The sequence below is a fragment of the Marinospirillum sp. genome (assembly GCF_014859565.1).
In genome coordinates this window covers 57,438-107,426 of sequence record NZ_JACUUA010000001.1, presented here as the reverse complement: position 1 = coordinate 107,426, position 49,989 = coordinate 57,438, and the positions used below count along the sequence as shown (strand labels likewise).

The following is a 49,989-nucleotide window of genomic DNA, read 5'->3' as shown; positions in this document are numbered from 1 at the left end:
CCAGAATCGTCGCAAAGCTACCTGGTTATTTTGAGTGACTGCTCCCCGCCCTAAGTGCTAAAGCGCCACGGGCGAGGCTTCCAACTTCTCAGGTGTCGGGTAGATGCGTACTTTCGCGGCCTTTAACATTTCAGTGCTCATTGATATACTTCTTTCATTATAAACCGTCAAGGTCATATTTCAAGTGAGTGAACATCATAAAGAGTTGTTATACGCCGGATACGCATACTCAATACCATATACCCCGTCAAAGCAAAAGCGCAGCGCTCTGGTCACGCTCCTACTTTGCCTGTAGTGCAGGCGGGGCAACGATTGAAACACTGAGAGAGTAGGTGCAAAGTCAGGCTACACCGGACTAGAACCGCTGCGCGGTTCCCGCTTATATCCCCGCCCGATTGGGCGAGGGTTTACGCGGATTTTGCTAAATGTTACGTACAGCAGCAAATCTTCCAGCCTTACTGGAAGAATCGAGTTACATTTACTAGGCTAGAGCATTGTTATACAAAAGCTTGACAAAAGCCCGTACATAGCCCACCTTATCAAGGAATCAAAACTTAACTTATCAACCAACAAGAGGTGAACACCATGGAAGTTTTATCCTTCGGTTCTGACAACATTGAAAACACCCTGGCCAAAATGTCCAAACAGCAACTGGATGGGGTTGCTTTTGGTGCCATCCAGCTAGATGCTCAGGGCAAGATTCTGCAATACAACGCAGCAGAAGGTGATATCACCGGTCGTGATCCCAGCAAGGTGATCGGCAAGAGTTTTTTTCGTGAAGTAGCTCCCTGCACCAACCGCCCCGAGTTCAAAGGCCGTTTTGATGAAGGCGTGAAAGGGGGCAATCTGAATGTCATGTTCGAATACACCTTTGATCATGAAATGAAGCCCACCAAGGTGAAGGTACACATGAAAAAAGCCCTGAACGGTGAAAGCTACTGGGTGTTTGTTAAGCGCTTGTAATGTTCGTCGCCACTTTCAGCTCAAAAAGGGAGGTTATTGCCTCCCTTTTTTATTTATCTGCACTATTGATTCACACTAGATCCCTACCTATATTTGAGTCTGTATGCAGAGGCACCACCAAGTAAAATATGGTATAAGGAATATATCATTCAGCTCTTAGGTCGCCCATGCAACTTTCATCCGCACCCACTGCATCACTAAGGTAGGCTCATCATGGCTCTCAAAAAAAACTCCTCTGCTTCATCTGGCTCTTCTCCCGCTGCGGCTCGTGCAGCAACAACATCAACATCCGTTGATGATAGCACCGCTAGGCGTTTAGCTGATCAGCAACGCCGCCGTTCTCGTACCCTTGCTAAACAGCAGCAGTCTGCTGAGCGTATTGCCAGTGCTGCGCAAGAGTTAGCCGCCAGCATTACCGAGGCAGCCAAAGCCCGTGACCAGTTAAATATCGCTGTACAAGAAATCGCCACGGGTGCGGAAGAAGCCGCCTCTTCCAGTCAAGAAAGCCTAGCCGCAGTGAATTCCATTCGTGAGCAGGTTCGTACTCAGGCACAAAACACCACACTCACCAAAGAAAATGCTCAGCTCGCACAAAAGATCGCCAATAGCGCCGGACAGCGCATTCAGTCGTTGGTGAACAACCTGCAGCTGACCGCCGAGCGTCAGGAAAAATCCGTCACGCTGATGCAGCAGCTGCAAGAGCAAGCGGGTTCGATTAACGAAGCCGCGCGGCAAGTGATGCGGATCGCCGATCAAACCAATCTCTTGGCGCTAAATGCGGCGATTGAAGCAGGTCGTGCGGGGCGTCACGGCAAAGGCTTTGCCGTGGTAGCGGATACCGTACGCACACTGGCTGAGACCTCTGAGCGCAGCGCGACCGACATCACCAATTTAGTCGAAAAAATTCAGTCCAAAACCCAACAAACAGCCGATGCCGTAAAAAATACCGCCGATCTGGCGATTCAACAGGTGGAATCCTGCATTCAGGTGAATGAGCAGTTTGTATTGGTTGAAAAGGATATTGCCGACATCGATAAAGGTGCAAAAGAGGTCGATGAATCTGTAGAAATGATTCGCCAATCGGTGGTGGAGTTACAACAAACCTCCGAAGCCATTGCCAGCGCCTCAGAGCAGCAAGCTGCTGCCGCAGAGGAGGTGAACAACACGCTGGAAGAACAAGGCATTGCCATCAACGGCGCAGAAAGTGCGGCCAATGAACTGGAAGAAATTTCTGAAACTCTGCGCAGCAGCACCGATATCAGCAAAAGCGCGGAAAGTGTTGCAGCCGCCGCGGAAGAGCTGGCGGCTTCAGTGGAAGAGCTGAACCGTGGCTCTTCAGAAATCAGTAAAGCCCTTTCAGAGGTACTCAGTGGTTCAGAGCAGAGTGCCACGGCCACAGAGCAAGCGCTTGCCGCCATCTCGCAAATTGATAGTGCAGTGAATTTATCCTTGAGCAGGATCAACACCAGCACGGAGCAGATTCAGCGCATGGAGCAAATACTGACCAACAACCAGCAACAGGTGGAATCGGTGGTCACTGGCGTGTCAGAAAACCTCCATTCAGCCAAGAACAATCTAAAAGAAATCCAGGAAATTCAGCTCTTGAATCGCCAGATTGAAAAAATCGCCGGAGTCATCGCCAATACCGCCATTAAAACCAGCATGTTGGCCGTGAATGGCGCGGTAGAGGCAGCACGCGCGGGTGAATACGGAAAAGGTTTTGCTGTGGTTTCGAGTGATATTCAGAACCTCTCTGATGATTCCGCCAGCAATGTTGAACAGGTACAAAGCCTGGTGCGCTCCATTCAGGATCAAGCAGATATGACCGAGCGTGATTTAAACGAGGCGCTTAAAGCCGCAGAAATTGAAGTCGAGCGTTCTAAAGAAACCATGAAAGACATTGATAACCTGCGAGCCACCAAGGATGAGCTAATGCAATGCAGCAAAAACTCTGAGCAGGTCGCCAGCGAAATTGCCACCGCCATTAACCAGGGCAAAAAAGGCATGGAGCAAATTTCTGCGGTGGCGGAGCAAGCGGCTTCCAGTGTACGCGAGGCTTCTGTAGCGGCAGAGCAACAATCACGCGGAGCGCAAGAACTGGCCACAGCGATTGAAGAAATCGCATCGGTTGCTGACGAATTACAGAACTCTTAACCCTTGAGGACTGTGAAATGAATGATTCAGAAACAGAAGATAAGACGATAGAAGACACTGCAGAGCAGGCGCATCAGTATGTGACCTTTGCTCTGGCTCGTGAAAGCTTTGCGCTGCCGATGCAGAGCGTGCTGGAGATCGTGCGTTACCCTGAACCTGTGCATGTACCACTGACACACCCTTGTTTGCTGGGCGTGGCCAATCTGCGCGGTAGCGTGGTACCGATTATTGATTTGCGCGGTTTATTGGGTTTAGAGCAAAAACCGCTCAATGATGCCAGTCGCTTGTTGGTGATTGCCTTACAGGGTGCTCAACTGGGTTTGGTGGTTGATCATGTTGAGCGGGTCATGGAGCTGAACCCTGAGCACATTGAGCCGCCCGGAAATCTGTCCACCTTGGTGAGCAACGAAGTATTAAATGGCGTGTATCAAACCGAACAGGGTGGCGTGATTCAGCTTTTAGAACTCACCAGCCTGCTGGAAAAAGAATTCAGCCAAGCGCTACTGAAAGCCAGCACCAGCAAGGCTGCGGGTGTATTGAATGTGCACACTGGCAGTGTGCAGCAGGAAGAGGAAGAGGTTCTCACTCAGCTGGTGAGTTTTTTGATCGACGAGCAGGAATTTGCTTTTCGTTTGACGGATGTGCAGGAGATCTTGCGTATTCCTTCAAAAATCAATGAGCTGCCCAATAGTCCACCCCAGGTTTTAGGGTTGATCAACCTGCGTCAGAGTACCTTTCCGCTGCTGTCGATGCAGGCTTTATTCGGTTTGCACAGTCAGAAAAGCAACTCAGAAGAACAGATGCTGATTGTGCTGCGCCGTGGCAAGGAAAAGGTCGCACTGGTGGTGGATCAAGTGCGCGAAGTCGTGCGCTTGCATGAGCATCAACTGGAAGCGGCGCCAGCGGTATTGGCTTCGCTGAGTAACATGCAGGATGTGGAAGCCGTGTGTCGCCTGGATCAAGGCGAGCGCTTGATTATGCTATTGCAGGTGAATCAGCTTTTTCACGTGGCGGATATTCATACCCCTGAATTGCGCCTGGATGTCTCGAACACGGAGATCAATATGCAGGCAGACGAACTGACCGCAGGTCTGGAAGAGGACGAAGATGACTGCCAGCTGGTGGTCTTTACGCTGGATCAGGCCCTGTATGGGTTGTTTATTGAGCAGGTGCAGGAGATCACCCGCTTGCCTGAGCAACTTTATCCCGTGCCCAAATGCCCCGATTTTATTGATGGCATGATGAACCTGCGCGGCACGGTACTGCCAGTGATGGATATGCGCAGTCGTCTGGGTTTGGTGCGTGCACCGAGCAGTGAGCGGCAGCGTATCTTGGTTCTTAAAATGAATGGCTTGTTGACGGGCTTTGTGGTGGATGCGGTGAACGAAGTCAAGCGTTTGAAGCGTCAACAAGTTGAAATCGCCCCGGCGCTTTCTGATGAACAAGAGCGCCTGCTGGGACAAGTAGTGCGCCTCACGGCTGAAAAACAATTGATTCAGCTGGTTAACTGCGAGGAGTTGATCAGTCATCAAGAGCAGCAGGCGTTAGTTCAGACAGCCGAGGTTCAGGCCACGGATGCAGCGGGGGGCATTGTGTGATCAAGGTTTTGGTGGTGGATGATTCAGCCTTGATGCGCCGCCAGCTTCAGCAGATTTTCACTGAGGCAGGTGGCTACGAAGTGCTGACTGCACGGGATGGTCAGGATACGCTGGATAAGCTGGCGCGTTTTGCACCCGATGTCATCACGCTGGACATCAATATGCCGGTGATGGATGGCTTAACCTGTTTAAGCCACATCATGGCTCAATACCCCTGCCCGGTCATTATGGTGTCTTCACTCACGGATAAAGGCGCTTTAGCCACGTTTGAAGCGCTGGAGCTGGGAGCCTTTGATTACATCACTAAACCGGGTGGCACGGTTTCACTGAATCTAAAGCAGGTAGCAGAAGAGCTGCTTGCCAAAGTACAGGCCGCCATAAAAGGCTCAAGGAAAGGCTCAACTAAAAGCTCTGTTGTACAAAAACTGAGTCAGCGGCTGAAAAAATCCAGCGCCTTAGAATCTGGCGCAAACAGTACGTCAGCGCGTCTAACACGCCCACCGGTAAGACTAAAAACCAACAACCCAATCAGTCGCTCCACAGGCTCGATCGACAAACTGGTTTTAATTGGCGTGTCCACGGGGGGGCCCGGCACGGTAGAGCGGATTATCACTTCACTACCCGCGGACTTCTCTTGGCCGATCTTAATTGCTCAGCACATGCCCTCGCGTTTTACCGCGGCTTTTGCTGAGCGCCTGGATCAGATTTCACTCCTGCCCGTCAGTGAAGTGACCACACCGACCAGCCTTCAGGGTGGGCAGGTGTATATCGCCAAGGGCGATGCTGATGTCAAACTGGTGAAACGAGCCGGGCAGATTAAAGCTGTACCGCAGCCGATGCACCCTGAACACCTGTGGCATCCCAGCGTATCCTTGATGGTGGCTTCTGCTTTGGAAGTCTGCGCGCCTCAACAGCTGATTTGTGTGCAGTTAACCGGCATGGGTTATGACGGAGCGGAAGAAATGGCACAGGCGCATCGATCAGGGGCACTGACGATTGCTGAAAGCGAAGAATCAGCCGTCGTTTATGGGATGCCGAAGGTTTTGATTGACCTGAACGGTGCAACGGAAATTCTGCCCCATACACGCATTGCAGCGCAATTGGTACAGTGGGAAAAGCAAGGGCGAGGCAAATAACATGGCATTGGTTAAACGTACACTGAATGCACCCGAGGCTTTACCCGAGCAGAATGGCGCCAGTTTAGAGCAGGCCTTATCTGCACCTGATGTGAGTACGCGCCGTTTAGCTGCGCGAGATTTGGCACGGCACCCTGAGAGCCTGGCGCTGATGTTACAACGCTTGGTTGAAGAGACGGATTATGGTGTGCGGCAAGCTATTTTTTGCAGCCTGCAAAGCATCGGCAACAAGGAAGTCATAGCGGGATTGATTCCACTGCTGCGTTCAGATGAGGCTGATTTACGCAATGCCGCCATTGAAGTGCTGCAAAGCCAGCCTGAACTCACGGGTGAGCATCTGGAAAACCTGCTGCACGATGCCGATTCTGATGTGCGGATTTTTGCGATTGACATTTTACAACTGCTGGCTCACCCCAAGGCACCGGTATGGCTGTTGCAGGTGCTGGAACAAGAAACCCATGCCAATGTGTTGGGCACGGCTTTAGATCGGCTGGCGGAGCTGGGGCAGCCTGAAATGCTGCCTGCTTTAATGCAACTCAGGCCAAAAATTCATAACGAACCCTACCTCTTGTTTACTCTTGACCTGGTGATTCAGCGTTTACAGGCACAGCAGGAATAACAGCAGGAACAGGAGCTGCAAGATGTTGAATGATGTGCAAGCCACTCAGCGCATTTCGCTGCAAGATTACGAACGTTTTCGAGAGTATTTTTATCGGCGTACCGGCATCTTCTTTGAGGATAGCAAGCGCTACTTTGTTGACAAGCGGCTGTTGGATCGGATGCGCCTCACCGAAAATACGAGTTTTCGTTCTTATTTTGCATTTATGCGTTTTCAGGCCAGCGGTGAGGAATTTCAGAGCCTGGTCAATGTGATGACGGTCAACGAAACCTATTTTATGCGTGAGCGTTATCAGTTTGAGTGTTTGGTGGAATCAGTGCTGAATGAACTGGTTGCGCGTCATGGTGAGCAGAAACTACTGCGAATCTGGTCGATTCCTTCGAGTACTGGTGAAGAACCCTATTCGATTGTATTAAGCCTGCTGGAACACTGGCCATTGCTGGAGCGGGTTGATGTAGAAATTGTTGCCTCGGATATTGATACCCAGGTTTTGCAGCGTTGCCGCGAGGGGATTTATGGCGCACGTTCTCTGGCGCATCTTTCGCCGGAGGTCAGAAAACGCTATTTCAAGCCTCTTGATGATCATAAGTGGCAGATTGCTGATTTTATTCGTGATTCCGTTGAGTTTACCCAGGTGAATCTGGCCGATTTGCAGCAGACACGTCAATACAAGCAATTTGATGTCATCTTTTGCCGCAACCTGTTGATTTATTTCGATGATCTTGCACGACGCAAAGCGGCTGAGGTCTTTTATGATGCGCTGGATGAGGGCGGCTTTATCTTTTTGGGGCATTCAGAGTCCATGAGCCGTATTTCCTCGTTGTTTGAGGTGCGTAAATTCCCCAAGGCGATGGTGTATCAAAAAGCCGAGATTAAATAAGAGGTGCGGGTAATGAACCAGCGGGTATTGGTAATTGATGATGCGGTGACGGTGCGGATGTATCATCGCCAGCTGCTAGAAGCTTTGGGGTATCAGGTCGATGAAGCTGAAAATGGGGTCGAAGCTTTAGAAAAAGCGCTATCGAACCCTTATGCGCTGTTCCTGGTGGATGTCAACATGCCCAAAATGGATGGCTACCGTTTTACTTACGAAGTCCGCAAAAACCCTGAATTAGCAGAGATTCCCGTGGTGATGGTGAGTACCGAGGCGCAGGAGCAGGATCGTCAACGAGGCCTGGCCGTTGGAGCCAATTTTTATCTGGTGAAGCCAGTGCGCCCAGAGCAGCTTCAGCCCTTGTGTCAGCTGCTGCTTACTCAGCTAGAGTCTTGAAGGAGTCGATGATGAACCCTTTGCTGCAATCGTTTATTCACGAGTCACGTGATCATATCGAACAAGCCAGCCGCTGCTTATTACTGCTGGAAGCAGACCCTCACGCCTTGCCGATTTTAGATGAGCTGTTTCGTGCCATGCACACCATCAAGGGCAGTTCGGGCCTGTTTGAGGAGTATCGTGTTTTTACACGTTTTTTGCACTTGATAGAAGATCATCTGGATCAGGTACGCTCAGGTGAGGATCAGCTGCAACCTACTGCTATTGATACGCTGCTTAATGCCCTTGATCTCATTGTTTACTGGCTTGATGCCCTAGAAAACACGGAGGCTTTGCCGAGTGATGCGGAGTATGTCTTTGCTGAAGAAAGCGCTCGTTTAAAGCAGGGCTTGCAAGCCCACCGGCAAAACGAAGCCTCCTTCGAGGCGCAGACAGAACCTCAGACAGTAGTCAAAAACCCACCCACCAGCCTAGCCACCAAAAGCGCGGCGCCCGAGCACCCCGTCTGGTGGCAACAGGTCAAAGAAAGCCAGCGTCAGCAGCTGTTGATTCAGGCGCTTGACCAGCAGCAAGATGATTCAGATCAAAAAACCTGGTTTCTGATCCGCTATCAGCCAGCACCTGAGTGTTTTTTTATTGGGCAAGACCCGCTATTTAGTGTGCGCCAGATGCCGGGAGTGATGTGGTATCGCGCTGAGCCGAGCGAACCCTGGGTAAACCTAGAGGATCTTGATCCTTATCGCTGCGTGCTGGGATTTCAGTTGCTGGCTTATGCCAGCTTACCGGAGGTACAGGAGCATTGGCGCTATGTGGCTGATCAAGTCACTTGGATCGTTTGGCCGACTGATTTACATCCTGCCCAGCTGTTTGTTTTTCCGACAGGTGAAATGGGGGCGACTGATTTTTATCAGCCCTTTGTGCAGCAGGCTAAACAAGCCTTGCAGGTGGGCGATATTTCCAGCATGAAGAAAAAGCTCAAGCCAGTGCAAGAGCTTAGTGCAGGTCAGCTTTGGCAGCATTCAGTAGTACGCTGGATCGCTTGGATACTGGAGCGTATCGCCCCTGAAAAGGATCAACACCAACCTGCAACCTGGCAGCTTGAAGCACTGAACTCCCTATTGGAAGCATTAGTGAGTTCAGTTTGGCAATGGCAGCCGCTGGCTCCCTCATCTGCCGCTCCGGAAAAGCAACAGAGTCCAGCTTTGCCTCCCAACGGTGAACGCGGCACAGATGAATCTGGTGGTGTTCAGTCCCGCGTTAAACAAGCTGAAAAAGTATTGATTGAGCAATTGCTCCAAAACCAAATTGCAGTGCTCACGCATAATCAGGATAGCCATCAAGATTCCAGTCTCAGCGCAGGCTGTATTGCTTCGGTTCATCAAGTGCTACGGCGCTTGATTCGACCTCTGGGGCTGAATGAGGCTGATCTTAATGCCGCCAGACAGCATGCCAACGCAGCAACTGCACTGATCGATTGGATCGAAACCCAAGCGCTACCTGCTTGTCAGGCCACCGCAGTAGAATCCTCACCACCCACCCCTATTTCACCCCCACCTCACAGCGCAGTGGAGCCAGATCCGGTATCTGCCCGTCCAGTTGCGGTTCAAACGGAGCGGCCAGAGCGGGAATCAGTCACTACAACTCAAGCAAATCTTTCGATTCGCGTTGAGCAAAAGCGCATTGATGAGCTGATGAATTTGGCCGGTGAGTTGATTGTGGCGAAAAACGCCTTGCCTTTTCTGGAAAGCCGCGCGCGTGAAGGTATGGAGCCACTATTACTGGCGCGTGAAATCAAAGCCCAGCATGCCAACCTGGATCGTATTACCGAGCGCATTCAGGCTACCGTGATGGCGGCGCGAATGGTGCCTTTTTCAGGGGTTTTTGCGCGTTTTCCGCGCTTGGTGCGTGATTTGTCACGCAAAATGAATAAGCAGGTGGAATTGGTGCTGGAGGGCGAAGAAACCCAGGCGGATAAAAATCTGCTGGATCGCTTGGCTGATCCCTTGGTGCATTTGATTCGCAATAGCCTGGATCATGGCCTAGAAACGCCCGAAGAGAGGCAGGCCGCAGGCAAGCCCCCGCAAGGGCGCATTATTTTAAGTGCTCAGGCTCAGGATGATCGTGTGCTGTTGATGGTGATAGATGATGGGCGCGGCATCGACTGTGAAAAGCTCAAGCAAAAGGCTTATCAGCGCGGGTTGATTGATGAGGCCAAGCTGGACAGTCTGACTCAGGAGCAAGCACTGCAACTGATTTTCTTACCCGGGCTATCCACCGCAGAAACCGTCTCGGATGTTTCAGGACGGGGGGTGGGTATGGATGCAGTGAATAGTGTACTGCAAGAAATTGGTGGCCGGATCAGTGTCAACAGCCAGCCAGGACAAGGCACACAGCTACAAATCAGCCTGCCATTATCCATGGCTGTGGCGCGGGTGATGATGGTGGATATCGGCGGGCAGGACTTTGGGGTTCCGATGTCAATGATTGGCGAAACCGTTCGCATTGCCACCGAGAAGATTCATGGTATTAAAAATCATGAGGCAATTACCCTGCGCGACAGCTTGATTCCGCTGCGCCGTGCACGCCAACTACTGAGTTTGCCGCCCCTTCCATCGCGTACCGAAGAGGCGATTTTAATTCTGGAGGTTCAAGGACAGCGTTTGGGGCTGATTATTGATGACTTCCGCCAGGGAATCGATATTGTACAAAAGCCGATGGAAGGCATTATGGCGAACTACACCATTTACTCAGGCAGTGCATTAATGGGTGATGGGCGCGTGTTGCTGGTATTGAATTTGCCTGAGCTATTAAAGCTCAACTAAAGATTAAGCTGAATTAAAGAGGATGGCACCATGCCACTGGTTTTTGAGTCGGATCGTGTGTGTTTGCATGAGATTTGTGAGGCCGATGATGCCGAGCTGCTGCTGCAATGGCTGCTGGATCATCCTCAAGGCGGGGTAGATTGTTCATCATTAGAGCATCTGAACACGGCCGTCTTGCAGGTGCTGCTGGCGGCTCAACGTCCTTGTACCGCCTGGCCGCAAGATCCTTTATTACAGCGTTTTCTGAAAACTGAGCTGACCCGAAACCTATGATTATTGCCATTGCCAACCGCAAGGGTGGCACCGGAAAAACCACCAGCTGTGTGAATCTAGCTGCCGTTTGGGGGCGACAGGGTTATCGCGTGTTGGTGATTGATCTGGACACTCAAGGGCATTCTGCTTTGGGTTTGGGACGGCCCTATGCCACTCCGTCTTCCACACAGCCAACCAGCAAGACCTTGCGCAGTGTGCATGGTTTTTTTCAGGCAAAAGCTGAGTTAATCGATCCTCAACGCAGAATAGCTCAGCAACAGGCTCCACAGCAGCTGCGGGACTGCATTGATACCACACCGACTCAAGGGGTGGATCTGATTGCTGCAGACGTGCACTTTGATGGGCGCGGATTGCATTACCCAGTCACCTGTTTGCGCGATGCACTGCAACAAGAAGGGCTAACGCAAGACTATCAGCGCATTATTTTAGATACCCCGCCCACGCTGGATAGCCTCTTAATGAATGCCGCCGCCGCTGCACAGGGCATTGTGGTGCCTTTTGTGCCTCATCACCTCGGCAAGGTGGGTGCCTTGCAATTGGCGCGTTTGTTTTACGATATTGCATCTAATTACAATGATGACCTGACTTTACTGGGCTTATTGCCGGTCATGCTGGATCAGCGCCTGACTTTACACCGCAACACCATTGATGAGCTAGGTGCTCAGTTTGGACAAAGCAAAATGCTGCGTGGCATTCGCAACAACATCCGCTTGGCTGAGGCTTTTGCCGTACATCAATCGGTGTTGGATTATGCCCCGCGCAGCAGTGGCGCGATGGATTACACCCTTCTGGCGGCAGAGCTGGATGCGCTCTGGGGCAGCGGAAAGGACGCATAACAAAGACATCAAAACAGTTCCTTCGAAGAGACAAACAGCCAATGAAAAAAATTTTTTTGATTGATGATTCCGCCACCATCTTAATGAGCATGACCAGCATTTTAAAACAGGCTGGCTACACGGTGGAAACCGCTAAAGACGGCCAAGATGGTTTCGAGAAACTCAAAAGCATGGACGTGAAACCCAACTTAATTATCACGGATGTCAACATGCCCCGTATGAACGGTCTGGAGTTGATCAAAGCGGTCAAAACTCAGCTGAGTGGTTATCGTTTTGTACCCATTTTAGTGCTCACAACAGAATCTCACCAATCTCGCCGCCAAGAGGCCAAAAGCGCGGGTGCTGCAGGTTGGCTCGTCAAACCCGTTGCTGGCAGCGATCTTCTCAAAGTCATTAAAGAGCTAGTCCCAGGAGCCTAAGATGCTGGAACACCCTCGCCGAGTCCGCGCATTTTATTTTGCTTTTAGCCTCTTGTTGCTACTCGGTTTGCTAACCCTGGATATTCACTGGCTCTGGGCTGGAGGAACCACAGTGTTGCTCTATGCGGTTGGCTGGGTTTTAGAAGATCGCCTACATCGGAAGGAAGAGTCTAAATTACTAGAAACAACCCTAGAGCCATCAGATTCATCCGCTGCAATACCAACAGCCGTTGAGGGTTTGCAAGCCCTGTGCACCCAAGATGAATTAATCCAGCTGCGCTTGCAGGAAACTAAAGACTTCACTGAAGATGCTGCGTTTTTTTTGGTGGAGAAGCTCTCCCACATCAATGAGCTGTCGGATCATCTGGTGGACTACCTCAACATTGCCAATGAGCAAAGCCAGGAAATGCAGCAGGCTTTTGAAAACAGCAGCAACGCGATTAATGAGCTAACCCAGTTTATTTATACCCTGCCGGAGCAAATCCAGCGTCAACAGCAGGACTTTAAGCAGCTGGGGGAACGGGTGGGCTTGTTAACAGAGAAAGTTAATCTGATTCATAAAATCAGTGATCAAACCAACCTGCTGGCGTTGAATGCGGCCATTGAAGCCGCGCGTGCAGGTGATGCGGGGCGTGGCTTTGCTGTTGTAGCGGATGAAATACGCAGGCTGGCGATTAGTGCAGCAGAAACCGCGACCACCATTGCCGAGGGCATTGATTCGATTTCAACCGCAATGGATCGGGCTTTTGGTCATGAAATCGAAGAAAAAAATGAACATGACATGCAAGAGATTGAGCGTTTAACCGGCATGATCAAGGGCTTGGATAACGATTATATCGACATGCGCCAGTTTTATCGCATTTTGCTGAGCGTGGTCTTGCAGCACAATGAAAATCTGAACCGAGAAGTAGCCGACGCGCTGGGCAATATCCAGTTTCAGGATGTAACACGCCAAATCATTGAGCGGATGCAACAAGCCATGCAACAACGTCACGCCTTGCTGCACCAAATCATGCAGGACTTGCAGGAAGAAAATCGGCCAAACTGGATTGCATTAAAGGCGTTGACCGAGGCTTATCAGCAGGAAGAAGCCACGCACTTTTCACGTCATGGTTTCGACCAGAGCGCACAGGCTGAATCTGCCGCTAAGATAGAGCTTTTTTAACCCATCTTACATAGAACACTTGCCACCAGAGAGGTCGGATAATGAGCCGTATTTTACTCGTTGATGATGATGAGCAGTTTCGTTACACCGCCCAGCAGATGCTGGAGCTGGATCAACATCAAGTCATCAGTTTGTCCAGTGCTGAAGCGGCTTTGGAGAAGCTGAATCAGGGTGGGCAGTGGGATTTAATCATTACCGATATTTGTATGCCGGGCATGGATGGATTGGAGTTTTTGCGTTTGATCCAAAAAGAATACTCGGTGCCTGTGATCGTCATTTCAGGCGGTGGCCAGCGTGCATTGCACCGAGATTTTGCGCTGCAATCGGCGAGGATGATCGGCGCAACGCATACTTTAGAAAAGCCCCTGCGTTTGCAAACCCTGCGCGATACGGTTAAGCAAGCGATCCGCTAAGAAAAAACCAGGTCGGTGAAGGGTGAGGAGGGAAAAAAGGTGGGGAAGGTGATTGATTCAGGAAAAAGTTTCTCCGGCTGCATTGTCGCCATTGGCGCTTCGGCAGGTGGACTGGAAGCGCTGGAGCAGTTTTTTGATGCTTGCTCGAGCGAGACAGGGGCAGCGTTTGTAGTAATTCAGCATCTTTCGCCTGATCATAAAAGCATGATGAATGATCTTCTCGGACGACACACGGACATGCCAGTGGTGTTGATTGAGGATCAAATGCCCATCGAAGCCAACCGCGTGCACCTGATTCCACCCGGCAAGCTGCTTAAAATCAGTTATGGGATGTTTAACCTGCATGATAAGCAGCCGCATGTGCTCACCTTGCCGATCGATATTTTTTTCAGTGCGATGGCCGAACAGTATGGGGCACGGTGTATTGGTATAGTGCTTTCTGGCACCGGATCGGATGGCACACGAGGCTGTGTAGCGATTAACGCAGCGGGTGGTTTTTTACTGGTACAAGACCCAGACGAAGCGCGTTTTAATGGTATGCCGAATAGTGCCATAGCGACCCATCTGGTCGATGAAGTGAACACGGTACATCAGCTGAGTGAAAAGCTGCCTCATTATTTAGAACGCATCAACACCTCAACACTTATTCAGACTCATCTTGGCGACCCAGCCAGAAAAACTGCCACTCCCCGCTCGGCTGCCACGTCTTCAAATGCTGTACCGGCTTATCATCCCAAACTGCAACCCACTCAGGATGAAGTGTTGGAGTACCTGTTTCAGGCGCTGCAACAGGCCTGTGGCGTTGATTTTCGTGAATACAAAATGGCCACCGTGCTGCGACGGATTGAACGGCGGATGCAGGTGTTGCACTTAAGTCGCCTAGAAGACTACTGGCAGCATCTGCAGCAGGAGCGCAGCGAGTTAACCCTTCTGCGCCGTGAGCTGCTGATTTGTGTGACCAGCTTTTTTCGTGATTCTGAAGCCTTTGCGGCCTTGAATGAGCGCGTGATTCAACCGCTGGTGGCACAGGCAGGACCACAACCGAGCCTGCGCGTGTGGTGCGCAGGGGTGTCGCGTGGGGAGGAAGCCTATTCGATTGCGATGTTATTTGTAGAGGCGTTTGAACGGCTGAATATCCAGCCAGAATTAAAAATTTTTGCCACCGATGTAAATCCCCAAAACATCGATTTTGCCGGTGCGGGGCTGTATGCAGAAACCATTGCCGCCGAGATGGATGCCACGCGCCTGGAGCGCTTTTTTACCCAGGGTGAAAAAGGCTATACGGTGCGACCGGAGCTGCGTCAGGTCGTGGTGTTTGCTCAGCATAATCTGCTGGCCGATCCACCTTTTACGCGCATGGATTTGGTGGTGTGCCGTAATACACTGATTTATTTTAAGCCGCAGGCTCAGCGGCGGGCATTAACTCGTTTGCAGTATGCGCTCAAGCCCAAGGGGTATTTGTTTCTTGGGCCGAGTGAATCGGCAGCGGAACTGGGAGCCAGTGTGCAGGCGCTGAATGAAAAACAAAAGATTTTTCAGCGCACCCATCACCCTTTGCAGGCCAGCCTGGAACAGCAGGATTTGCGCCAGTTGTACATGCCGGCAGAAAGACGCCTCGCCCCGCGCCCTGCTCCAGCGGCGATTCAACCCGAGGAGCTGTTGATTCAACATGCGCAGCAGCTGTTAACTGAATCCTATGCACCGCCCGCGCTGCTGGTGAATCAACAGGATGAAGTGCTGCATTTTTTTGGACAGGTGCAGGATTATTTGCATCTGCGTCCGGGGGTAGCGAGTATGAATCTGGTGCGTCTACTGCCAGAAACCTTAGTACCCATAGCGACGGCCTTGCTCTATAAAGCCAAAAAAGAGCAGATTTCCCTGGCTTCCGGCTGGGTAACTCAGTCTTTAAAAAACAAAGCTAGGGCACGAACAGGTGAAGCTCAGGCAAAGGATGAGTTCAAAACCGCACAACCCACAGCGGAGGAGGCAGAAAATGTCGAGCTGCGTCTGGTGGCTCATGCATTACCCCCTCTGCCTGATCAAGCGCAGGAGGCGCGTTATGCTCTGCTGTGTTTTGAAACACACCAGCAGCAGCCGCGCAAGAACAATGCGCTGCTGAATATGGATAAAGAGGCGCAGGTGCGAATCGGTGAGCTGGAGCTGGAGCTGACTGCAACACGTGAAAGCTTGCAGGCGACCATTGAAGAATTTGAAACCGCCAACGAAGAGCTGCAAGCCACTAATGAAGAGCTACGCGCCTCCAATGAGGAGCTGCAAAGCTCCAACGAAGAGCTGCAATCATTAAATGAAGAGCTGAACACCGTCAATGCTGAATACCAGGAAAAGGTACTGCAACTGAATCAGCTCTACAGTGATTTAGACACCATGGGCAAAGCGCTGGGCATTCCGACCATTTTTCTTAACGCCCAGTTATGCATTACCCGCTTTACACCCGATGCACAAAAACTGTTTAAGCTGCGCGAAGGCGATCTGGGGCGACCTCTGGATGATATCGTCAACCAGCTGCAACACCCGCAGCTGCTCGAAGATATGCAGCGCACCTTAGATACGGGCAAGCCGCTGGAAAAAGATATCGTGACCGAAGATGGGCATAATATCTTACTGCGAGTCATGCCTTATCAGGTGCGCTCTTCAGTCAGCAAAGGTGCAGTAGCGAGTTTTATTGATGTCACCGCTTTAGCAGGTCGCCAGCAGGTGCATTTTTCAGCCAGCCAAGCTCACTCCTCTCAACAACCTATACGCCCACCTCAACACCTGAACCTCAGCAATGACCAAGATGAATGAACAGCGTCAGCAACATCTACAGGATTTACGTGAACGGGCAGAAAAAGCTCTGGCTGAGGGCTTGGTGATTGTTGAGGACGCAGGAGCGGGTGGCGAAGCGGGGGATGGCCGTCTTCAGCAGATGCAGGCCTTGGGTGAAGAGCTGCGAATTTATCAGGCCGAGCTGGAAATTCAAAACCAGGAACTACGCTTTGCTCAGCTGAGCCTTGAGGCCGAGCGTAAAAAATACGCGGCCTTGTTTGAAAACCTGCCCATACCGGCTCTAGTGATTGATCAGCACGGGGCTATTCGTGAAGCCAATCCACAGGCGGCTTATTTTTTGTTGTTTAACCACCACAGTGCCCAATTAAAAAACCATTCGGTGTATCGTTTTATTGGTGCCGAGGGGCGTTTGTGGTTGGCTTCGGCTCTGCATGAGCTGTATGAATTCAACAGCAGCGCGAATTTTCGTACTTTTCAGAATGAAATTGACATCACACTGAACCGCGAGACGATTCCTGCCTTGGCAAAATTAGCGGATTTACCCAGTGATTATTATCTGGATCGCTCGTTTTTGCTGACACTGGTGGATTTAACCGCGCAGCGCGATGTAGTCAATCAATACGAGGCGTTTCAGGCGGTGCTGGAGCAACGCCCAGCCATTTCGATGGGCTTTAATGAACAAAGCTTTGATGCATCCAGTGCTTCGGTGGTGATTACTGATGTGAATCAGCATGTGGTGTATGTGAACCCTACCTTTTGCCGCATCAGTGGTTACCAGACCAATGAGGTGCTGGGTAAGAAGCCTTCGATATGGAAATCTCACCATACCTCGCCAGAAACCTATGAAAGCTTAAAACAGCATTTAAAAAATGGCAGTGTCTGGATCGGAAAGTTTGTCAACACCTGCAAGGATGGTGGCACCTGGACCGAACAGCGAGCGATTCAGCCGTTTTTAAACCAGGAGCAACAGGTGGCGGGTTATATTTCCATCGGTTTTGATCTCACTCAGCAGGTGATGATTGAAGAACAGGCGCAAAGAGTCGGGCGCATTGAGGCGATTGCCACGGTGATTGCCGGTCTTGCCCATGAGTTTAATAATTTGCTGGGTTCGATTAACGGATTGACTGAAGTGAACATGACGCTGTGTGACCCTGATTCTCCGATTTATAAAAACCTTGAGCAAGTGCTGCTGGCAGGGACTCGCGCCGAAACCCTGGTGCAGCAACTCAAAAATGGCACCAGCATTCAAGCCAGTGAAAAAACACAGGTGGATCTGAACCAGATGATTCAAGGACAGATGAATCTGCTTCACAGTGCTGCGGGGGCGATGCAGATGCGTTTCATGCCTCATGATCAACCTCTGGCCGTGTGGCTGGATGTCCCCTATTTTTTACAAACACTGGTTAACCTGGTGCGTAATGCCAAGGATGCCACCCAGGAGACGAAGAACCCCACCTGCTGGATTCAGCTCAGCCTGTACATGCAGCCCACCTTCAGTGATGAATACCAGCCCTTTGCTGATATTAAAGTGAAGGATAATGGTTGTGGGATGTCCCTCGCGGTGCAAGAGCGTTTGTTTGATCCTTTTTTTACCACCAAGGAAGTCGGTAAGGGTACAGGCCTAGGCATGATGCAGGTGCTGAATTTTATTAAGCACCATGATGGCTTGATTGATGTACATAGCTATCCGAGGGCGGGAACAGAGTTTACCTTGAGGTTGCCTTTGGCCATTGCACAGAGATCATCCTTAAACAACATCAGTCCTGAAATAAAAACACCGGATTAAGTCGGGTTCATTATGCTTAGTGATAAAAAATACAACTTATTACTCATTGAAGATAACCGAGTACAAGCTGTTTTAACACAAGGCTTATTAAAAAAAGCAGGCTATTTTGTTTACTGGGCGCCAACGGCCGAGGAGGGGCTGCAGTATTTGCAGCAAGAACCCGTTGATCTTATTCTGATGGATGTTGAGCTACCGGGGATGAATGGCTACCAGGCCGTACGCCAGGTTCGTTTAATGGATGGTGACTATTGGCGACCTATTTTGATGGTGACTGCTGATGACAGTGCCAGAGGTTGGCAAGAAACCCATGCCTGTGGTGCCGATGATTACCTGCACAAGCCAATACAGCAGCATCATTTACTGCATAAAATCTCGATTATGCTGCGCCTTTATACGAGCTATTACGCTAACCTACAAGCACAAAAGCTGAAGGCTTTAGGCCAGTTTGCTGCGGGTATCGCCCATGATTTTAATAATTTATTGCTGATTATTAAAGGCAATGCCGAAATGATTTATGATGACCCAGGTGATGCTGATTTTAATCAGTCATCTGCAACAGACATTATTATCTCAGTGAATCGCAGCACAAAATTGATTGAACAGCTGGAGATTTATGCATCGGATCGTCAACCTAAAATTGAACCCTTGGTTTTAAGCCATTTTCTGAAGGACTATTCAAGCTGGACAGCCAAGCATCTGCCACAGCATTTAAAGCTCAAACTGGAAATCGAGCCAGAACAGGAAGACTGCATCATCCTGGCCAATTCAGTGCAAATCACTCGGGTTTTAGATAATCTTGTCAAAAATGCTGTTTTGGCAATGGCTAATAAAGATAAGGCTTGCCTGAGTATAAGATTAAAAAATGTACAGGAAGCCCAGGAAACACAAAAAACGACCGAGGATGCCAGCATAAAGCGAGTTATTGTGCAGGTTTCTGACGAAGGTGAAGGAATCCCGGAAGAAAACCTGAACGTGATTTTCGATCCATTTTTTACCACCAGAGACGTATGGCAGGGATTTGGTTTAGGGTTGTCTGTGGTTGCAGGTATTGTGCGACAACATCATGGGCAAATCAAAGTACACAGTCAACTCGGTGTTGGCACATCGTTTGATTTAATCTTCCCTGTGCTGCTTAAATCAAATCTTGAACGCGAATCATCTTAACAAGACAAATTGATAAGACAAAATAAATCCAACCACTTAGGAGCAACACCATGCCCACATTGCTTGTGATTGATGATGACCCGCAGCTACGGCAAATGCTGCAGCGCTTGCTGACAAAATCCCAGTATCAGGTGGTTCTGGCAGAAAGCATTGCCCAGGCTTTGCAGCAAATCAAAGCCCAGAGCAAAATCGATTTAATTCTGACGGATGTTATGATGCCAGAAACAACCGGCATTGAAGGCTTTCCAAAACTGCGTGCAGCCTGCCCGGATACGCCTATTGTGGCGATGTCGGGTGGTTCACGTGCACTCAACTCCGTCTTTAACCTGTCCTCAGCTAAAATGATCGGGGCACAAGCAACCCTAACCAAGCCTTTTGATAACAAAGAGTTGCTAGCCTGTATTGAGAAACTACTCGCTTGAACAATGCGGTTAAGGAGATGGGCTGATGAAGGGTTTTGAGATGCAGGGTTTTGAGAGACAAGGCTTTGAGCTGAGCGAAAACATGCTTCTGGAGGTCATCAAGGCACTGCTGGCCGATGAACTCAAGACGTTACGACCCGAAACGGCTCAGGATATTTTTTCTGAGGATTGGGATCAGCACACCTCGATTCATCCTTTGCCTGCCGATGCTGAACAGGTTTCGCTGCAAGCCGACTCGCTGGAAAAGCTGGCCTTAGCCACCCGTGTGACCGATTTTTTTCAGCTGCGTGAAAGCGGCCTGGAAGATTATCTACTGAGATACAAAACCCTGGGACAGTGGGTCGAACTGGTGGCTGAAGCCAGAAAGCGTGGCACTCAGAACCTCACCTTCTATACCTCTGGCAGTACCGGCCAGCCCAAACCCTGTCCGCAGAATTGGCAGAGCCTGGTGGCCGAAGCAGACTATTTTCGCCAAATATTTACCCAAAGATTACAGCAGCCGATCCAGCGTATTCTGGCACTTAGCCCCTGCCAGCATATTTATGGTTTTTTATTTTCTGCCTTGCTGCCGAACCTGTTGCAGGTTCCAGTGATTCGGGGCACCCGGGCTTTTTCTTTGGTGCAAAGCCGCAACCTGCAAGCTGGTGATCTGGTGATCGGCTTTCCTTTTATCTGGAAGCAGATCAGTCGCAGCCAGCAGGCTTTTCCTGCCGGAGTGGCGGGCATCACCTCCACCGGCCCCTGCGACCCTCAAGTGATTCAACAACTCCATCAGCAGGGTTTGAATCCTCTGGTGGAGATTTACGGTTCCAGTGAAACCGGTGGTTTGGGCTGGCGTGAGCAAACCGAACAGCCCTTTCAGCTGCTGCCACGCTGGCAGGCTGTTGAAGGCCGGGATGATGCCCTGCTGGATCTTGCTTCCCATCAGCAGCAACCTCTTAACGATCAACTGCAATGGCAGGATGCCCGTCACTTTTATCCGGCAGGTCGTCTGGATCAGGCGGTGCAGGTTGCCGGAACCAATGTTTTTCCTGCACGAATTGCTGAACAACTGCGCCAGCTGCCTGAGGTTCAGAATGTGGAGGTACGCCTGATGTCTCCAGAAGAAGGTGAGCGCCTCAAGGCTTTTGTGATACCGGCTGACCCTCAACAGTCAGAATCAGAGCTGCGCCAGCAACTGCAAGCCTGGTGCCAGAAAAATCTCAAGACTGCTGAGCGCCCCCAGGCGTTTACTTTTGGAGCTCAACTGCCTTGTAATGCTCTAGGCAAAGCCAGCGACTGGCCGCTACAGACTTCCAACCTGACACCAACTGAGTAATTAATGAAGACGATACAACTGCAGGCAGAAACCAGTCTGACTCTGGAAGAACTGGAAGCCATTGCTCTGGGTGCCACGCTGGAACTCAGCGAACCTCATTGGCAGGCGGTGACTCGTTGCCGCGAATTTCTCGATCAACTAATTGCAGGTAAAAGAAGAATTTACGGGGTCACCACCGGTTATGGCCCCTTGGCCAATACCTATGTGGATACCGAATCGTCCGCACAACTACAGCAGGGTTTAGTGCATCATTTGACCAGCGGCACCGGCCCGCTGTTAAAAAAACAACAGGTTCGGGCAATCATGGCCGCCCGTGCCGTGACCCTGGCTCGTGGCCACTCCGCCATTCGCCCTGAAGCTCTGCAACTATTACTCGACTGTCTGGAAAAAGACCTGATCCCTCAAGTTCCAGCCATAGGCACCGTGGGAGCCAGTGGTGATCTGACTCCTCTGGCTCACATCACTCTGGGTTTAATGGGACAGGGGGAAGTCTGGTTGAAAGATGCCAGCATGCCCGCACTCCAGGCGTTACAGCAAGCCAAACTTCAATCTTTGAATCCGCAAGGTAAGGATGCCCTAGCGCTGGTGAATGGCACTTCGGCCATGACCGCTATCGCTGCACTGAATGCCTGTCAGGCTGAGCGTTTATTACGGCTTTCGGTTGCTCTGACGGGACTTTATGGTGAACTCCTGAACGGCCACTTGGAAGCCCTGCAACCGGGGCTGGCACAACTGCGTCCCCATCCGGGTCAGCTTTGGGCGCAGGAAGCATTACTAAAAGCCTGCGCCGACAGCCAGCGTTTGCAAGGTGTAGAACAACCACCGCCACGCTTGCCGCAAGACCTGGCAGCCGGTACAGCTCGACACAATCAACCTTTACCCCAGGATGCCTATACCTTCCGTTGTGCACCCCAGCATCTGGGTGCCGTTAAAGACACCCTGGACTTTCATCATCAGGTGGTGGCAAGAGAAGTCTGGTCGGTCACCGACAACCCGTTGTTTCTGCCAGAGACTCAGGAAGTGCTGCATGGTGGTAACTTTTTCGGCCAGCATGTTGCCTTGGCAGCCGATGCCTTGAACAACGCCCTGATCACGCTGGCGGTGCACAGTGAAAGACGCATTGCCCGCATCACTGACCCCAGTATGAATCAGGGACTGCCACCCTTTTTACGCGGTAACAACAACGGCCTGCACAGTGGCTTTATGGGTGCTCAGGTCACCGCTACGGCTCTGGTTGCGGAAATGCGCACTCAAGCCAGCCCAGCCAGTATTCAGTCCATTGCCACCAATGCCAATAATCAGGATGTAGTGACTATGGGCACTCTGGCGGCCCGGCGCTGTGTTACCACTCTGGAGCGATTGACTGAACTGCTGGCTATTGAAAGCCTGATTCTCAGCCAGGGTTATGAGCTGAGGGGTGGTCAGTCGGCAGGCTTTTCTCAATCCGCCAGCCAGTTGTACCAAGCGGTACGCAAAATTGCCGATGGCTTAACAGATGATCGACCTCTGGCTGGTGATATTCAAAATCTCAGTCAGCAACTGGCTGATCCCGCTTTTATGCACAACTTTTTAAGGTGAGTTAGGTACTGATCAGAGTCCAAAATCCAGTAGCGATGTGGCAATACCAAAATAAATCAGCACACCAACAATATCGGCAATGGAAGTCACCAACGGCCCGCTGGCGGTTGCCGGGTCCCATCCCAGTTTGTTGAGTAGAAAAGGCAGACTCATCCCAATCAGGCTGCCAACCACTACAATAACAAACATGCTGTAGGCCACTACCTGAGCGATATCCATTCCACCGCGCCAGAATCCGATGCCAGCAATAGTGGCAGCCATGGTTAATCCCAGAGATGCAGAAACAATTAACTCTCGGCTCAGAAGTTTACCCCAGTCTCTGGCACTGACATCCCCGGTTGCCAGACCACGGATCATCAGGGTGGATGCCTGTGAACCGGCGTTACCACCGCTGGCAACCAGCAAGGGTAGGAAAAAAACCAGCACCACATAAGCTTCAATGATTTCTTCATAAAAAGCGATACCGGCACCGGAGAGGATGTTGGCAAACACCAGCAATACCAGCCAGTTCACCCGTCGACGATAAAGATTACTGATTTTGGCCTTGCCAAAACCATCATCCAATGGCCCGACCGAAGCACTCTTGTGAATATCTTCTGTGGCCTCTTCTTCTGCCACGTCCATGGCGTCATCGTAGGTGACTATCCCGATCAAACGGTTTTCATCATCCACCACCGGCAGTGCCAGCAGGTCATAACGGCTGATCAGGCGTGAGGCTTCTTCCTGTTTTTCTGAGGCATTAATACTGACCAACTCAGTGGTCATTAACAGGTCAACACCGGCTTCCGGGCGTGCCAGTATCAACTGTCGTAACGACAGGGTACCCACCAGCTTCTGGTGTTCATCCAGTATATAAACCTGGTAGATGGTTTCCGCATTTGGGGCGGTTTGGCGCACAATATCCAGCGCCCGACTGACAGAGACACCTGCTGGAACCGTAACATAATCACTGGTCATGACCGCACCGGTGGTGCCTTCTTCATAACTGGCCAACCGACGGATATCTTCCCGTTCTTCTTTTGCCATACGGCGCAGAATGCCTTGCTGGCGATCTTCTGATAACTCATTAAAAAGGTCAGCACGTTCGTCCGAGTTCATGTGGACAAAAAGTTGTGACAGACCCTCTTCGGTCATATTTTCTGCCAGCTCACACTGGGTATCCACTTCAAGATAACCAAAGGCTTCGGCACGTTGTTCGATGGGCAGGTGGGTGAGCAACTTAAGGGTTGCATCGATGGTCTGATGACGGACAAACTCAGCCAGATCCGCTGGCTGCATTTCAGCAATCAGCTGCTCTATGGCTAAAGTGTCTGACCTCTCCATGGCAACGTAGAGTGCACTGGCGAGTTCTTCATAAATCATGCTCACCCCCTAATTAAAAATGACGGTTTTAACGGAGAATTTTTACTGTCAGGTCAGATCCAAGTCGTTGTTTCATTGATTCGGAAAGCCAGCTTTTCCACTGATCATTTTCCCGGCTGATCAACAGGACTTCGAGGCCTTCACGGTTTGCCAGCTGCAGAGCTGATTCTGCGCCCATCACCATCAAAGCTGTTGCCCAGGCATCTGCAATGGCATTACTGGGGTGCAATACCGTTACTGATGCCAGATGGTGATCCACTGGCTCCCCGGTTTTTGGATTGATGGTATGCGACATGCGGCGACCATCAACAACATAAAAATTGCGGTAATCTCCTGATGTTGCTACGGAAACATTCGATACAGGTAAAATATGGTGCGCTACCTGCATACTTTCATCCGGTGTTTCAACACCAATTCTCCAGGGCTGATCCTTGTGTCGTTCGCCAGAAACAATCAAATCACCACCAATATTCAACAAAAAGTTTTCCACACCCTGAGCTTTTAACCAGTTGGCAACCTGATCCACGGCATAACCCTTGGCAATACCTGAAAGATCAATATAACTATCTTTCATACGCCTTGCTTGCAAACGCTCTGCATCCAGCTGCAGGTACTGATAACCTGCCTGTTCTAACCGCTGGTTTAACAATTCCGGATCAGGAATTGTTTCTGGCCTGGCTTCCGGCCCAAAGTTCCAGAGGTTAACTAACCCACCCACCGTCACATCAAAAGCACCGCTGCTGAATCGGGCTATGGCCTGACTGAGACTGAGCACTTCAAACAGTTCTGGTGATAGTTCTACCCACTGTTCCAGTGGAGCAGCATTAAACTGGTTCAGTTCCGAATCTTTTTTATAAGTGGACATGGAAGCATTCACTTTATCCAGCTCCCTCCTGATACCCGCATCCAGTTGTTTGACCTGCTCTGCAGACCAGTCATCAGGAAAGGTTGCCAACCAGAAGGTCCCAAAAATCTGCCCTTGCAGGCGTACCGGTTGCTTTTCAGGCTCGCTGCTGCAACCTGCCATCAGGATAAAAACCAACAACAAAACCAGTGAATAAACCCATCTTTGTTTCATTTTTTGCATCATCATCAATCCGTCCTGTTACCAGAAAAAGTACAACAGCAGCAAACCCAGCAGCACCCGGTAAATGACAAAAGGCTGCATCCCAATTTTTTTGATAAAAACCAGAAAGTAGTGAATACACAGGTAAGCACTAATGCCCGAAAAAACTGCACCCCAGAAGATTTCACCCCAGTTCACTGCTGTTGTCTGTTGCAACAGGCCGTGGACTTCTAACATTCCAGCCAGAGTGATCACCGGGATAGACAACAAAAACGAAAAACGTGCTGCACCCTCACGACTTAAACCCATCAACAAAGCAGCAGTGATGGTGATACCAGAGCGGGATGTACCAGGAATTAATGCCAAGGCCTGAGCAAAAGCGATCATGGCAACATCTTTCCAGTTCATCTGGTACTCACTGCGTCCGCCTTTGTTTTTCCAGTCGGCATAACCCAGCAACAGACCAAAACTAATCAATGACCAAGCCATGATAACTGGGCCACGTAGTTCAGTTTCAATCCAGCCCTTGAGTAAAAGCCCTGCTAAACCTACTGGTAAAGTACCCAGTAGCACTGCCCAGGCCAGTTTGGAATCTTCATCCAGCTTGCGGGTGACCAGAGAACCTGTCCAGCTGCGTACCATACGAATCAGATCCTGACGAAAATACAGGATCACCGCACTCAGGCTGCCAAGGTGCAAGGCAACATCAAAAGCCAGTCCTTGATCTTGCCAACTGGTAAACAGGGGCACCAGTATCAAATGGGCAGAGCTGGAAATAGGCAAGAACTCTGTCAAGCCCTGCACCAGCGATAAAACAATCAGTTGCAGCCAATCCATCTAAATATCACCTCATCAATCAGTAAAGACCAAGCAACCAGGTCGCCAGAGCAAAATAGGTGATGACTCCACCCGCATCCGCAAGGGTGGTCACCAGCGGGGCAGAAGCGGTGGCCGGGTCCCAGTTAAGCCTGTGTAACAAAAAGGGCAGGCTCATGCCAATCATGCTGCCAACCAGCACAATAATGATCATGCTCATGCCAACCACCATGGCAATATCCAGACCACCACGGAAGATTCCAATTGGGGAAACAGCAATAGCCATGGTCAGACCCAGCGCACCGGCAACCAGCAGCTCTCTAACCAGCAGCCGTGTCCAGTCTCCTAATCCAACATCACCTGTTGCCAGACCACGAACCATCAGGGTGGATGCCTGAGAACCGGCATTACCACCACTGCCAATCAGCAATGGTAGAAAAAACACCAGTACCACGTGAGCGGCAATAGTGTCCTCATAATATAAAATACCGGCACCGGAAATCAGGTTGGCAAAAATCAGCAGGATCAACCAGAAGATTCGGCTGCGGTACAGATCAAACAGGCTAGTGCGCAGCAGGCCTTCTTCTAAGGGTGCAATACTGGCGCCCTTGTGGATATCTTCGGTCGCTTCTTCTTCCGCCACGTCCATCGCATCGTCATAAGTGACAATGCCCAGCAGCCGTTGATGTTCATCCACCACCGGCAAGGCCAATAAGTCATAACGGCTGATCAGGCGGGTTACTTCTTCCTGATCGGTATCGGGCAGGCTGGTGACCAGATCTTCTGTCATCAGTTGATCTATGGTGGCACGCGGATTGGCAAGAATCAGCTGTCGCAGTGAAACCACACCCACCAGGCGGTGACGTGGATCAACCACATAGGTGTGATAAATGGTCTCTGATCCCGGCGCCGTGCGACGCAGGATTTCCAGTGCTCGCTGTACATTGATACCGGTTGGTAACAGGGACATTTCTGTGGTCATTAATGCACCAGCAGTGCCTTCCGGGTAACGTGAAAGGTGCTCCAGTGCTGCACGATTACGTGCTGGCAGGTCTTTCAGCAGATCAGTTTGTTGTTCCGGGCTAAGCAGTGCAAACAGATCGGTAGCACTATCCGCCGGTAACTCTTCCAGCAGCTCCATCAGGGAATCTATGCTGCATGCGGCTGCGACTTCTTCCTGAACACCCTCAGGAAGATAATCAAAAATTTCGGCACGACGTACCAGTGGTAACAGATCAAGACAACCGACTATCAATTCCGGTGTTGAAAGATGACTTAACTCTTCTGCCACATCCACCGCTTGTTGGCTGGCTTGGGCAAATCGCCAGCCGGATTCTCCCGGCAAGGGTATTTCCAGCTGTTTTTCAGCTGTTGGGCTGGTTTTTTCTTCGCTCATTGGCAGCCTCTCCTGCAGAGGTACTTCAACAAGGAAACAAATTAAAAAAGGCGGCACTAAGCCGCCTTTTTTTCAGTGCGACACTTTTTTATTAAGGCCACACATTTAAGATCACACCACTGATGCCGTTTAATCGAATAAGGATTAACGACCCAGCTTTTTGCGCAGTTGCTGAATGGTCTGAAGCTGAGCTGCAGCTTGAGCCAGCATGGCAGCCGCCTGAGCAAATTCCATCTCGCTGCTCTTGTCGTCCATGGCACGCTTGGCTGCTTCCATTGCTTCCTTGGCTGCTGCCTCGTCCAGATTGGCCGCACGTTCAGCAGAATCTGCCAATACGGTCACTGTACCCGGCTGCACTTCCAGGAAACCACTGGAAACATAAATCAGCTCTTCTTCACCATTCTGTTTTTTGACCTTAATAGTGCCAGGTTTAAGCTCGGTCAACAGCGGGGTGTGACCAGGCAGAATGCCCAGCTCACCCATGACACCCGAAGCTACAACCAGCTCCACACGGCCATCAAACAGTTTCTTTTCAGCACTGACAACATTGCAATGCATTGTCATCGCCATGGGTCTCCCCCTTGGGTTATCCCGTCAGCCTTACTTCATGCCCTTGGCTTTTTCGACTGCTTCGTCGATGGAGCCAACCATGTAGAAAGCCTGCTCAGGCAGATGGTCATAATCACCATTCAGAATGCCCTGGAAACCACGAATGGTGTCCTTCAGGGAAACGTATTTACCAGGTGAGCCGGTGAATACTTCCGCCACGAAGAAAGGCTGAGACAGGAAGCGCTGAATTTTACGAGCGCGGGATACTGTCTGTTTGTCTTCTTCGGACAGTTCGTCCATACCCAGAATGGCGATGATGTCTTTCAGTTCTTTGTAACGCTGCAGAACTGTCTGTACACCACGAGCCGCTTCATAGTGCTCTACACCGACAACCAGTGGATCCAGCTGACGCGAAGTGGAGTCCAGTGGATCAACCGCAGGATAGATACCCAGAGAAGCGATATCACGCGACAGTACCACAGTCGCATCCAAGTGCGAGAAGGTCGTTGCCGGAGACGGGTCAGTCAAGTCATCCGCAGGTACATAAACGGCCTGAACAGAAGTGATGGAACCTGTTTTTGTGGAGGTGATACGCTCCTGCAAAACGCCCATCTCTTCAGCCAGTGTTGGCTGATAACCTACCGCAGAAGGCATACGACCCAGCAGTGCAGATACTTCTGTACCAGCCAGGGTGTAACGGTAGATGTTGTCCACGAAGAATAGAACATCACGACCTTCATCACGGAATTTCTCAGCCATGGTCAGACCGGTCAAGGCTACGCGCAGACGGTTACCCGGCGGCTCGTTCATCTGACCGTAAACCAGTGACACCTTGTCCAGTACGTTGGAGTCTTTCATCTCGTGGTAGAAGTCGTTACCTTCACGAGTACGCTCACCAACACCGGCAAATACGGAGAAACCTGAGTGCTCGATCGCGATGTTACGGATCAGCTCCATCATGTTGACCGTTTTACCAACACCGGCACCGCCGAACAGACCAACTTTACCGCCCTTGGCGAACGGGCATACCAGGTCAATAACCTTGATACCCGTTTCCAACAGTTCTACAGAGCTGGACTGCTCATCATAACTAGGTGCTTTGCGGTGAATTGCCCAGCGTTCTTCTTCACCAATCGGACCGGCTTCGTCGATTGGGCGACCCAGCACGTCCATGATCCGACCCAGAGTTTTGACACCCACAGGTACAGAAATTGGTGCGTTAGTGTTATTTGCCACCAGGCCGCGCTTCAGACCTTCGGTGGAACCCATTGCAATGCAACGCACGATGCCATCACCGAGCTGTTGCTGAACTTCGAGAATCATTTCGCTACCGTCGACGGTCAGGGCGTCGTACACGTTGGGTACGCCTGCCCGGTCAAATTCTACGTCGATAACGGCACCGATGATCTGTACGATACGTCCGCTACTCATCTTGGTTCCTCTCAAACCTGCAAATGAAACCTGCTACCCTTTTTAACCCCCGCAATTATTTGCGGAGGCACTGATCAGATCGCTGCAGCACCGCCACAAATTTCGGCGATTTCCTGTGTGATTGCTGCCTGACGTGCTTTGTTGTAAACAAGCTGCAACTCACTAATGAAGTCGCCAGCGTTGTCTGTTGCGCTTTTCATCGCAACCATACGCGCAGACTGCTCACAGGCAATGTTCTCAACAACAGCCTGATAAACCTGGGACTCAATGTACCTGACCAACAAACTATCCAGAAGGACTCTGGGATCCGGTTCATAGATGTAGTCCCAACCAGCCACCTTGCTCTTGTCGCTTTCTTGCTCTGCTTCAGCTTCCAGGGGTAACAGCTGCTGGATGAGCGGCTTTTGACTCATGGTGTTGATAAACTCGTTGTACACCACATAAAGCCGATCAATTTTGCCTTCTTCATAGGCATCCAGCATGACCTTGACACTACCCACCAGCTCATTCGCTTTGGGCGCATCACCCAGCCCGCTCTTGGCAGCCACCAGACTTCCGCCATAACGACGGAAGAAGCCGCCAGCCTTGCTGCCGATGGCACAGATATCAATTTCTGCGCCTTTGTTTTTCCAATCCATCACTTCTTTTACAGCAGCTTTGAACAGGTTAATGTTCAAGCCACCGCACAAGCCGCGATCGGTAGAAACAACAATAAAACCAACCCGTTTTACGTCACGATCCTGCATGTAACTGTGACGGTACTCCGGAGTTGATTCAGCAATATGGCTGACCACTTTTCTGATCTGGGTGGCATAAGGGTGGCTGGCGGCCATGCGATCCTGTGCTTTACGCATTTTCGACGCAGCAACCATTTGCATGGCGCTGGTGATTTTCTGCGTATTCTTGATACTCCCAATCTGGGAGCGGATCTCTTTTCCGACTGCCATACGCTTTCGCCTTCTTAGCCAACAAGTACCTGAACCGGTTGATTAAACATCGACCGGTTCTGCAGTACTTACCAGGACTGGGTGGCCTTAAACTGCTCAACAGCAGATTTGAGGGCCGCTTCGATTTCCTTGCTGAAATCACCGCTGTCATTGATCTGCTTGATCAGGGCTGCGTGCTCACTGTTCATGTAAGCGTGCAGAGCCTTTTCAAAAGGCAGGATCTTGCTGACTTCGATGTCATCCAGGAAATGGTTTTCCGCTGCAAACAGAGATACACCCATATCAGCAATGCTCATCGGGCTGTACTGGTTCTGCTTCATCAGCTCAGTAACACGCTGACCATGTTCCAGTTGTTTGCGGGTCGCTTCGTCCAGATCAGAAGCAAACTGGGAGAAGGCTGCCAGCTCACGATACTGAGCCAGAGCCAGACGGATACCACCGCCCAGTTTCTTGATGATCTTGGTCTGAGCTGCACCACCAACACGGGATACAGAAACACCGGCGTTCATTGCAGGACGGATGCCTGAGTTGAACAGGTTGGTTTCCACGAAGATCTGACCGTCGGTAATGGAGATTACGTTGGTCGGTACAAACGCGGATACGTCACCACCTTGGGTTTCGATGATTGGCAGAGCCGTCAGCGAACCGGTTTTTCCTTTGACTTCACCGTTGGTGAACTTCTCTACATACTCCTCACTGACGCGGGAAGCGCGTTCCAGCAGACGTGAGTGCAGATAAAAAACGTCACCTGGGTAAGCTTCACGTCCGGGTGGACGCTTCAGCAGCAGGGAGATCTGGCGATAAGCCCAGGCCTGCTTGGTCAGGTCATCATAGACAATCAGGGCGTCCTGTCCGCGATCGCGGAAGTATTCACCCATGGTGCAACCGGAGTAAGGAGCAATGAACTGCAGTGCAGCTGCTTCGGAAGCAGAGGCCACCACCACAATGGTGTGAGCCAGAGCACCGTGCTCTTCCAGTTTGCGTACTACGTTGGCAATGGTCGACTGTTTCTGACCAATGGCAACATAGATACACTTAACACCAGAACTTTTCTGGTTGATGATGGCATCAACTGCAACAGCAGTTTTACCGATCTGGCGGTCACCGATAATCAGCTCACGCTGACCACGACCAACCGGTACCATGGCGTCAATCGCCTTGTAACCGGTCTGTAGAGGTTGGTCTACACTTTTACGCCAGATAACACCCGGTGCAACCTTTTCGACCGCATCGGTCTGTTTGGCTTCAATCGGGCCTTTGCCATCAATCGGGTTACCCAGTGCGTCTACAACTCGACCCAGCAGTTCTTCACCGACGGGTACTTCCAGGATACGGCCAGTACAACGGGCAGACTGGCCTTCAGCCAGACCGAGATAATCACCCAGTACTACCACACCTACGGAGTCACGTTCCAGGTTCAGGGCCATACCAAAAGCGCCCTGTTCAAATTCTATCATTTCGCCATACATGACATCACCGAGGCCGTGAATTTTCACGATACCGTCAGCAACGCTCACAATGGTGCCCTCGTTTTGGGCTTTCGAAGTGACATCCAAGTTACCGATGCGCTTCTTGATAATGTCACTGATCTCGGATGGATTCAGTTGCTGCATGCCTTGTCCCTCAAAATCAGGATTTCAATGACTCGGCCAGTTTCGCGAGTTTGCCGCGAAGCGAGCCATCGATCACCAGGTCACCGGTGCGAATAACAACACCGCCAATGAGACGCTTGTCTATTTCTACCTTGAGTGTAACCTCACGGTTTAAACGCTTGCGCAGTGCATCTACCAGCAGCTGCTGTTGCTCGGCACTCAGCTCAAAAGCTGAAACAACCTGGGCTTCAACAGATTTTTCCTGCTCGGCCTTAAAGGCCTCATAGATTTCGGCAATGACCGGAATCAGGGGTAAACGGCTTTTTTCACTCAGCAGCTTGATGAAATTGCGACTCTGATCATCGATTTTTGCTTTGCAAATATCGAGTAACAGCTCTGCTTTTGCATCACTGCCCAGCGAGGGGTTGAGTAACAAGGAAGCTACTTCCTTATTGGTAGCGGCTTCGGCAACCAGTCCCAGCATTGCGGACCAATCTGCCAGCTTGCCTTCGCTCAACGCATACTCAAAGGCGGCCTTCGCATACGGCCTGGCGAGTGTGTTCTTGTCAGCCATCAGACACCTCGCTTACAGTTGTTTGGCGAGTTTGTCGACCAGCTCGCTATGTGCTTTTGCATCCACAGAGCTTTCCAGGATTTTTTCTGCGCCTTCAATAATCAGGGCAGAAATCTGAGCACGAAGCTCATCCTTGGCGCGGTTGATTTCCTGGGTGATCTCAGCTTTTGCGCCTTCGACCAGACGAGCACCTTCGGCACGTGCCTGTTCTTTAGCTTCTTCGATCATCACTGTCGCGCGCTTGTTCGTCTGCTCCAGAATCTGGGCAGACTGCTCTTTGGCTTCACGCAGGGTCTGGGACGCCTTTTCCTGAGCCAGCTCCAGATCGCGTTGTGCGCGACTGGCTGAATCCAGGCCATCAGCAATTTTTTTCTGGCGTTCACGCATGGCCGCAGAAATCGGGGGCCATACAAACTTCATGCAAAACCAGACAAACAGAGCGAAGGCAATAGATTGACCCAGAATGGTCATATTCATATTCATTGCGATACACCTTTTGCCATTGTTAAAGGTTGCGAGAAGAGCTTCATGGGGTCAGAAACCACTGACCCCGTTAACTCAGTCTTAACCGGCAACAACGAAGATCAGGTACATCGCGATACCAACACCGATCATCGGCACGGCATCCAGCAGACCAGCCATCAGGAAGGTCTTGGTTTGCAGCTGGGCACCCAGCTCAGGCTGACGAGCTGTGGACTCCAGCAGCTTGCCACCCAGCAGGGCGAAGCCAATGCCAGTGCCCAGTGCACCCAGACCGATCATGATAGCGGCTGCAATGTATACGAGTTCCATGAGTTACTCCTAAGGTTACTAAGGTTGGTTGAAGGTGAGTTGAGGTTAAAGTTTACTGCTAAAACTCGCCAACCTGCCTTATGGCAAGTTGGCTGGTTACTGCTTAATGATCTTCGTGTGCAGCACTGAGGTAAACAATCGTCAGTACCATGAAGATAAACGCCTGCAAAGGGATAACCAGCAGGTGGAATACGGCCCAGATCCACTGCATGCTCAGACCCAGCAGACCCATGAAGACACCTGCACCAAAGGTCAGGGCAATCAGAATAAACACCACTTCACCGGCGTACATGTTACCAAACAGACGCAGCGCCAAACTGATCGGCTTGGTCAGCAGACCGATGATTTCCAGTACCAGGTTAACCGGAATAAACAGCCAGTGGTTAAAGGGTGTGAAAGATAGCTCTTTGGCAAATCCACCAATACCTTTCACTTTAATACTGTAAAAAATGATCAGCAAGAAAACACCGAGCGACATACCAAAAGTGGCGTTGGGGTCAGTGGTGGGAACAATCTTGAAGTAATCAGCACCCAGCAGAGTAGCCACACCTGGGATCCAGTCCACCGGCAGCCACTTCAGGCTGTTCATCAGGAAAATCCACACAAAAATGGTCAACGCCAGCGGTGCAATCAGCGGGTTCTTGCCATGAAAGGTTTCTTTAACCAGGTTTTCGACAAATTCAAAACAGATTTCCACGAAGTTCTGCAGCCCACCCGGTACACCACTGGTCACTGCATTGGCGGCTTTTTTAAATACAAACAGGAACAGCAGACCCATGGCAATCGACCAGCCCAGTGTGTCCACGTGAAATGCCATAAAACCCATTTCCGCAGCTTCTGCACTGGTTTCGGCCATTTTCCATCCCAGCTCTGGGTGGTTGCCGTAGGTCATGTTCTGTAAGTGATGCTTTATATATTCAACAGGTGTATCTGCCATGATCAGCCTCAAAACGTTGGGTGGTTATCGTCCGGTTTGCATCAGCCATGGAGCTAGCCAGTGCACCATCAGAACCACTGTGTAAGCACATAAAAGGGAAATGGGGTTTGAAGGTTGCACTCCAATAAACACCAGTGCAAAAAGAACAACCGTCAAACCTAACTTCACCATCTCTGCCATAAACATCAGCTGTACAGCTTGATTAACCCTTCTGGCACCCCGATGCCGAAACATCAAGCCACTGAATGCAGCATGAGGTATAAAAGCAATCAAACCACCCAGCAATGCCGAAACACCGGCATTTTTACTGATTAGCTCAGCCAGCAGACTGACCAGCACAACAGCAGCGGCTTGCATCATCAACAAGCGTTTATAGGGCGGAAGGGGAACCGCTGCCATCTTCCGTCTACTCCTGCCAAGTCAATTTACAAAGCTCAATTTACAAAGCCAAAGGATTATAGAGACTAAGTATCTAGGCTTCAACAATGACCTGACGGTCAAACAGGAACTTACGACCAAGGTGCAAGATATCCATCAATGCAGATGCCTGAGAATACCGTCCAATTCGGCCAGACTGGTATAACGTATCTCCAGTTTGCCTTTACCCTTGGCCGAATGCTGGATTTTCACCTGAGCGCCGAGGCTGGCTTGCAATTGTTGTTCCAGCCGCTGGATATCCGGATCTCTTGGAGCCTGCTGGTCTGTCAGTGTCGGCTGTTCGAGACTTTTTCTGACTAGTGCCTCGGTCTGACGGACTGACATACCTTTGGCCACAACCTGACGTGCTGCTTCCAGTTGTTGATTATCCTGCAGACTCAACAAGGCGCGGGCATGACCCATTTCCAGATCACCATGTTCCAGCATGCGTCTTACATCTTTATGAAGCTGCAATAATCTCAGCAGATTGGTGATGGAGCTACGTGATTTACCTACTGCATCAGCCACTTGTTGCTGAGTCAGTTCAAATTCTTTTTGCAGGCGCTGTAAAGCCAGAGCTTCTTCCAGCGGGTTCAGGTCTTCCCGCTGCAAGTTTTCAATCAGTGCCAGCGCCACAACGTCTCGGTCTTCTGCTTCTCTGACCAGGGCAGGAATTTTTTCTAATCCAGCCAGCTGTGCTGCCCGCCAGCGTCTTTCACCGGCAATAATTTCATACTGACCACCAGCCACCGGACGAACAACGACTGGCTGCATGATGCCCTGCTGACGAATGGATGCAGCCAACTCTTCCAGTGCCTCTGGATGCATATCCCTGCGTGGTTGATATTTGCCCGGACGCAATAATTCAACCGGAATTTTTTTCAGTTCACCTTCATGTGGATGAACGTCCGAAGACGCTTCTGCATCCACATGGGTCGGTTCAGGATTAGCACTACCCAGCAGGGCATCCAGTCCACGACCCAATCCTCTTTTTTTTGCTGGTGTCATAGGTATAAAGCTGCTTTACAGTTTACAAGGAGTTACGGCGAAGGATTTCACCCGCCAGCGCCAGATAAGCCAGACTGCCTTTAGATTTGGCATCATAACAGAGCACTGGCAGACCATGACTAGGTGCCTCTGCCAAGCGAACATTTCTTGGAATAACAGTATCCAAAACCTGATCACCAAAATACTCAATCAACTGTCCGGAAACATCCTGGGTCAGGCTATTGCGTGAATCATACATGGTTCTGAGAATACCGCTAACCTCTAGGCCTGGATTGACTGTTTCTGTCACCCGCTTCAGGGTATCCAGCAGTGAAGTCAGACCCTCAAGGGCATAATATTCACACTGCACCGGTACCAGCACACCCCGTGCCGCAGTCAAGGCATTAATGGTCAGCAAATTCAGCGAAGGAGGGCAATCAATCAGAATAAAATCATAGTCTTTTTTAATACCTTCCAGCGCATTAGCCAGCTTCCTTTCTCGTTGAGATTCATTAATTAAACCCACTTCAGCACCTGCCAAGTCTACATTGGCAGGCAAAAGATCATAACTGGCAGGATCGGTTGTTTTGCGGATCTGTTCAACGGTGGCTTCACCCATCAATAAATCATACACCGAATACTCTAGCTGTTTTTTATCCACACCACTGCCTAGTGTGGCATGTCCCTGAGGGTCCATATCCACCAGCAAAACCTTGCGCTTGGTCGCCACCAGTGAGGCTGCAAGATTAACGCAGGTGGTGGTTTTACCCACACCACCTTTTTGATTGGTCACAGCAAAAATTCTGGTCACTGCTTTATCCTTACGCTTGTTTGACTAAAATCAGCAAATGACGCTGGCCTTCTTCACCCGGAACTTGCAACAGATGACTTTGCTGACAGAGAAATCCTTCCGGTAGATCCTTGAGTTCATCTTCAGGATACTGTCCTTTCATTGCCAGCCAACGTGCATCTTCGGTTGCCAGAGGCTGCGTCAACCGGAGGAAATCACCCAGACTAGCAAAGGCACGGCTGACCAGCTGTTGACTTCTTGTGGCCGGTTGAAAGGTTTCCGTACGTGCCTGCTGCACCATAAAGTTATCCAGTTTTAAGGCTGATTTCACCTGAAACTGAAAGCGGGTTTTTTTGCCATTGGAATCAATCGACAACACCGACATTTCCGGCCGCATTATGGCCAGTGGAATACCAGGCAGGCCGGCACCAGAACCCACATCGGTAATTTGTTGACCCTCGACATAAGGCAAAATCGATAAACTGTCCAACAGGTGTTTGCTGATCATTTCTGCCGGATCACGTACAGCGGTCAAATTATAGGCCTGATTCCAGCGTACCAGCAGTTGCAGGTAATCCAGCAGTTGCTGCACTTGCTGTTCAGTAGCGTTAAGTTTTAACGCCTCCATCCCCTGCACTAACCTTGATGCCAGTTGCTCTTCTGTCATCATGCTTGTCTCGCCAACAAATCACGTTTTTTAAGGTGTATCAGTAGCATGGAGATGGCTGCAGGAGTTACACCCGGAATTCTGCTAGCCTGTGCAAGCGTGGCTGGTCGGATAGTACTCAGCTTGTTTTTAAGCTCATTGGATAAACCATCCACCTGACTGTAATCCATATCGAGCGGAAGTGGTGTTTCTTCCTGACGGCGAATACGCTCAATATCCTGTGCCTGACGGTCAATATATCCAGCATATTTGACCTGGATTTGTACCTGCTCCTGCACCTGAGAATCTACCGGTAATTCACCTGGTGCCAGATGCGCTAGATCCCAATATCCCAGTTCCGGTCGCTTTAACAGATCCAGCAGTGCATGTTCACGACTCAGTGGTTGTTCCAACTTGGCATTCAGTATGTCAGAGGCTGCTGTACCTGGATGAACAAAGGTGTGCTTGAGACGGTTTTTTTCCTGCTCTATTGCTTCACGTTTCTGCTCAAATGCCGCCCAGCGTTTATCATCCACCAGCCCCAACTCGCGTCCTTTTTCGGTCAGGCGCAGATCAGCGTTATCTTCACGCAGCAGCAAACGGTATTCAGCCCGAGATGTAAACATGCGGTAGGGTTCGGTTGTACCCAGAGTAATCAGGTCATCCACCAGTACACCCATGTAGGCTTCATCGCGACGCGGGCACCAGCTATCCAGTTCTTTTGCCCGGCGTGCAGCATTTAATCCGGCCAACAGACCCTGAGCAGCCGCTTCTTCATAACCGGTGGTGCCATTAATCTGTCCAGCAAAAAACAGGTTGTGGATAACTTTGGTTTCCAGACTGGGTTTTAAATCCTGGGGATTAAAATAATCATACTCAATGGCGTAACCGGGACGAGTGATATGAGCTTCTTCCATACCCCGGATAGATCGCACCAGATCCAGCTGTACATCAAAAGGCAGAGAGGTTGAAATGCCGTTGGGATACAGCTCGTGAGTGGTCAGACCCTCTGGTTCGATAAAAATCTGGTGGCTGTTTTTGTCAGCAAAACGATGAATTTTATCTTCAATTGAGGGGCAGTAACGCGGTCCAACCCCTTCAATCACACCGGAATACATGGGGGAACGATCCAGGTTGTTACGGATAATCTCATGGGTCTGACTGTTGGTATGGGTGATATAACAGCTGATCTGTTCTGGGTGCTCGTCAACTTGACCCAAGAAAGACATCACCGGTAATGGATCATCACTTGGCTGAGCTTCCATCACTGAAAAATCAACGCTGCGAGCATCAATGCGGGGTGGGGTACCTGTTTTTAAACGTCCCACACGCAAAGGCAGTTCACGCAGCCGATCAGCCAGAGCAATGGAGGGTGGATCTCCGGCACGACCTCCGGAATGATTTTGCAGGCCAATGTGAATCAAACCGCCCAGAAATGTACCTGCAGTCAGTACTACCGAAGTGGCATAAAAACGTATACCCGACTGGGTTATTACACCGGCAACACGATCCCCTTCAACAATCAGGTCATCTGCTGCTTGCTGAAAAATCTGCAGGTTTGGCTGGTTTTCCAGAATTTTGCGGATCGCTGCCTTGTAAAGCACACGATCAGCCTGAGCACGGGTTGCTCTGACCGCTGGCCCTTTTCTGGCATTCAACACACGAAATTGAATACCGGCCTGGTCTGTGGCGTGAGCCATGGCACCACCCAATGCATCCACTTCTCGCACCAGATGACTCTTTCCTATCCCGCCAATGGCCGGATTACAGGACATCTGACCCAGTGTTTCCACATTGTGGGTCAGCAACAGGGTTTTACAACCCATACGTGCAGCAGCAAGTGCAGCTTCCGTTCCCGCATGGCCACCACCAATCACCAGCACATCAAAACGGGTTGGGTAATCCACGGTACACCTCAAATGACTTCTTCCGGATAAACGAGCAATTATAGCCTGTTCAGTGGCTCACAACAGTAGAAATCACACTTGTTCACCGCAATAGTAATAACCATAAGATTTATAAAGTTCTTTAATACTGTAGTTATTATTAGTGTGGATGGTTTCTGTGGATAAGCCACTACAAGCCTTGTATGGCAAGCCTTACAGAATTGCATAACTCTTCGGGTTAGGTCAGGATGAGTTGTGTAGTGAGTCTGCATGGCCTGTGCATAAAAGCATTATTTACCCACAAGCACAAAATATCCCCGGCTTGATACACTCCTTCTACGGGTTAAAACATCCTTGTTATCCACAAGTAGATATTTATTTTCCTATGCAGAACTCACCAAAAATTTTTCCGAGTAGATCATCCGCAGTGAATTCACCGGTAATTTCTGCCAGCTTCTCCTGTGTTTTACGCAGGTCTTCAGCCAATAATTCACCAGCACCATGATGTTCCAGCTGTAATTGACCTTCGTGAAGAATTTCACTGGCTTGATGCAATGCATCCAGATGCCTGCGTCGGGCTGAGAATCCACCTTCCAGCGTATTTTGATAACCCATGACCTGTTTCAGGTGCTGGCGTAATTTATCCACACCCTGTTGATGTTTTGCTGAAATACGGATAACCGGAGGGGTTGTGGATAAATCAGAGTCTTCCTGCTCGCCACTGAGATCAATCTTGTTGCGAATTAAGGTCAGACGCTCAGGATGCGGAAGACGTTTCACAAAATCCGGCCAGATTTCTATTGGATTCAGACTGTTTGTTTCCTGAGCATCCACCAACAGCAGTACACGATCCGCTTTTTCAATTTCCTGCCAGGCACGCTCTACACCCAATTGCTCAACCAGATCTTCTGTTTCTCGCAAACCGGCGGTATCAATAATATGCAAAGGCATGCCATCGATGTGAATCTGCTCTTTTAAAACATCACGGGTGGTGCCAGCAATTTCAGTCACCAAAGCCCGATCCTGCCCGGCCAGTACATTCATCAGGCTGGATTTACCGGCATTCGGACGACCTGCCAACACCACGTTCATGCCATCCCGCAACAAACACCCCTGCCTGGCTTCCTTTTTAACCGCTTCCAGCTGCTCTTTCAGACCTTGTAACTGCTGGCTGACATGACCATCACTGATAAAGTCGATTTCCTCCTCCGGGAAGTCGATAGCCGCCTCAACATACATCCGTAGGTGAATCAATTGATCCACCAGCTGATGCACCTTGTGAGAAAAAACACCCTGCAGGGATTTCAGGGCATTTTCTGCTGCCTGACGAGATGAGGCATCGATCAGATCAGCAATGGCTTCAGCTTGTGCCAGATCCATCTTGTCATTCAAAAAGGCACGCTGGCTGAACTCACCCGGTGCTGCTAGACGAACACCGGCCAGTAACAAGTTCTCCAGTAGCCTATCCAACAGAACGGAGCCACCGTGCCCTTGAAACTCCAGTACATCTTCACCTGTAAAGGAATGGGGTGCCGGGAAAAAAATAGCCAGCCCCTCATCAATGGTCTGACCTTGCAGGTCTTTAAACACCCCATAATGGGCATAACGGGGTTTTGGTTGATAACCTAAAAAGTCTGCAGCTATTTTCCGACACAAACTGCCGGATACTCGAACGATACCTACACCACCGCGTCCCGGGGGTGTAGCAACAGCTGCTATGGTGTCTTGTTGATTCATCAGAATTTACCCTTCAGATAACAAAACCCCCTCACTTGGAGGGGGTCAGGTTCAGGATGCGGCTTTTTCTCTGGCCTTGTCTTCAGACTCTATCTTGTGAGTGATATACCACTGCTGCAAGATCGAGAGAATGTTGTTCACCAACCAGTAGAGTACCAGACCCGCAGGGAAGAACAGGAAGAAGAAGGTGAAAATCACCGGTAACATCTTCATGATCTTGGCCTGCATGGGATCGGGTGGAGTTGGGTTTAGCATCTGTTGCAGGAACATACTGACACCCATCAGGATTGGCAGCACAAAATAGGGATCTTTCATCGAAAGATCCGCAATCCACAACATAAAGGGGGCATGACGCAATTCAACCGATTCCAACAGCATCCAGTACAGGGCAATAAACACTGGCATCTGAACAAGAATGGGTAAACAGCCACCCATCGGGTTGATTTTTTCCTTGCGGTATAACTCCATCATGGCCTGTGACAGCTTCTGACGGTCGTCACCACACTCTTCCTTAATACGAGTCAGCTTGGGGGCAACACGGCGCATGTTAGCCATGGAGCGATAAGCGGTGGCTGAGAGTTTGTAAAACGCCAGCTTGATCACCACCGTTACTAAAATGATGGCCACACCCCAGTTACCCACAAAACCATGAATCCAATCCAGCAGTAGGAACAATGGCTGAGCAATAAACCACAACCAGCCATAATCCACAGTGAGATTCAGGTTTTCTGCAATAGCCTTCATGTCACTCTGGATTTTCGGTCCCACATAGGTTGCGGCAGAAAGAACGGCTGTTTCACCCGGTGCAATCAGACGTTCAGCACCTCTGAAACCAACAATGTTGTTGCCATTACGATCGGTACGAGTGCTGAAAAAATTACTCTCATTGGCTGCAGGTATCCAGGCACTAAGGAAATAATGCTGCAGCATGGCTGCCCAGCCACCTTCTGAGTGAACCTGGAAGGATTGGCGCTGGATATCCTTAAAATCCACTTTTTCGTAACGTTTGTCCGTGGTGGAGAATGCACCACCCAGATAAGCACTCATCCCCATAAACTCACCCTGGCTTGGATCAGCGGAAGAATCACGCTTGATTAAGCCAATAAAGCTGGGGCTGATGCTTCGGTCTGATTGGTTATTGATTTCATAATCAACACCGATCAAATGACTGTCACGGGTAAAGGTGAAAATTTTGGCCAGTTGTACCCCGTCAACTTCACCATTCATACGTACCTGCAGCTCATTCTGACCAGGCGCAAGTTCATACTGGTAGTGTTCGGGTGTCAGCTCTACGCGCTGTTGATTACCCAGGCCACTGATGTCACTTTGTACTACATAATGACGCTGATCATCATTCTGCAGAAGTACAAAAGGATGATCTGAATCCACACGGGTTTTATGACGCAGCAGTGCGGCATAAACCAGATCACCGCCCCTAGGATTGATTCGTACATCAAACGTATCCGTTTTGATGCTGACCAGGCTATCGCTTGACTGAGTAACAGTCTGTGCAGGAGCCATCAATGAGGGAGAGCTTGAGTCTGTCAGTTCCAGTACAGCATCCTCATCACTGCCAACACCAGCATTGATGGGTGGCTGTTGTTGTACCTGAGGTGCCTGAACCTGAATATCCTGCTGCTGGTAGTCTTTATTCCACTGAATAATCAGCAGATAGGCGACTACCGCCAGGGATGAAAAGAGCACGATGCGTTTTACGTCCATGGGGTCACTGCCGCTTAATCGAGAGGAGATGGATTTGCAGGCGTTTTACTAACACGTCTGCTGAGTTGTAGCCAGGCTTTGGACAGGTGTTGGCTGAGTTCTTCAGTTGTGACCTGATTAGCCCCTTTGACAGCAAGAACAATAATATCCACTGCAGGCAGCTGTTGCTGATTCATCCGGAAGGACTCACGAAACATCCTTTTGTACCGGTTACGATTCACTGCAAGTTTGACATTCTTCTTGCCGATTACAAAACCTAAGCGGGTTTCTGTTTGTCTAGCAGGCGCTGCAAGCAACAAAAAACCGGGGCAAAACACCTTGTAACGGGTGTTTTCAAAAACATAACGGAAATCCCCGGGCTTGAGTAGTCTCAGGTTCCGGGGAAATCCGAAATTTTTCATTGGGCAGGCTGGTGCTTAAGCACACAGACGCTTACGGCCCTTGGCACGACGACGGGACAGAACGTCACGGCCGTTTTTGGTTGCCATGCGAGCACGGAAACCGTGAGTACGCTTGCGCTTCAGGACGCTGGGTTGAAATGTACGTTTCATGATTTTTTACTTTCCACAGGGTGATAAAGGTTTAGGAATCCCCGCAGGTTGATGACCCCAGAGAAACTTTGCTGATGCAAGAGCGGGATTTTAGAGAATTATGAGCTGGAGCGCAATTTTTCCTTTTGCGGACTTTTTGTGCCAGCCAAACATAACTATAAAAAAAGAACTTAAAGATCTTTAACTCTTACTGTTATTTTTAGACGGGATAATTTCTGTGTATAAGTCTTATTTTCAAATAAAAAACAGTCAATTATGTATTTGATAAGTCAGTTAATTGCCTTGTAGCAGAGGTGTTTATCCTGTAGTGGAGCTGTGTGCAAATGTGCTAACTGTCCACAGGCTTAAAAAGTACCCCTTTTGTTCATTCTTTTTACAGCTACTGACCGTAGTGTTATCCACATGCAGTTAATCTAGTCTGTTTGAGCTATTTTTCAGGTTGTGGATAAGTTTGCTGCAAAAGGCTAGAATAGGCTGAATATCCAAAGGAGCTCTATTGTGCCTGTTGATGACCTGTGGTCGCAGTGTCTTGCGATTCTTGAAACTGAAATCCCTGCCCAGCAACTGTCTACTTGGATCCGTCCGTTGCAGCCAGAAATGAATGGTCGTAGCTTGCAATTGTTAGCTCCTAATCGCTTTGTTCTGCAATGGGTAACGGATAAATATGCTTCTCGTTTGCAGGAACTGGTGCAGGACGTTTCTGCTGGGCAAATTCCGGACGTTAAATTCAGTGTGGGTAGTCGTCAGGCAGTCGCTGCTGTTCCTGCACCCGTTATGCAATCAGTATCAACTGCTGCCCCATCATCTGTTCCTGATTATCAGTCCACCTTGACAGATCTTTCGGATGAAATTGGAGCAGTTAACGAACCGCAGGAGTCTGTACCAACTTCCACGCACCAAAAAAGTCGCAATCGTTCCAGTATTCAGGTTGAAGGTGGTATCAAACACGCTTCAACACTGAATCCAATGCACACTTTTGAAACCCTGGTGGAAGGTAAATCTAACCAGCTTGCTCGGGCTGCTTCTTTTCAGGTCGCAGAAAACCCCGGTGGTGCCTACAACCCTCTCTTTATATATGGAGGCGTTGGCCTGGGTAAAACTCACTTGATGCATGCGGTGGGTAACCAGATTCTCAAACAAAATCCCAATGCGCGGGTGGTTTATCTGAATTCCGAGCGTTTTGTGCAGGATATGGTCAAGGCACTGCAGCTCAACGCCATTAATGAATTTAAACGTTATTACCGTAATCTGGATGCTTTGCTGATTGACGATATTCAGTTTTTTGTTGGCAAGGATCGTTCCCAGGAAGAATTTTTCCATACCTTTAATGCTCTTCTGGAGGGAGGTCAGCAAATTATCCTGACCTCTGATCGTTATCCAAAAGAAATTGGTGTTGAGGAGCGATTAAAAAGTCGTTTCGGCTGGGGGCTGACTGTTGCGATTGAGCCGCCTGAACTGGAGCTGCGTGTTGCCATCCTGATGAAAAAAGCTGAAATGGCCAACGTTGATCTGCCGCAGGAAGTGGCATTTTTTATCGCCCAGAAAATTCGTTCACATGTGCGTGATCTTGAAGGTGCATTAAACCGTGTGGCAGCGGATTCACGGTTTAAAGGTCAACCCATTAGTGTTGAGTTGGTGCGCGAATCACTCAAGGATCTTTTTGCTGTTCAGGACAAGCAAGTGGGTGTGGATAACATACAACGCACCGTCGCTGAATATTACAAAATCAAAATTGCTGACCTGCATTCCAAGCGTCGCAATCGATCCATTGCCCGGCCAAGACAAATGGCTATGGCACTAGCCAAAGAGCTGACTAACCACTCACTTCCTGAAATTGGTGATGCTTTTGGTGGTCGAGATCATACAACCGTATTACATGCTTGCAGAAAAATCCTGTCGCTGCAGGATGAAAGTCCTGATATCCGTGAGGACTGGAAAAATCTGCTGCGTTTGTTGACCAGTTAAATTTTTAAGGTGAAAGACATGAAATTTTCCGTATCACGTGAAACCCTGCTGCGCCCATTATCCATGATGTCTGGTGTAGTGGGTCGTCGCCATACTTTGCCGATCCTGTCCCATATACGCATTGATGCTACAGAAGAAGGTCTGATTCTGACCGGTCTGGATCTGGAAGTAGAACTGATCTGGCGTGTTGCCCTGCGTCACCTAGACACACCGGGAAGTATTACAGTACCTGCCAAAAAATTGTCTGATATCTGTCGTTCTCTGGCAGACGAAGCGGTCATTGAATTTACACTGGAAGATCAGCGTGCCGTGGTTCGTTCCGGTCGCAGCCGCTTTGTACTTGCAACACTGCCGTCTTCGGAATTCCCTTCTGTGCAGCTAAGCCCGGAACGTTATCGCATTACCTTGCATGAGAGTGAATTATTGAATCTGATTCGTCGCAATAGTTTTGCAATGGCCAAACAGGATGTTCGTTATTATTTGAATGGCATGTTGTTTGAGCTGCAAACAGGTTGTTTACGCGCTGTTGCTACCGATGGTCACCGCTTGTCTCTCGATGAAATCAAACTGGCGGAATCTGTGGAATATGAAAAAAGCAGCATGATTGTTCCTGCCAAGGCAGTGAGCGAGGTTGCCAAGGTACTGGTTGATCCCGGTGTTGAGATGGAAATGGAATTGCAGTGGATTCAACCACCCAGTCAGGAGTTGCTGAACGCATCTACACAAGACAGCAAAATGTTGGAGGTGCGTCCTCTGGTGGGTGGTGGTTATGAAATCATCAAAAATCCTTCTGTTTATACACAGGCGCTGGAATCAGGTAAAAGCCACGTTACGGTTAGAATCAGTGATTTTCATGTGGATCTGATTTTTGGTGAACAGCATTTCCAGGTGAACGGTCAAAACATGACTTTTGTTTCCAAACAAATTGAAGGCCGTTATCCGGATTATGAGCGTGTGATTCCTCGTGGTGGTAACAAACATATTATCTGCGACCGTATAGAGCTGCGTCAGATGCTGAGCCGTATTGGTATTCTGGCCAACGAAAAATTCCTGGGGATCCGTTTATTGTTGACTGACAATACCCTGACATTGGTTGCCAACAATCCTGAGCAGGAAGAAGCTGAAGAAAGCATGAGTATCAACTATCAGGGTGAAACTCTGGAAATGGGTTTTAATGTAGGTTATCTGATTGATGTGATGGACAACATCGGTGATCAGGTCAAACATGTACAGATCAGTCTTTCTGATCCTGGATCCAGCGCTTTGATCAGTGCTGCCGAAGGTGGTTCTGCCCTTTATGTTGTTATGCCAATGCGCCTCTAATTTTAAATGCACTGCTGACTTTTTGCAGCGGTGCTAACCTCATGACCATCCATCGTCTGCAAATAAAAAACTTCCGAAATATCCCCTCTGCTGAAATACATCCAGTTGAGGGGATCAATCTTTTTGTCGGCGAAAATGGCAGTGGCAAAACTTCTTTGTTGGAAGCCATTCATCTGCTTAGTCTGGTACGGTCTTTCCGCAGTAAAAAACTCAAGAGTCTGATTCATCACGAAGCCGAACGTTTTACGGTGTTTGCCCAGATCAGGATGCTGGATTTTTCTCTGGCTTCTCTGGGAGTCCAGCGTGGAACTCAGGATGATGAAACCGAAATCCTTTTTCGTGGTGTGCGTCCTTCCGGTGTTGCTGAATTAACCAGTGAGCTGCCAGTCCAGTTGATCAATCCAGATGCATTTCGTCTGCTTGAAGGCAGCCCACGTGAACGTCGCCAGTTTGTTGACTGGGGAGTGTTCCACGTGGAACATGAGTTTATCTACTGCTGGCAACGTTTCCAACGTGCCCTTAAACAGCGCAACAGCCTCCTCAGACATGGTAGAATAGACACCCTGCAGCTGCAGCTTTGGGAAAAAGAAATCGCTCTAAATGGCGAGCAGATCACGGCTTATCGGCAATCTTATCTCGATCATTTAAAGCCTTTGTTTGAGGTTTTGTTACAACGGTTTCTTGAAGGGCAGCTTCTCAAGCTGGTTTTTCAGCGTGGCTGGGATAAAAATATTAGTCTGGCAGAATCACTGGAAACATCACGTAGCAGAGATATTGAACAGGGTTTTACTCAGTCTGGACCTCAGCGTGCTGATATTCGAATCAGTGTTGATGGACGACCTGCCATGGATGTGTTGTCCCGAGGTCAGCAAAAGCTGGTTGTTTCGGCCTTAAAATTGGCACAGGGTGAGTTGTTGGCAGTAGCAGGAAAAAAGCAGTGTGTTTATCTGATTGATGACCTGCCAGCAGAACTCGACAAGCATCACCGCAGTATTTTTTGTCAGGTACTTGAAGAACAAGCCGGACAGGTTTTTATAACCAGTGTGGATGAAGAAGCACTGGCTTACGGCTGGCAGCAGCCAGAAAAAAACGCATGGTTTCACGTGGAACATGGACAAATCAGTCCTAAAGCCTTGTCTTGATGTTGCATGAATTGAATAACCAGCATCGAAGGATTTAATCAGGAGTGGGTAATGAGCGAAAGTAATTCCTATAACTCGTCCAGCATCAAGGTGCTGAAAGGGCTGGATGCGGTTCGTAAAAGACCGGGCATGTATATCGGTGATACAGATGATGGTACAGGTCTGCATCACATGGTGTTTGAGCTGGTGGATAACTCCATCGACGAAGCACTGGCGGGTTACTGTAATGAAGTCCGCGTAATTATCCATCCTGATGAATCGGTCAGTGTGTCAGATGATGGTCGTGGTATGCCGGTTGACCTGCATGAAGGTGAAGGAGTGTCTGCCGCAGAAGTCATCATGACCGTACTTCATGCCGGTGGTAAGTTTGATGACAACACCTACAAGGTTTCCGGTGGTTTGCACGGTGTGGGTGTATCAGTGGTGAATGCCCTGTCAGAAGAGTTAACACTGACCATCTGGCGTAACAAACAGGTGCATGAGCAGGTCTACCGTCACGGCGTTCCTGATGCACCGCTCAGTGTGGTGGGCCATACTGAAAAAAGCGGTACTCTGGTTCGATTCAGACCTTCACCACAAACCTTCACCAACATCGAATTCAGCTTTGACATTCTGGCTAAGCGTTTGCGTGAACTCTCCTTCCTGAATTCCGGTGTAAAAATATCCTTGTTGGATGAGCGCAGCGGCCGGGAAGAAATCTTCCACTATGAAGGTGGGCTAAAAGCCTTTGTGGATCACTTAAACACCAACAAAAACACCCTGGGTAAGGTGTTTTATTTCAGCACCCAGCGCGAAGAAGATGACGTGGGTGTTGAAGTCGCCATGCAGTGGAATGATGGCTACTCAGAGAATATCTACAGCTATACCAACAACATTCCTCAGCGTGACGGTGGTACCCACCTGGCTGGTTTTCGGGGTGCTTTGACCCGTGTTTTAAACCAGTACATCGAGCAGGAAGGGCTGGCCAAAAAAGCCAAGGTCAGCACCACTGGGGATGATGCTCGTGAAGGCTTGACGGCAATTGTTTCAGTGAAGGTGCCTGATCCTAAGTTTTCCTCCCAGACCAAGGACAAGCTGGTTTCATCTGAAGTGAAAACAGCCGTGGAACAGGAAATGGGCAAGGCTTTAAATGATTACCTGCTGGAGTTTCCGCAGGAAGCCAAAGCTATTGTTAACAAGATGATTGATGCGGCGCGTGCCCGGGAAGCTGCACGTAAAGCGCGTGAAATGACCCGCCGTAAAGGCGCACTGGATATCGCTGGCCTACCAGGCAAGCTTGCAGATTGCCAAGAAAAAGATCCGGCACTGTCAGAAATATATCTGGTGGAGGGTGATTCCGCTGGTGGTTCTGCCAAACAAGGACGGGATCGCAAAACTCAGGCAATCCTGCCGTTGAAAGGTAAAATCCTTAACGTTGAAAAAGCCCGTTTTGACAAGATGTTGTCTTCAGCAGAAGTGGGTACTTTGATTACTGCGCTGGGTTGTGGCATTGGCCGTGAAGAGTTTAATGCCGACAAACTGCGTTACCACTCCATCATTATCATGACCGACGCCGACGTGGATGGTTCACACATCCGCACTCTGCTGCTGACCTTCTTCTTCCGTCAGACCCTAGAGTTGATTGAGCGCGGCCATGTGTTTATTGCTCAACCTCCACTCTACAAAATCAAGCGCGGTAAACAGGAGCAATACTTAAAAGATGAGGCAGCACTGGAAGAACATCTGACCCAGACCGCTTTAGAAGGCACCGCGCTTTATGTGAATCCGGAAGCACCGGGTCTATCCGGTCAGGCTTTGCAGACTTTGGTAGAAAACTATCGCAGCACTATGAACCGTGTGCACCGACTGGCCAGAGTTTATCCGGAGTTTGTCCTGACTCAGATGATCGATGCACCCAGCTTAGATGTGGCCGATCTGCAGAACCGTGAAAAAGTGGCGACCTGGGTGACTCAGCTGGAGTCTCTAGTAGTCTTGGCAGCCAGTGATACCACTCAGGTGCGTATGCGTATTGAAGAAGATCATGAACGTGGCCTGTTCCTGCCGGCTGCTGAAGTGATCGCTCATGGGGTTCCCACTGAATATGTCTTCGGAATGGACTTCTTTAAGTCCGGCGATTATCGTGCTCTAAGGTCGCTGGGAGAACAGCTGGACGGACTGCTGGAAGAAGGGGCATACATCGCGCGTGGTGATAAACAACAGCCGGTTAAACGCTTTGTTGATGCGCTTAACTGGATGATGGCAGAAGCCCGTAAAGGCATGGGGGTACAGCGTTATAAGGGGTTGGGTGAGATGAACCCGGATCAGTTGTGGGACACTACAATGAACCCTGAAACGCGCCGTATGTTGCGTGTTACCATTGAGGATGCCGTAGCGGCGGACATGATGTTTAACACCCTGATGGGTGATGAGGTTGAGCCACGTCGTCACTTTATTGAAGCCAATGCCTTGTCAGTATCCAATCTGGATATCTAAATAACACAGCACATCTAAACTAAAAAACCGGAGGCGGAAGCTTGCGGTTTTTTTCAAGTTAACCTCGCAGGCGGGTAGCCAGAACCTTGCACATCCCCAACAATATTTGTGGTCGCTGCATCACCAGGCTATGAAAGCGCAATTTATCCAGCCGGAGAATTTCACT

Annotated in this window: 45 protein-coding genes and 1 pseudogene (1 of these 46 cut by a window edge); 24 read left to right on the top strand and 22 right to left on the bottom strand. The window is 49.9% G+C overall.

Annotation, left to right across the window (positions count from 1 at the left end):
* Positions 1 to 236: 236 nt before the first annotated feature.
* The 20 genes and pseudogenes from IBX50_RS00490 to IBX50_RS00395 form a co-directional block, all read left to right on the top strand.
* Positions 237 to 332 (top strand): annotated as a pseudogene (locus IBX50_RS00490) (IS200/IS605 family transposase); the annotation flags it as partial.
* A gap of 253 nt (positions 333 to 585) precedes the next feature.
* Positions 586 to 963, top strand: a complete 378-nt coding sequence (gene pyp / locus IBX50_RS00485) for a photoactive yellow protein (RefSeq protein WP_292252508.1) — start codon at positions 586 to 588, stop codon at positions 961 to 963.
* Between the two features lie 213 nt (positions 964 to 1,176).
* The gene (locus IBX50_RS00480) at positions 1,177 to 3,117 is read left to right on the top strand and encodes a methyl-accepting chemotaxis protein (protein ID WP_292252507.1); all 1,941 of its coding nucleotides are present in this window, start codon (positions 1,177 to 1,179) and stop codon (positions 3,115 to 3,117) included.
* Between the two features lie 17 nt (positions 3,118 to 3,134).
* Positions 3,135 to 4,715 carry a chemotaxis protein CheW gene (locus IBX50_RS00475; RefSeq protein ID WP_292252505.1) on the top strand — a complete coding sequence of 527 codons (1,581 nt, stop codon included), beginning with the start codon at positions 3,135 to 3,137 and terminating at the stop codon, positions 4,713 to 4,715.
* A complete protein-coding gene (locus IBX50_RS00470) occupies positions 4,712 to 5,851 on the top strand; it encodes a chemotaxis protein CheB (RefSeq protein ID WP_292252504.1) in 1,140 nt (379 codons plus the stop codon). Before IBX50_RS00475 ends, IBX50_RS00470 begins: the two co-directional genes overlap by 4 nt.
* Position 5,852: 1 nt before the next feature.
* The gene (locus IBX50_RS00465; protein ID WP_292252503.1) at positions 5,853 to 6,470 is read left to right on the top strand and encodes a HEAT repeat domain-containing protein; all 618 of its coding nucleotides are present in this window, start codon (positions 5,853 to 5,855) and stop codon (positions 6,468 to 6,470) included.
* Between the two features lie 22 nt (positions 6,471 to 6,492).
* Positions 6,493 to 7,350 (top strand): protein-glutamate O-methyltransferase CheR, encoded by an 858-nt coding sequence (locus IBX50_RS00460; protein WP_292252502.1) that lies wholly within the window; start codon positions 6,493 to 6,495, stop codon positions 7,348 to 7,350.
* Between the two features lie 12 nt (positions 7,351 to 7,362).
* Positions 7,363 to 7,740, top strand: a complete 378-nt coding sequence (locus IBX50_RS00455; protein WP_292252501.1) for a response regulator — start codon at positions 7,363 to 7,365, stop codon at positions 7,738 to 7,740.
* 8 nt (positions 7,741 to 7,748) lie between these two features.
* The gene (locus IBX50_RS00450) at positions 7,749 to 10,562 is read left to right on the top strand and encodes a chemotaxis protein CheA (RefSeq protein ID WP_292252500.1); all 2,814 of its coding nucleotides are present in this window, start codon (positions 7,749 to 7,751) and stop codon (positions 10,560 to 10,562) included.
* Between the two features lie 30 nt (positions 10,563 to 10,592).
* Positions 10,593 to 10,835 (top strand): hypothetical protein, encoded by a 243-nt coding sequence (locus tag IBX50_RS00445; RefSeq protein WP_292252498.1) that lies wholly within the window; start codon positions 10,593 to 10,595, stop codon positions 10,833 to 10,835.
* A complete protein-coding gene (locus IBX50_RS00440; RefSeq protein WP_292252497.1) occupies positions 10,832 to 11,671 on the top strand; it encodes a ParA family protein in 840 nt (279 codons plus the stop codon). Before IBX50_RS00445 ends, IBX50_RS00440 begins: the two co-directional genes overlap by 4 nt.
* 41 nt (positions 11,672 to 11,712) lie before the next feature.
* The gene (locus IBX50_RS00435; protein ID WP_292252495.1) at positions 11,713 to 12,090 is read left to right on the top strand and encodes a response regulator; all 378 of its coding nucleotides are present in this window, start codon (positions 11,713 to 11,715) and stop codon (positions 12,088 to 12,090) included.
* Between the two features lies 1 nt (position 12,091).
* On the top strand, positions 12,092 to 13,255 hold the full coding sequence (locus IBX50_RS00430) for a methyl-accepting chemotaxis protein (RefSeq protein ID WP_292252494.1): 1,164 nt from the start codon (positions 12,092 to 12,094) through the stop codon (positions 13,253 to 13,255).
* Positions 13,256 to 13,296: 41 nt separating this feature from the next.
* Positions 13,297 to 13,668 carry a response regulator gene (locus IBX50_RS00425; RefSeq protein ID WP_292252493.1) on the top strand — a complete coding sequence of 124 codons (372 nt, stop codon included), beginning with the start codon at positions 13,297 to 13,299 and terminating at the stop codon, positions 13,666 to 13,668.
* 48 nt (positions 13,669 to 13,716) lie between these two features.
* Positions 13,717 to 16,473: a chemotaxis protein CheB gene (locus tag IBX50_RS00420; protein WP_292252491.1), complete on the top strand. Its 2,757-nt coding sequence runs from the start codon at positions 13,717 to 13,719 to the stop codon at positions 16,471 to 16,473.
* Positions 16,457 to 18,241, top strand: coding sequence for a PAS domain-containing sensor histidine kinase (locus IBX50_RS00415; protein WP_292252490.1), 1,785 nt, complete (start codon positions 16,457 to 16,459; stop codon positions 18,239 to 18,241). Before IBX50_RS00420 ends, IBX50_RS00415 begins: the two co-directional genes overlap by 17 nt.
* Before the next feature lie 12 nt (positions 18,242 to 18,253).
* Complete coding sequence (locus IBX50_RS00410; RefSeq protein ID WP_292252489.1) at positions 18,254 to 19,405, top strand: response regulator; 1,152 nt, start codon at positions 18,254 to 18,256, stop codon at positions 19,403 to 19,405.
* Positions 19,406 to 19,455: 50 nt separating this feature from the next.
* Positions 19,456 to 19,827, top strand: a complete 372-nt coding sequence (locus IBX50_RS00405; RefSeq protein WP_292252487.1) for a response regulator — start codon at positions 19,456 to 19,458, stop codon at positions 19,825 to 19,827.
* 25 nt (positions 19,828 to 19,852) lie between these two features.
* Positions 19,853 to 21,145, top strand: a complete 1,293-nt coding sequence (locus IBX50_RS00400) for an AMP-binding protein (protein ID WP_292252485.1) — start codon at positions 19,853 to 19,855, stop codon at positions 21,143 to 21,145.
* Positions 21,146 to 21,148: 3 nt separating this feature from the next.
* Positions 21,149 to 22,723: a histidine ammonia-lyase gene (locus IBX50_RS00395; protein ID WP_292252483.1), complete on the top strand. Its 1,575-nt coding sequence runs from the start codon at positions 21,149 to 21,151 to the stop codon at positions 22,721 to 22,723.
* Positions 22,724 to 22,735: 12 nt separating this feature from the next.
* Here the strand turns inward: IBX50_RS00395 and mgtE (IBX50_RS00390) are convergent, their stop codons facing one another.
* The 21 genes from mgtE (IBX50_RS00390) to rpmH all read right to left on the bottom strand — a co-directional run bounded on the left by mgtE (IBX50_RS00390) (position 22,736) and on the right by rpmH (position 42,921).
* On the bottom strand, positions 22,736 to 24,085 hold the full coding sequence (gene mgtE / locus IBX50_RS00390) for a magnesium transporter (RefSeq protein WP_292252481.1): 1,350 nt from the start codon (positions 24,083 to 24,085) through the stop codon (positions 22,736 to 22,738).
* A gap of 28 nt (positions 24,086 to 24,113) precedes the next feature.
* Positions 24,114 to 25,178 carry an FAD:protein FMN transferase gene (locus IBX50_RS00385; protein WP_292252480.1) on the bottom strand — a complete coding sequence of 355 codons (1,065 nt, stop codon included), beginning with the start codon at positions 25,176 to 25,178 and terminating at the stop codon, positions 24,114 to 24,116.
* A 12-nt stretch (positions 25,179 to 25,190) separates the two neighbouring features.
* The gene (locus IBX50_RS00380; RefSeq protein ID WP_292252479.1) at positions 25,191 to 25,988 is read right to left on the bottom strand and encodes an undecaprenyl-diphosphate phosphatase; all 798 of its coding nucleotides are present in this window, start codon (positions 25,986 to 25,988) and stop codon (positions 25,191 to 25,193) included.
* A gap of 19 nt (positions 25,989 to 26,007) precedes the next feature.
* A complete protein-coding gene (mgtE, locus tag IBX50_RS00375) occupies positions 26,008 to 27,363 on the bottom strand; it encodes a magnesium transporter (RefSeq protein WP_292252477.1) in 1,356 nt (451 codons plus the stop codon).
* A 144-nt stretch (positions 27,364 to 27,507) separates the two neighbouring features.
* Positions 27,508 to 27,933, bottom strand: a complete 426-nt coding sequence (locus tag IBX50_RS00370) for a F0F1 ATP synthase subunit epsilon (RefSeq protein ID WP_292252475.1) — start codon at positions 27,931 to 27,933, stop codon at positions 27,508 to 27,510.
* 30 nt (positions 27,934 to 27,963) lie between these two features.
* The gene (gene atpD, locus IBX50_RS00365; RefSeq protein ID WP_292252474.1) at positions 27,964 to 29,343 is read right to left on the bottom strand and encodes a F0F1 ATP synthase subunit beta; all 1,380 of its coding nucleotides are present in this window, start codon (positions 29,341 to 29,343) and stop codon (positions 27,964 to 27,966) included.
* 74 nt (positions 29,344 to 29,417) lie between these two features.
* Complete coding sequence (atpG, locus tag IBX50_RS00360; RefSeq protein WP_292252473.1) at positions 29,418 to 30,290, bottom strand: F0F1 ATP synthase subunit gamma; 873 nt, start codon at positions 30,288 to 30,290, stop codon at positions 29,418 to 29,420.
* Between the two features lie 68 nt (positions 30,291 to 30,358).
* Positions 30,359 to 31,903 (bottom strand): F0F1 ATP synthase subunit alpha, encoded by a 1,545-nt coding sequence (atpA, locus tag IBX50_RS00355; RefSeq protein ID WP_292252472.1) that lies wholly within the window; start codon positions 31,901 to 31,903, stop codon positions 30,359 to 30,361.
* A gap of 16 nt (positions 31,904 to 31,919) precedes the next feature.
* Positions 31,920 to 32,456 carry a F0F1 ATP synthase subunit delta gene (locus IBX50_RS00350; protein WP_292252470.1) on the bottom strand — a complete coding sequence of 179 codons (537 nt, stop codon included), beginning with the start codon at positions 32,454 to 32,456 and terminating at the stop codon, positions 31,920 to 31,922.
* A gap of 12 nt (positions 32,457 to 32,468) precedes the next feature.
* Positions 32,469 to 32,939, bottom strand: coding sequence for a F0F1 ATP synthase subunit B (locus IBX50_RS00345; RefSeq protein WP_292252468.1), 471 nt, complete (start codon positions 32,937 to 32,939; stop codon positions 32,469 to 32,471).
* Between the two features lie 81 nt (positions 32,940 to 33,020).
* The gene (gene atpE, locus IBX50_RS00340) at positions 33,021 to 33,248 is read right to left on the bottom strand and encodes a F0F1 ATP synthase subunit C (RefSeq protein WP_072325766.1); all 228 of its coding nucleotides are present in this window, start codon (positions 33,246 to 33,248) and stop codon (positions 33,021 to 33,023) included.
* 103 nt (positions 33,249 to 33,351) lie between these two features.
* Complete coding sequence (atpB, locus tag IBX50_RS00335) at positions 33,352 to 34,185, bottom strand: F0F1 ATP synthase subunit A (RefSeq protein WP_292252463.1); 834 nt, start codon at positions 34,183 to 34,185, stop codon at positions 33,352 to 33,354.
* A gap of 24 nt (positions 34,186 to 34,209) precedes the next feature.
* Positions 34,210 to 34,584 (bottom strand): ATP synthase subunit I, encoded by a 375-nt coding sequence (locus IBX50_RS00330; protein ID WP_292252462.1) that lies wholly within the window; start codon positions 34,582 to 34,584, stop codon positions 34,210 to 34,212.
* A gap of 135 nt (positions 34,585 to 34,719) precedes the next feature.
* Positions 34,720 to 35,610, bottom strand: coding sequence for a ParB/RepB/Spo0J family partition protein (locus tag IBX50_RS00325; RefSeq protein WP_292252461.1), 891 nt, complete (start codon positions 35,608 to 35,610; stop codon positions 34,720 to 34,722).
* Between the two features lie 22 nt (positions 35,611 to 35,632).
* Entirely contained in the window at positions 35,633 to 36,400 is a 768-nt protein-coding gene (locus IBX50_RS00320) for a ParA family protein (protein ID WP_292252460.1), read from the bottom strand.
* A gap of 10 nt (positions 36,401 to 36,410) precedes the next feature.
* Positions 36,411 to 37,049: a 16S rRNA (guanine(527)-N(7))-methyltransferase RsmG gene (gene rsmG, locus IBX50_RS00315; protein ID WP_292252459.1), complete on the bottom strand. Its 639-nt coding sequence runs from the start codon at positions 37,047 to 37,049 to the stop codon at positions 36,411 to 36,413.
* Positions 37,046 to 38,932 (bottom strand): tRNA uridine-5-carboxymethylaminomethyl(34) synthesis enzyme MnmG, encoded by a 1,887-nt coding sequence (mnmG, locus tag IBX50_RS00310; RefSeq protein WP_292252458.1) that lies wholly within the window; start codon positions 38,930 to 38,932, stop codon positions 37,046 to 37,048. Before mnmG ends, rsmG begins: the two co-directional genes overlap by 4 nt.
* Positions 38,933 to 39,286: 354 nt before the next feature.
* Positions 39,287 to 40,648 carry a tRNA uridine-5-carboxymethylaminomethyl(34) synthesis GTPase MnmE gene (mnmE, locus tag IBX50_RS00305; protein WP_292252457.1) on the bottom strand — a complete coding sequence of 454 codons (1,362 nt, stop codon included), beginning with the start codon at positions 40,646 to 40,648 and terminating at the stop codon, positions 39,287 to 39,289.
* Positions 40,649 to 40,699: 51 nt separating this feature from the next.
* Positions 40,700 to 42,370 (bottom strand): membrane protein insertase YidC, encoded by a 1,671-nt coding sequence (yidC, locus tag IBX50_RS00300; protein ID WP_292252455.1) that lies wholly within the window; start codon positions 42,368 to 42,370, stop codon positions 40,700 to 40,702.
* 14 nt (positions 42,371 to 42,384) lie between these two features.
* Positions 42,385 to 42,771: a ribonuclease P protein component gene (gene rnpA / locus IBX50_RS00295; protein WP_292252454.1), complete on the bottom strand. Its 387-nt coding sequence runs from the start codon at positions 42,769 to 42,771 to the stop codon at positions 42,385 to 42,387.
* Positions 42,772 to 42,786: 15 nt separating this feature from the next.
* A complete protein-coding gene (gene rpmH / locus IBX50_RS00290; protein ID WP_292252452.1) occupies positions 42,787 to 42,921 on the bottom strand; it encodes a 50S ribosomal protein L34 in 135 nt (44 codons plus the stop codon).
* Between the two features lie 498 nt (positions 42,922 to 43,419).
* On the opposite strand from rpmH, the gene dnaA reads away from it, so the two are divergent.
* The 4 genes from dnaA to gyrB are packed head-to-tail and all read left to right on the top strand — an operon-like array spanning position 43,420 to position 49,823.
* Positions 43,420 to 44,886 (top strand): chromosomal replication initiator protein DnaA, encoded by a 1,467-nt coding sequence (gene dnaA / locus IBX50_RS00285; RefSeq protein WP_292252451.1) that lies wholly within the window; start codon positions 43,420 to 43,422, stop codon positions 44,884 to 44,886.
* 18 nt (positions 44,887 to 44,904) lie between these two features.
* Positions 44,905 to 46,209: a DNA polymerase III subunit beta gene (dnaN, locus tag IBX50_RS00280; protein WP_292252450.1), complete on the top strand. Its 1,305-nt coding sequence runs from the start codon at positions 44,905 to 44,907 to the stop codon at positions 46,207 to 46,209.
* Between the two features lie 41 nt (positions 46,210 to 46,250).
* Entirely contained in the window at positions 46,251 to 47,351 is a 1,101-nt protein-coding gene (gene recF / locus IBX50_RS00275; RefSeq protein ID WP_292252449.1) for a DNA replication/repair protein RecF, read from the top strand.
* A gap of 51 nt (positions 47,352 to 47,402) precedes the next feature.
* On the top strand, positions 47,403 to 49,823 hold the full coding sequence (gyrB, locus tag IBX50_RS00270; RefSeq protein ID WP_292252448.1) for a DNA topoisomerase (ATP-hydrolyzing) subunit B: 2,421 nt from the start codon (positions 47,403 to 47,405) through the stop codon (positions 49,821 to 49,823).
* A 58-nt stretch (positions 49,824 to 49,881) separates the two neighbouring features.
* On the opposite strand, the gene IBX50_RS00265 is transcribed toward gyrB, so the two are convergent.
* On the bottom strand, positions 49,882 to 49,989 hold the 3' portion of the coding sequence (locus tag IBX50_RS00265) for an MFS transporter (RefSeq protein ID WP_292252447.1). The gene runs 2,391 nt beyond the window's last position; the window shows 108 of its 2,499 coding nt (coding positions 2,392-2,499); its start codon lies off the right edge, out of view — the gene reads right to left on this strand; it ends in the stop codon at positions 49,882 to 49,884.

Excerpts from the sequence above, each read along its gene's own strand:
- pyp (WP_292252508.1), top strand. The coding sequence starts at position 586 with ATGGAAGTTTTATCCTTCGGTTCTGACAACATTGAAAACACCCTGGCC.
- IBX50_RS00480 (WP_292252507.1), top strand. The coding sequence starts at position 1,177 with ATGGCTCTCAAAAAAAACTCCTCTGCTTCATCTGGCTCTTCTCCCGCT.
- IBX50_RS00475 (WP_292252505.1), top strand. The coding sequence starts at position 3,135 with ATGAATGATTCAGAAACAGAAGATAAGACGATAGAAGACACTGCAGAG.
- IBX50_RS00465 (WP_292252503.1), top strand. The coding sequence starts at position 5,853 with ATGGCATTGGTTAAACGTACACTGAATGCACCCGAGGCTTTACCCGAG.
- IBX50_RS00460 (WP_292252502.1), top strand. The coding sequence starts at position 6,493 with ATGTTGAATGATGTGCAAGCCACTCAGCGCATTTCGCTGCAAGATTAC.
- IBX50_RS00455 (WP_292252501.1), top strand. The coding sequence starts at position 7,363 with ATGAACCAGCGGGTATTGGTAATTGATGATGCGGTGACGGTGCGGATG.
- IBX50_RS00450 (WP_292252500.1), top strand. The coding sequence starts at position 7,749 with ATGATGAACCCTTTGCTGCAATCGTTTATTCACGAGTCACGTGATCAT.
- IBX50_RS00445 (WP_292252498.1), top strand. The coding sequence starts at position 10,593 with ATGCCACTGGTTTTTGAGTCGGATCGTGTGTGTTTGCATGAGATTTGT.
- IBX50_RS00440 (WP_292252497.1), top strand. The coding sequence starts at position 10,832 with ATGATTATTGCCATTGCCAACCGCAAGGGTGGCACCGGAAAAACCACC.
- IBX50_RS00435 (WP_292252495.1), top strand. The coding sequence starts at position 11,713 with ATGAAAAAAATTTTTTTGATTGATGATTCCGCCACCATCTTAATGAGC.
- IBX50_RS00430 (WP_292252494.1), top strand. The coding sequence starts at position 12,092 with ATGCTGGAACACCCTCGCCGAGTCCGCGCATTTTATTTTGCTTTTAGC.
- IBX50_RS00425 (WP_292252493.1), top strand. The coding sequence starts at position 13,297 with ATGAGCCGTATTTTACTCGTTGATGATGATGAGCAGTTTCGTTACACC.
- IBX50_RS00415 (WP_292252490.1), top strand. The coding sequence starts at position 16,457 with ATGACCAAGATGAATGAACAGCGTCAGCAACATCTACAGGATTTACGT.
- IBX50_RS00410 (WP_292252489.1), top strand. The coding sequence starts at position 18,254 with ATGCTTAGTGATAAAAAATACAACTTATTACTCATTGAAGATAACCGA.
- IBX50_RS00405 (WP_292252487.1), top strand. The coding sequence starts at position 19,456 with ATGCCCACATTGCTTGTGATTGATGATGACCCGCAGCTACGGCAAATG.
- IBX50_RS00400 (WP_292252485.1), top strand. The coding sequence starts at position 19,853 with ATGAAGGGTTTTGAGATGCAGGGTTTTGAGAGACAAGGCTTTGAGCTG.
- IBX50_RS00395 (WP_292252483.1), top strand. The coding sequence starts at position 21,149 with ATGAAGACGATACAACTGCAGGCAGAAACCAGTCTGACTCTGGAAGAA.
- mgtE (WP_292252481.1), bottom strand. The coding sequence starts at position 24,085 with ATGATTTATGAAGAACTCGCCAGTGCACTCTACGTTGCCATGGAGAGG.
- IBX50_RS00385 (WP_292252480.1), bottom strand. The coding sequence starts at position 25,178 with ATGATGATGCAAAAAATGAAACAAAGATGGGTTTATTCACTGGTTTTG.
- IBX50_RS00380 (WP_292252479.1), bottom strand. The coding sequence starts at position 25,988 with ATGGATTGGCTGCAACTGATTGTTTTATCGCTGGTGCAGGGCTTGACA.
- mgtE (WP_292252477.1), bottom strand. The coding sequence starts at position 27,363 with ATGAGCGAAGAAAAAACCAGCCCAACAGCTGAAAAACAGCTGGAAATA.
- IBX50_RS00370 (WP_292252475.1), bottom strand. The coding sequence starts at position 27,933 with ATGGCGATGACAATGCATTGCAATGTTGTCAGTGCTGAAAAGAAACTG.
- atpD (WP_292252474.1), bottom strand. The coding sequence starts at position 29,343 with ATGAGTAGCGGACGTATCGTACAGATCATCGGTGCCGTTATCGACGTA.
- atpG (WP_292252473.1), bottom strand. The coding sequence starts at position 30,290 with ATGGCAGTCGGAAAAGAGATCCGCTCCCAGATTGGGAGTATCAAGAAT.
- atpA (WP_292252472.1), bottom strand. The coding sequence starts at position 31,903 with ATGCAGCAACTGAATCCATCCGAGATCAGTGACATTATCAAGAAGCGC.
- IBX50_RS00350 (WP_292252470.1), bottom strand. The coding sequence starts at position 32,456 with ATGGCTGACAAGAACACACTCGCCAGGCCGTATGCGAAGGCCGCCTTT.
- IBX50_RS00345 (WP_292252468.1), bottom strand. The coding sequence starts at position 32,939 with ATGAATATGAATATGACCATTCTGGGTCAATCTATTGCCTTCGCTCTG.
- atpE (WP_072325766.1), bottom strand. The coding sequence starts at position 33,248 with ATGGAACTCGTATACATTGCAGCCGCTATCATGATCGGTCTGGGTGCA.
- atpB (WP_292252463.1), bottom strand. The coding sequence starts at position 34,185 with ATGGCAGATACACCTGTTGAATATATAAAGCATCACTTACAGAACATG.
- IBX50_RS00330 (WP_292252462.1), bottom strand. The coding sequence starts at position 34,584 with ATGGCAGCGGTTCCCCTTCCGCCCTATAAACGCTTGTTGATGATGCAA.
- IBX50_RS00325 (WP_292252461.1), bottom strand. The coding sequence starts at position 35,610 with ATGACACCAGCAAAAAAAAGAGGATTGGGTCGTGGACTGGATGCCCTG.
- rsmG (WP_292252459.1), bottom strand. The coding sequence starts at position 37,049 with ATGATGACAGAAGAGCAACTGGCATCAAGGTTAGTGCAGGGGATGGAG.
- mnmE (WP_292252457.1), bottom strand. The coding sequence starts at position 40,648 with ATGAATCAACAAGACACCATAGCAGCTGTTGCTACACCCCCGGGACGC.
- yidC (WP_292252455.1), bottom strand. The coding sequence starts at position 42,370 with ATGGACGTAAAACGCATCGTGCTCTTTTCATCCCTGGCGGTAGTCGCC.
- rnpA (WP_292252454.1), bottom strand. The coding sequence starts at position 42,771 with ATGAAAAATTTCGGATTTCCCCGGAACCTGAGACTACTCAAGCCCGGG.
- rpmH (WP_292252452.1), bottom strand. The coding sequence starts at position 42,921 with ATGAAACGTACATTTCAACCCAGCGTCCTGAAGCGCAAGCGTACTCAC.
- dnaN (WP_292252450.1), top strand. The coding sequence starts at position 44,905 with ATGAAATTTTCCGTATCACGTGAAACCCTGCTGCGCCCATTATCCATG.
- recF (WP_292252449.1), top strand. The coding sequence starts at position 46,251 with ATGACCATCCATCGTCTGCAAATAAAAAACTTCCGAAATATCCCCTCT.
- gyrB (WP_292252448.1), top strand. The coding sequence starts at position 47,403 with ATGAGCGAAAGTAATTCCTATAACTCGTCCAGCATCAAGGTGCTGAAA.